The sequence below is a fragment of the Rhizobium sp. CF142 genome, assembly GCF_000281145.1.
GTDB lineage: Bacteria > Pseudomonadota > Alphaproteobacteria > Rhizobiales > Rhizobiaceae > Rhizobium.
In genome coordinates this window covers 1-48,382 of record NZ_AJWE01000028.1, presented here as the reverse complement: position 1 = coordinate 48,382, position 48,382 = coordinate 1, and the positions used below count along the sequence as shown (strand labels likewise).

Genomic DNA, 48,382 nt, shown 5'->3' with positions numbered 1-48,382 from the left:
GATCGCGGCGGCCTGCCGCTCCTGGCGCCGATGTCCGAAGTCGCCGGTCGTCTTTCGATCCAGGCCGGTGCCACCGCGTTGCAGAAGGCCAATGGCGGCCTCGGCATCCTGCTCGGCGGCGTGCCCGGCGTTCTCCCGGCCAAAGTTGCCATCATCGGCGGCGGCGTCGTCGGCCTGCATGCAGCCAAGATGGCAGCCGGTCTCGGGGCTGATGTCAGCATTCTCGACAAGTCGCTGCCGCGCCTACGCCAGCTCGACGATATCTTCAATGGCCGTATCCATACGCGCTATTCCAGCATTCAGGCCCTGGAAGAAGAAGTTTTCTCCGCTGATCTTGTCATCGGTGCCGTGCTGATCCCTGGCGCTGCCGCGCCGAAGCTCGTGACCCGCGAAATGCTGACAGGCATGAAGAAGGGCTCTGTCATCGTCGACGTCGCGATCGACCAGGGCGGCTGCTTCGAAACCTCGCATGCAACGACCCATTCCGAGCCGACCTATGTCGTCGACGGCGTCGTGCATTATTGCGTCGCCAACATGCCGGGCGCCGTTCCCGTCACGTCTGCTCACGCACTGAACAATGCGACACTCGTCCACGGTCTCGCACTCGCCGATCGCGGCCTGCGCGCCATCGCTGAGGACAAGCACCTGCGCAACGGCTTGAACGTCCACAGGGGCCGCATCACCAACAAGCCGGTCGCTGACGCGCTTGGTTATGAAGCTGTCGCGCCGGAAAGCGTGCTGAACGTAGCGTAAGCCAGCTGACTCTAGGTCAGATGAAGGCGCCGGTTGCCGCAAGGGCCGGCGCTTTTACTTTGTCGATCCGGCATTGGTAGCAATTGTTGCGCGCGGAGCGCACATGCACATAGGCGATGCCGGGTCGCGCAAGCAGTTCCGTCGCATAAGCAGGGATCTTCTCGATCGGCGTGACCGCACCGGTGCCGTAGACGATTCTGTCATTCTCCCCATAGCCGCGCACAATGAAGTCAGTGCTTGTCGTCAAGACAGGAGGCAGAACCTCTTCGGCGGAATAGCGCTTGCAAGGCTGCTTGTGCAGGAAGATCGGGCCGGTCTCGGCATAGGGCTGCAGTTCCGGAAAGGGCCGGTAGGCAAAGACGAAGAGTTCTTCGCCAGCGCCGATATTTCGCAGGCAGTGGCGGCAGGGATGGCCTGGACCATCGGATATCATCGTCTCAGGCAATTGATCATAGGCGTCGCGGCCGCCGCTCCAGAGCGCTTCTGCATCTCTTGTCGGCATGGCGGAAAACTGGATGCTGGTCATGGCAAATCTCCTTGTGAGCTTTGCCGTAGTTTCCGCGCTGACGCTCAACCAAGCCACCCGATTCTTGCTTCGAACAGCACGTGGCATGCAAACGTGATCAGCTTTTCCTGGCGATTTCCAGCAGTTCCTTGTCGCTCAACGGCCTGACGATCCCGGTGCCGGTGGAGACGGGAGAGAAACCGAACATCTGATAGAGCTGTAATGCCCGTGGATGGTCAAGATTGTTGGTGGTCGTCGTGACCTTTGTCGGGTTCAGTGTCCAGATCGCGTAGAGCGCCTGGAGCAGGAACCATTTGCCGATGCCGAGGCCGAGCGCATGTTCGAAGAGCCCGAAATGGGAGAGCTCGATCGTATCCTCGTCCTCGCAGAGATATTCAAAGAAGCCGGCCGGCGCACCGTTGACGTAGAGTACGCTGATATTGTTGCGCTTGTCATGCAGCGCTGCCGTAAGCTCCTCGTCACTCATCCTCAATCGGTCGACCCACTGCCAGCGCGCACCAACCTGCCGGTAGAGGTAGCGATAGAAGGCCAAGGGAATACCTGGGGCGCGCATGATTGCCGTCTGTATGTTGACGGGCACAGGCAGGCTTGCCTTCGGCGGCGCGACCATTTCAAGCCGCGTAATATGGGCCTTGAGCGAGGCGGGCGTCTTTCCCATGGCGGTCAGGCTTTGACCGGTTCAGGCGGGCCGGTGACGACGAGCGTGTCCTCGCGGCTGCCCCATTCGCTCCAGGAGCCGTCATAGAGCTTGTTATCAGTATGGCCGAGCGATTCCAGCGCCAGCGTGATGATTGCGGCGGTAATGCCCGATCCGCAGGAGGTGACGACCGGCTTGGAGAGGTCGATACCAGCATCCTCGATTGTCTGCTTCAGTTCCGGCAGCGATTTGAAACGGCCCTGATTGGCGAAGACGCCTGATGGCAGGCTGCGTGCGCCTGGCATATGGCCGGAGCGCATTCCTGCACGCGGTTCGGGCTCTGCAGCGGCGAAACGGCCGGCGCTGCGTGCATCGGCGATCTGCAGGGCAGCGCTCGCAACGATATCGCGCATCTGTTCGAGATGAACGACACGGCCGGCGTCGTAATTCGTCTTGAAACTCACCGGAGCATAGTGCGGCACCTCGGTTTCGAGCGCTCGTCCTTCAGCTTTCCAGCCGTCCAATCCGCCATCGAGCACGAAAACGTTCTTTGCGCCCATCACCCGGAACAGCCACCAGACACGCGGCGAGGCGAACATGCCGATGCCGTCATAGACGACGATCCGGTCATTCTCGCTGATGCCGAGCTTACCGGCCTCCGCGGCGAAATAATCGGGCGAGGGGATCGTGTGCGGCAGGTTCGTCGAATGGTCGGCGATCTTGTCCTGGTCGAAACGGATGGCGCCCGGAATATGGCCGGCGGCATATTCCGCGTTGGCGTCACGCTTCTGCGCCGGAAGATAGAAGGACGCGTCGAGCACGCGCAGATCGGCTTTGCCGAGTTCAGCCTGCAGCCAGTCGGCCGAGACGACGAAACGGCTCTTGGTGTCGCTCATGATGATCTCCCCAAATATCAGGTATCGTCGCCGGGCGTGCCGAAGCGAATGCGGAAGCGCCGGTTCTCTTTGCCCTTCTTCTCGATCTTGGCAATATGAATCTGACCGACTTCCTGTGTTTCCGAAACATGCGTGCCGCCACAGGGCTGACTGTCAACAGCAGAATTCTCGCCGATGCAGACGAGGCTGACGCGGCCAAGGCCAACAGGAGGACGCACATTCTTCGATTTGACGATGCCGGGATTGGCGGCGAGCTCCTCATCCGTAATCCACTGAAGATAGACCGGATGGTTCTGATTGACGAGGTCCATCAGCTTGGCCGTCACCTCGTCCTTGTCGATCGTATCGGTCATGTCGAAGTCGACGCGGCTTTCGTCCTCGCCGACCGCTGCCCCCGTGATCGGATAGGAGCAGACGACCGACAGAAGATGGCAGGCGGTGTGCATGCGCATCAGTCTGTAGCGGCGCGGCCAGTCGATATGCAGCACCAACTTCTCGCTGATCTCAGGCCGAGCCTGGCCTTCCAGCGGTACATGAATGACGATGTCCTTGGTCGCGCCATGTTTCGCCTGCCCAAGCTCTATCTTGGAGCCGTCAGCCCGTTCGAAGAAGCCGGTATCGCCCGGCTGCCCGCCCGATGTCGCGTAAAAGCAGGTCTGGTCCAGCTCAATGCCCCCATCCTCGTGAACGGCCGTGACGACCGCTTCGCATGTGGAAAGATAGAAGTCGTCACGGTAGAGGGCATTGACTGGCATGGAGGCTCACGCTGCGGGTTCGTAAGGTATCTTGATATCCGTCGAGCCGACCATCCATTGAGGAATGGGCAGGCCCTTGGATGAAAGGAAATCCGGATTGAAGAGTTTGGACTGATAGCGGTTGCCATAATCGCAGAGGATTGTCACGACCGTGTGGCCGGGGCCGAGATCCCTGGCGAGGCGAACCGCACCGGCAATGTTGATCGCTGTGGAACCGCCAAGGCAAAGGCCCTCATTCTCGACGAGATCGAAGAGGTAGGGAAGCGCCTCGGCATCGGTGACGTGATAAGCGAAATCTGGCGTGAAGCCTTCGAGGTTGGCAGTGACGCGCCCCTGGCCGATACCTTCGGTGATCGATGAGCCCTCGGACTTCAACGTGCCGTTCGCGTAGAATTCGTAGAGCGCAGCACCCTCGGGATCGGCAATGCCGATCTTGATGTCCTTGTTGAAGGCCTTGAGACCTGCCGCCACGCCGGCAAGCGTGCCGCCTGAACCGACCGAGCAGATGAAGCCATCGACCTTGCCGCCCATGTCGTTCCAGATCTCGGGCGCGGTGGTTTCGATATGCGCCTGACGGTTGGCGACGTTGTCGAACTGGTTCGCCCAGATCGCACCGTTCGGCTCGCTCTTGGCAAGCTGCTCGGCAAGGCGACCCGAAACCTTCACGTAGTTGTTCGGGTTCTTGTAGGGAACGGCCGGAACCTCCACGAGCTCGGCGCCGAGCAGCCGCAGCGCATCCTTCTTTTCCTGGCTCTGCGTTTCCGGAATGACGATCACGGTACGATAGCCGAGTGCCTTGGCGACGAGCGTCAGGCCAATCCCGGTATTTCCGGCCGTGCCTTCGACGATGACGCCGCCGGGCTTGAGCAGGCCCTTTTTCTCGGCATCACGGATGATGTAGAGCGCCGCTCGGTCTTTCACCGACTGGCCGGGATTGAGAAACTCGGCCTTGCCGAGAATGGTGCAGCCGGTCGCCTCGGAAACACCCTTGAGCTTGATGAGGGGCGTATTGCCGATAGCCTCGATTACGGAGGGGTGGAAGGTCATGGAATCTGCCTCGTTTACGCATAGTTTAGGAACGGTCTTTTCCCTTCACAAGGCGGCATTGGCAAGAAATCCTATTCCATGCCTTCTAAGCCCACGATAAAATTAGTCTTCTATTTCCAGCCTTTCGCTCGGCCCGGGCAAGCAGTGATCCGAAGATTGACTTTCGGCGTATGGATGACGACAAAGCAAGCACGGGCGCAGGAACAAGGCGTGACCGAATCTGACATGGTTCACGAGCATATCGACACGATCGATGCATTGATGGCGCATTATGTTGCTGGCTCCCTTCCGGTGCCGGCCCGCGCACTCGTGGAATCTCATCTTGAAATGAAGCCGGACAATCGCGGCCTGGTGGTTGACCTCGAACGGCTGGCTGGAGAAGCTCTGGAGAGCACGCCATCAATCCCAATCAGCGACCGCGATGCGAAGCTTGCGGCAATCTTCGGCTCCAAGGCTCCTGCCGCCCCTCCAAAACTCCCTGCACGTCCCCACGGCGCTCTTTTCCCGCGCGCCTTGCGCAATCTCATCGGTTTCGAAGCTGACGACGTGCCGTGGCGCAAGCGCCTTCCGGGCTTCAAGGAATATGCGACCGATATCGACGGCTGCGAGGTCAGCCTGATGTGGATAAGGCCCGGCCGCGCACTGCCTGCCCATACGCATGCGGGTATGGAACTGATCCTCATCCTCGATGGCGCTTTCCGCGACGAGCGCGGCCGTTTCGGGCCAGGGGATATCTCGGTTGCGGATGCCACCGTCGACCATCGCCCCGTCGCCGAGAAGGATCGGCCCTGCATCGCCTTTGCCGTTTCGGACGGCCCGATCAAGCTCACCGGCTCCTTCCGGCAGATCATCGGCGACCTAATCGGCTGAAAGCAGCCACAATGCTGTGATAGAGCCATCGTCCCGGGAGAGATGAGGAGCTTCCGGGCCTGTTTTCGTGTTCAAATCGGCAGACCGGAGGAAGTGTCATGCGTAATTTCATCGCCCGTCCAGAACATGGTATCGTCTGGATTTCCGGTGCAAGTTCCGGAATAGGCCGGGCGCTGGCGCTGAAGCTCGCAGGCGAGGGATACAGGGTCGCCGTCACCGCCCGCAATCACGAAAAACTGGTGGAATTGCAGCTTGAGGCAGCCGGACTGTCGGGCAGCATCATCGTGCTCGATGGCGATGTGACCGATGCCGAAGACATGGAACATGTCATGGCCTCGATCGAATATGAGCATGGTGCGCTCGCCATGGCGATCCTCTGTGCAGGCGTCTATCAGCCCGTCCACGGCGAGGATCTGAACCGAGCCGATTTCGAGAAGACTTTTGCCGTCAACCTGTCAGGCGTCGTCAATTGCCTGCTGCCGGCGATCCGCCACATGAAGGCGAAAGGGCAGGGGCAGATCGCCATCGTTTCCTCTGTGACGGGCTACACGGGATTGCCGACCAGCGCCGCCTACGGCGCGACCAAGGCTGCCCTGATCAACATGGCCGAAAGCCTGAAATTCGATCTCGACAAGATCGGCATCCGCATCCAACTGATCAATCCGGGCTTCGTCGATACGCCGGCAACCCGCAAGAATGCCTTTCCCATGCCGGCACTGGTTTCGCCGGAGACGGCGGCAGAGCGCATTGCGGCGGGCCTCAAATCGCAGGCCTTCGAGATCACCTTCCCGAAGCGCTTCACCTATGTGCTGAAGTTCCTGCGGATCTTGCCTTACGGTCTCTATTTCGCACTGGTGAACCGCTTCACCGGTTGGGGCGAGCGACCTGCCAACTCCAGTCACCGGTCGGTGACGCCGCATCCGGCCGAGTGATCAAGGCCGCGAAAAGACCACCTGCCGCACATCGATGTTGCGGGCGCGAAAGCCGGCCTCGCAATAGAACAGGTAGAATTCCCAGAGCCGCTTGAACCGGTCGTCGAAACCCATCGGCCGGAGCTGGTGCCAGACGGACCAGAAGCGCTCGCGCCATTCCGCCAGTGTGCGGGCATAGTCGAGGCCGAAGCCAAAGTCTCTGACCAGTGATAGGTCCATTTTCTTGCCGAGTTCGGCAAGGTGGTGGCGGGTCGGCAGCATGCCGCCGGGGAAGACATATTTCTGGATGAAATCCGGATTGCTGCGATATTGCTCGAAAGATTCAGGACGAATGGTGATGATCTGCAGCCCAGCCTTGCCACCGGGCTTCAGGCATTGTTTGAGCTTGGAGAAATAGGCCGGCCAGTATTTCTCGCCCACGGCCTCGAACATCTCGATCGAGACGATGCGGTCATAGACCCCGGTCTCGTCTCGATAGTCCTGAAAGCGGAAATCAACCTTGTCGCCAAGTCCCGCCCTGCTGATGCGCTCCTGCGCGAAGGTAAGCTGCTCGCGGCTGATAGTCAGCCCCGTTACTCGGCAGTTCAACTCGCTTGCCGCGAACTCGGCAAAGCCGCCCCAGCCACAGCCGATTTCCAGCACATGATCGCCGGGCTTGATGCCGGTCGCCTCTGCCAGCGATCGATATTTTGCGTTCTGTGCCGATTGCAGGTCATTGGCGCCGGTCGAATAGAGCGCCGAGGAATAGGTCATGCTCGGATCGAGCCATTGCCTGTAGAAGTCGTTGCCGAGATCGTAATGGGCAGAGATATTGCGCTTGGAGCCCGTCTTGGTGTTGGCATTCATCCAGTGGCGAATGCGCTCGACGAAGCGCCCGACACCGTCCTTGCCATGAGAATAGCGGTGTGCGGCCTCGCCGTTGACGAGGAAAAGCTCGAGGAGGGCGGTGATATCGGGGCTGTCCCAGTCGCCGTCCATATAGGTCTCGGCGACACCGATCGTGCCGCTGGTCAGTGCACGACCGGCAAGGTTCCAGTTTCGAAGCGTCAACGCAGCGCCGGGTCCGGCAGTCTTACCCTTGATGAACACCTTGCGCCCGTCGGGCAGCGTGACGGCAAGGGAGCCGTGCTGCATGCGCATCAGGCCGCGCAGCGCAAGCTTCGCTTTGAAGGGCAGGCCTTTGACGATGCGTGAAATATTTTCCGCCGTCAGCGTCACCGCGTCCCGGGCAGATTGATTCAAATCCTGTATATTGCTCACTGTCCATCCCTCCCGTATTTTTAGGCCGGTCAGGACAATGCTTGCGCCTCTCCTCCGGCGATTGCAGCAAACGCTAGATTCATTCCGCAGCTTCTGCAAGCCGGCTTGCCGACTTCACGCTGACAGGCGGCGGAGGTGGTGGCCGGCGAACGTAGATGGCGCCTTTCAGCCAGAGTTTCAGAGCCTCCCAGTGAATTCCGGCCATGATCTTGATGGTCAGGAAGGGAATGGCTGCGAGAAGATAACCGAGTGTCCGGCCAGTCAGCGACCTTTTCCGACCGGCGAACGTTGCGGCAAGAAGCGGTCCTTCCGCATCGGTTTCCAGGATGCGCCAGCGGATTTCCTGGCCGGGCGGCAGCATGCGGAAATGATAGCGCATGCCGATACCAATGAAGGGAGAGACGTAAAAGAGCTTGTCGCAGGTCTGGCGAAGACCGCTTTCGAAAATTTCATTCTCCTCGACAGGGCAGACATAACTATGCCGTTCGCCGAAGGTGTTGCGCACCTCGTAGATCAGCGCAATCAAGGCATCCCTGTCGTCATAAGCATAGTAGACCGAAAGGGGATTGAAGACGTAGCCGAAGATCCGCGGATAACAGACGAGCAGGATCTTGGCCGGTCGCTCGACACAGGCGCCCGCAAGCAGGCGATCGGCATGGGAGCGCAGCTTTCCATCTGCTGCATGGTCCTCTTCATGGAACGAGACGAGATTGCTTCGGTTGACCGAAAACAGCGCCGACTGTCCGTTGGCTTCTTCCAACCGATCGAGATCGATAGAGAGCGAAAAGACACGATACTGGAAGCGATGGCCGAATGGTTTCATGCGCTGATGCATGACGTTGCCCACATAAACTACCGCCGCTGCGTCCGGCGGAGGACCGTTTCGCGTCAGGCTGACGCCATAGCTCGATGCGTGGGGGCTTCCGCGGGACATCGTCATGCTTCCGCTTCCAGTATGGTTTCACGGGAGGAGGGCCAGGCGGTCCGCCATGGTGTGATCCCGCCCAGCGCCTCCGCCGCCGCTAGGCCGGAAACAAGTCCATCCTCGTGGAATCCGTATCCGGTCCAGGCGCCCGCGAAATAGCAATTGTTTCTTCCCTGGATGGCGGCAATCGCCCGTTGCGCTGCCATCGCTTCGGCGGAAAACTGCGGATGCTCATAGGTGAACTCTGCAAAGACCTTGCGGCTCTCCGGTTCGCGGTCCGGGTTGAGCGTGACGAAGAGCGGAAAATTCGGGTCTATGCCCTGCAGCCTGTTCATCCAGTAGGTCACGGCCACGCCGGCCCTGCCGTCGGCATGGCTCGAACGCAGATAGTTCCAGGAGGCCCATACCTTGCGCCGCGTCGGCATCAGGCTGGCGTCACGGTGCAGGATAACGCGGTTGGGCTGATAGGAGATCGCAGCGAGCAATCGCTTTTCCTGATCCGTCGCATCGATCAGCAGCCGCGCCGTCTGATCGCTGTGGCAGGCGAAAATCACCTTGTCGAAGAAGGCCTCGCCGCCGGTCTCGTCGATCAGGGTGACGCCCTTGTCGCTGCGGATCACGCCACGCACGCCGCAGCCGAGCTTCAATTTGTCGCCGAGCGGTGACAGAAGCTTTTTCAGGTAGTTGCGGCTGCCGCCGGTGACGGTGCGCCACTGATGCTGACGGCGATAGATAAGCCGGTGATTGTCGAAGAAATTGACGAAATGCTCGGCGGGAAATTGCAGCATCCGCGCTGATGGCGTCGACCAGATCGCCGCGGCCATCGGCACCAGATAGTTGTTGGTGAAACCCGGCGAGAAGCCGCGCCAGTCGAGATAATCGCCGATCGAGCGCGAGGCCAGGTGCCCGGCCGCCCGGTCTTCCAGGCAGGTCCGGTTGAAGCGCAGGATCTCGCGGATCATCCAGAGGAAGGAGGGGTTCAGCAGATTGCGCTTCTGCGCGAATATCGACGACAGCCCGCCGCCGCTCCACTCCAACCTGCCCTGATCCAGCGACAGCGAAAAGCTCATGTCGCTGGCATGCGTGGCGACGCCGAGCTCCGCAAAGAGCGCGGTCAGATTGGGATAATTGTGCTCGTTGTAGACGATGAAGCCGGTATCGACCGGAATGTTCAGCCCGTCATAGTCGACACCGACCGTTGCCGTATGGCCGCCCGGCCGGGCATCTTTCTCGTAGAGTGTCACATCATGGACAGGATTGAGCGCCCAGGCGGCCGAGGCACCCGATATGCCCGATCCTATGACGGCGATCTTGAGGCGGCGTGGCAGCGAAGGAACATGCGCATTCATGCTGCATCCTTTATGGCACTATAGACCTTCAGCGCCCGGCGGCGCGCCGTGGCGTGATCGACAATGGGTCTGGGGTAGGTTTTGCCAAGCGTGACGCCGGCGTTTTCGAGCACGCTCGCTGGTGCCTCGAATGGCCGATGGATATATTTGTCCTCGAGCTTTCCGAGCTCCGGCACGAACTGCCTGATATAGCTGCCGTCGGCATCGAATTTTTCGCCCTGCAACATTGGATTGAAGATGCGGAAAAAGGGGGAGGCATCGGCACCTGAACCTGCCACCCACTGCCAGCTGGCCGCGTTACTGGCCGGATCGGCATCGACGAGCGTGTCTCGGAACCAGGCTTCGCCGCGGCGCCAGTCGACCAGCAGGTCCTTGATGAGAAACGAGGCTGTTATCATCCGCACACGGTTGTGCATCCAGCCATGGCGCCAGAGCTGGCGCATGCCGGCGTCGACGATGGGATAGCCCGTCTGGCCGTTGCACCAGGCATGAAATCCGTCTTCATCTTCGCGCCAACCGAAGCCGTCGAAACTGTCGTTCCAGTTATCCCTGGCAAGCTCCGGAAAATGGAAGAGCAGATGGTAAGAGAATTCCCGCCACGCCAGTTCCTTGCGGAAGCGTACGATATCGTCGGATGGAATGCGCCGCGAAAGTCCCTCCGTGGCGTCCCAGATGCGGGCAGGCGAGATTTCGCCGAGTGCCAAGTGCGGAGAGAGAAGGGAGGTTGCGGTCTTTCCGGGGAAATCCCGATCGGCCGAATAACCTGAAAGTCCATCCTCGACAAAGGCGCTGAGCTTTTCCTGGGCTGCCGCTTCACCCGGCGTCCACATGTCGGGGAAGGACTTTGCCCAGTTCGGCTTAAGCGGCAGGAGCTTCCAGGAGGCCAGCACTTCGGAAGCCGGAAACTGTTTTGGGAAGCGGAAGCGCTCGGGCACATCGACCGGCGCCTCCGGCTCGCCGCCTTCTTCGAGCGCCCGCCAGAATGGCGTATAGACGCGGTATGAAGTGCCGCTTGTCGTTTTGAGTCTGGTCGGCTCATGCAGAAGCTGGCCGCCGAAGCTGCGTGCCTCGATCGCCTGTTTTTCGAATTCATGCTTGAGGCGGGTGTCGATCGCAATGCCCGGCGGATCATAACGGCGGTTCCAGAACACGGCTTCCGCACCGCTCCGCCTGATGATGTCGGCAAGCGCATGGCGGGCATGACCGCTTGCCAGAATGAGCTTGCCGCCATGTTTTTTGAGGGCCGCGTCAAGCGCATGCAGTGAATGATGCAACCACCATGCCTGGGCAGCGCCAAGAGGCCCTGTGCCGTCTTCCTGAGGTTCGCGGATATAAAGCGGAATGACGGGCCGCCCCGATGCGCATGCCGCATACAGGGCCCTGTTGTCGTCAAGACGCAAGTCCTTGCGGAACCAGACGATGACCGGTCTTGCAACAGTCTCTCGTGCCAATGGCTGCTCCCTGTCTTGCCTCTCTGTCTGTTACGGACGTACGAGGCAACCGGATCAACAGTTTCATCAGGCGGGCATGAAAAAGGCCGGTCGAACCGGCCTCTCTCAATGAGTGGGACAGTACCCGATCAATTGTTATATTCGCGGCAGGCGTCGTTGCGGCAGCTTCTGATCCCGCGATGGATTTTCCAGCTTTCTCGCGGGTTTTGGAGCTTCATTTCTTTAGTCCATAAAGTTTATGGATAATTCTGGCTGAGATGCGTCGCGGCGGTTTGCTGCGCATGCGCCAGGAGATAGCAATGACAAAAATCCTGATCGTGCCGGGTCTGTTTGGTTCCGACGAGGGGCATTGGCAGCACTATTGGCTTGATGACGTGCCTCAAAGCCGGCTGGTCGACCAGGACGACTGGAATCATGCTCGTCTCGACCGCTGGATGGAGCGACTGGAACAGGCGCTGCTGGAGGCGGGAGAAGCCTATATCGTTGCCCACAGCCTGGGCTGTATCTTGACCGCGAGGCTCGCCGACCGGCCACTGGCCCGCCGGGTAAAGGGAGCGCTTCTGGTCGCCCCGTGCGATTTACCTGCAACCGAGCGGCTGCATCCAGGCTCGCTCGCCTTCGGCCCCATGCCGACCAACCCGCTCCCCTTTCCGGGCCTCACCGTCGGCAGCCTCGACGACAAATACATGTCGCTCGACCGTTTGAGCTTCTACACCCGCCTCTGGAAAACCGAGGTTCGCAACATAGGTCTCGCAGGCCATATCAACATTGCCAGCGGCTTCGGCCGTTGGACCGGCGGCTACGCGCTGTTCGATGCTGTAAAAGGCAAGGCGAAGGCGAAGAGACCGCAGATACCCACGCTTGCAGCACTGCCGCATCGGCCTGACATTTTGTCGAGACATGCGCAAGAAACGGGTTGAACTTACGCCTTCGTGGTACGATTCTGATGCCCTACGGAATATGAGGGCTTCACCATGGCTCAGAAAGTGCATCAATATCTGATCTTCGAAACCGCCGGCGGCTTTTGCGGCATTGCCTGGAGCGATGCCGGCGTGACGCGGTTCCAGCTGCCGACGAAGAGTGCCGAGTCGACAGAACGCTTGTTGCTGCGCCGGTTGCCCGCTGCCGAACCGGGCAGGCCGACCCCGCAGATTCTGGACGCCGTTGCTGCGGTAAAGCGCTACTTCGAAGGTGAGGAAGTCGACTTCTCCACTGTCGCCGTTGACCTTGACGGCCAGGACGCATTCTTCCGCGATATCTATGCTGCTGCACGCCGCGTCAGTTGGGGTCGCACGACCACCTACGGCACGCTCGCCAAGGAACTCGGCGCCGGCCCGGAAGCTGCACGCGACGTCGGCCAGGCGATGGCGAAGAACCCTGTCGCGCTCATCATTCCCTGCCATCGCGTGCTGGCCGCAGGCGGCAAGATCGGCGGTTTTTCGGCGCCCGGCGGTTCGAGCGCCAAACTGCACATGCTGGAACTCGAAGGCGTGCATGTCGGCCCGCCACCGCACGCCCAGCAGTCTCTCGATTTTTGAGGACGAAACCGCGAGCAAGCGCTTGGAATATGCCGAAAATCCTCGCTATAAAACTCTGTCTATAGCGAGGTTTTTCATGAAGAAGATTTTCAACCCGCCATCCGTCCGCCGCCCCTTCGGAAATTACAATCACGGCCTTCTCGTGCCGCCGGGCGCGTCCTTGCTGGTGACGTCAGGTCAACTTGGAATCGGCCTCGATGAAAAGGTCCCCGAGGATGTGACGGCTCAGGCCGAGCTCTGCTTCGAGGCGATCAAGGCGATCCTCGCCGAGGCGGAGATGAGCTTTGCCGATGTCATCCGCATTTCCGGCTTCGTGACGAAGCGGGAGGATTTCCCGGCCTATATGGCAGTGCGCGACCGCTTCACGCTCGACCCGAAACCGGTTTCGACGCTCATCATCGTCAGCGGCTTTACCCGGCCCGAATTTCTGGTCGAGGTGGAAGTAACGGCCGCGAAGGTTTTCTAAGGTTTGACCGCAGGCTCCGCAGCGATCACGACCGCGCAACTCAACGGCGTGGCAGCACGCATGTAGGCCGCTTCCTAAAGCGTATCGCAATCCTTCTGATTTGCTTGCCGCGCTTCAGGCACTTGTTTTCGCATGTGGTTGTCGCAAAACCGCACCACATTCTTGCGCGACTTTAGAAGCGCTCCATCGCGCTCTTCACCTTGGCGAGAAACGCTGCCCGCGTCTCTGGGGTGCAATTGTTCATATCGTAATGGGCGAGGAACGTGACTGGATTGAACGGGTTGATCTGCGCCCGCAAAACACGCTTCACGATCTTCTTGGGCGGATTGCCGGCGACGAAGGCGCGGAAAGGTGTCGCGCCATAGGTAAGCACCGCACCGAGCTTCTTGATATGGCGTAGGCGGGATTCAACCTTGCCGTCGACAAGTTCGAAGGAAACACCGGGGAGCCAGACCCGGTCGAAATAGCCCTTGAGGATGGCCGGAAAACCGAAGTTCCAGACCGGTGTGCAGATGACCAGCGCCTCGGCCTGCTTCAGCCTCTCGACATAGGGTTTCACCAGCGAGGTATTGCCGGGATAGTCGTGATAGACGAGCCGGTCATGTTTCGACAGGACGGGGTCGAAATTTTCCGCATAGAGATCGCACGCATCCACCTCGTGCCCGGCCTTGGCGAGGCTCTCCAGGGTCTGTCTGTAGAGCGCCTTGCCGTAGCTTTCCTCGACCGGATGCGAGTGGAGGACAAGAACCCTCATGAAGCCTCCATGACGGCGGCAAGGCCGGGGAAGAGATAGTTCTTGCCGGCATTGAAATCGAAATTGGGATTCTCCCACGCGATCATCTTGCCAGGATTGAGCAGGCCCTTCGGATCGGTCTCATGCTTGAAGGCGAGCTGCACTTTGTCTGTGCGCTTCATGCCGCCCTCTTCGAGCGTATAGCGGTGCGGGTTGAAGATCGGGCAGCCATGATCCTGATGGATCTTGATGATCTCTTCCAGCCGCTCCTCTGTCGTGTAGCGTACCAGCGGCAGCCCCGAGCACTGGATCTGTCCATCGAACTTGATGAATTCGAGATGACCCGGCACCTCATCGCCGAAAATCTCCACCATCTTCTTCACCTTGGCGACATGATCCGGCCCCGGATACTGCACCTGCAGATAGGTGAAGGACGGATCGACCTTGAGCGCACGCAGCGTCGTGTGGTTCCAGGCAAGTTCATAGGCATGCGGGATGCCGCGCATGCTCTCGACCTTGTCGGAACGGAACATGATTTCACCCTTCTGCGCTGCCGTAAAGGCCAGGAAGGCATCCATCGAGTGCGGCGCAATCATCAGAACGACAATCGACTGGCCCTGACGAATATAGGGCTTGTGACGGGTGAAATATTCATGCGGGATCGGCGCGGCGATCGGCGCTATTTCCTTCACGAGAATGCCGTTGCACTTCGCCAGCGCATCGGAGAAGCGCACTGCATCCATGAAGTCGTCATAGCCGACCAGAACATCCACCCAGTCATAGGCGGGTGCCAGCGGCATCTCGATTTCCGTGATGATGCCGTTGGTGCCATAGGCGTGGCTGACCTTCTGCAGGTCCCAGCCGGTGAGATCAAGCACACGCGGCTCCGCCTCCATGGTCACGACGCGCAGGCGTAGGATATTGCCAAGATCACGCAACCCGCCCCAGGTGATCGAGCCGACGCCGCCAGAGCCGCCGGCAATGAAGCCGCCGACCGTTGCCGTCTGGGCGGTCGAGGGATGGAAACGCAATTCCTGTCCGGAATGTGCCTTGGTCTGCTTGTCGAGCTGGGCGATGACGATGCCGGGTTCGCAGATGACGCGGCCGGGATGGATTTCCTTGATCTTGTCCATGGCAGCCAGATTGAGCACGATACCGCCTGAAAGCGGCATGGCCTGGCCGTAATTGCCCGTGCCGGCGCCACGTGGGGTGACAGGCACACCGTGGGCGAAGGCAACCTTCAGCGTCTGGATGACTTCGGCCTCGTTCTTCGGTGTGACGACGATATCGGCCGTCACATTGTCGAGCTGCGCCTTCAGGATCGGCGAATACCAGTAGAAATCGCGGCTCTTCTGGCGAACGAGCGCCGGATTGTCCTCGATCGCGATACCTTCGAGTTCTTGTCTGATCTTCTTATAATCGGCCATGTCAGGCTCCAACGACGCTATCTAGTTCACGGTAATCCGGCAGGCTGCGGTCGATCACCTTGCCGCGGCGAAGCACGACGCGGTCAGACTGGGGACGGGAAAGGAATTCGCTCCAGCGCCGGGCGCTGAAGAGCACGAGATCTGCAGGATTACCGACGGCAATGCGGCCCATCTGCGGCCTGCCAGCAATCTTGGCCGGGGAGGAGGTAATGACGCGAGCGGCGCTATCGAGCGGATGGTCCAGATGCAGGATGCGCACCGCCTCGCGGAATACCTCGATGGGGTCGAGATCGCCATAGGCATAGAAGGGATCGCGGGTGTTGTCCGAGGCGACGGCCGTCGCAACACCGGCGGCTGCCAGCTCCTTGAAGAGCGTCACACCACGCCAGCGCGGTGTACGATCAGGATAGCGGTCCTGCAGGTACATGTTGCACATCGGCAGCGAGATGATCGAGATTCCCGCCCGATGAACCAGTTCCACCGTCCGTTGCGCGGTATCATCATCCTGCCGGGCGAGCGAGCAGCAATGACCCGCCGTCACCTTGCCTTCGAACCGGTTGCGCAGAACGGCTTCGGCGATAGCCTTCAAGGTCTCAGCGCCCGGATCATCCGTTTCGTCGACATGCAGATCAACATCGAGACCGTTCTCCGCTGCCGCACGCAAAAGCGTATCGAGCTGCCAGTCAAGTGACGGTCCCATCTTGGTGACACCGCCGAGCAGGCCGCCCTTGTCCTTCACGACAGCGACGAGATCGGCAAAGAACGCTTCGTCCGCCATATTGTCCAGCGGGAAGAGAGCGACCGCCTGCAGGGCAATCTTGTCCTTCCAGTCCTCGCGCACCTCGGCAAAGACCTCGAAAGAAATACGGTGCTGGGGAGCAAGTGAATCCAGATGCGTACGGATCAGGCCGGTGCCGTGCACATAGGCCGAGCGCAGCGAAAATTCCATACGCTTGCGCACATCCGCCGCCGACCAGTTTGCCTCCCGATCGCTGCCGACGGCCTCCAGTGCACCCATGAAGGTGCCGTCCGGATTGGGCTTGCGCGGCCAGATATGGCCCTTGTCCAGATGCGTATGGATATCGGCAAAGCACGGCCAGACCATGCCTTCCTTCATATCGGACTTGGCGAATTCCGCGGGTGCTGTTCCGGAGGGCAGGATTGCCGAGATGAGACCGTCGGCAATCACGATGTCGGCCTTGACGAGGCCCTCATTGGAGGCAGCAGCAAAGCTGCTGACGGCGACAGCCGGAAGCGTCGCATTGGCAAGCACAAAGCGGCCCGCATTCGGGGGAGACATGAAGGAATAGGTCATCAATTTTCCCGCTTCAGGCTGCTCTCATGCCAGCGATGCAGGCTGAGCCATGAAATGAAGGAGGTAATGGCAAAGATCGCGACGCCGAGCATCGACAGCATGAAGAGCGCGGCGAAGAGGCGGGGGATATTCATGCGGTATTGCGCTTCGAGGAGCCGGAAGGCGAGGCCGGAGCCAGCACCCGCCGAACCTGCCGCAAACTCGGCCACGACCGCCGCAATCAGCGCCAGGCCGCCGCCGATGCGAAGCCCGGTCATGAAATAGGGCTGGGCCGCAGGCAACTTCAGATAAAGCAGCGTCTGCCAGCGCGAGGCGCCGTAGAGCTCGAAGAGATTGATGAGGTTGTGATCGACGCTCTTCAATCCCTGTACCATGTTCGACAGGATCGGGAAGAAAGCGACGAGAAAAGCGCAGATCAGTAACGCCACCTGCGTCGAGGGCGCATAGATCAGGATCAGCGGCGAGATTGCCACGATCGGCGTGACCTGCAGGATGACGGCGAGCGGATAGAAGGCGATCTCGATCCAGCGCGACTGTACCAGGAAGATCGCAAAACCGACGCCGCCGATCAGCGCGAGCGCCAGCGACATGAAGGTAATCTTGGTCGTAACCCAGAGCGCCGGCGAAAGCGTGCCCCAATCGCTGACGAGCGCTCCGGCGACCGCAAGTGGGCTAGGAAGTATATAGGGCGGCACACCCGAAACCTTGACATAGATCGCCCAGATCGCAATCAGCACGATGATGGAGAAAAAAGGCACGGTAATGCGGAGCGCCAGATCCCGGCGCTTTGCATTGAGCGGATTGGACACCGCCGGCATGGAATTTTCGACGGTCTCGATGCTCATCAGTCTTCCTTTGCCGCGTTGATCGCGCCAATCAGCGAATAGGAAACGGTCTCACAGGCCTGCCGGTATTCCTCGGAAGTCCGGTAATGCGCGTCGCGATCGCGGCTCGTCGTCAGCGGAATATCAGCGTGGACGCGGCCGGGTCGCGCCTTCATCACCACGATCCGATTGGAAAGATAGGCAGACTCAAAGACGGAATGCGTGACGAAAATCACCGTGATGCCGGTCGCTTTCCACAACCGCAAAACGTCATCATTGAGCTTCTGGCGGGTAATCTCGTCCAGAGCGGCGAAAGGCTCGTCCATCAGCAGCAGTTTCGGTTTGGTCACCAAGGCGCGGGCGATCGACACACGCATCTTCATGCCGCCGGAGAGTTCCCGCGGGTAGGCATCGGCGAAATCCTGCAGGCCGACAGTCGCGAGCGCTTGCATGATCCGGTCGCTCGCCTCCGCCTTGGAAACGCCGCGCAGTTTCAGCGGCAGATAGACATTGCCGAAAACTGTCTTCCAGGGCATCAGCGTCGGCTCCTGGAAGACGAAGCCGATATCGCCTTCCGGCAGGCCTTTCGAATTGATGCGCGAGCTTGGCCAGTCGATCTTGCCCGAGGTGACGTCGCCAAGACCCGCGATGATGCGCAGCGCCGTGGATTTGCCGCAGCCGGAGGGACCGAGAAGGCTGATGAACTCGCCGCTTTCGACCGTTAGCGACATGCCTGAAAGCGCAATCGTGCCGCTGGAAAAGACCTTCGAGACCGATTGCATGACGACCAGTGGCCGCTTGCGTATTTCCTTCGAAGGCGCCGCCTTGGTTTCGGCTAGGGACATTCTCTCGCTCTTTTATCGAAGGGGATGCGGCCCGCCGCCTGAGGGCGACGAGCCTGCCGTGGGAGGCTTATTTCTTCAGCGATACACCAACGCTCTTGCACACGAACTTCGTCGTAAAGGCCTTGGTGTAGTCGGTCTCAGGCTTGAAGACCTTGATAGCCACCATTTCGTCGAAGAACTTCTTGTAGTGAGCGTCGGTGATGCAGCCGATGCCCTTTTCCAGGCCCTCACCGGATTCGATGATGCCGTATTCCTTCATCTTGGCGATCGAATAAGCGATCTGGCCATCCGTCATTTCCGGATTGTCCTTTTTGATCAGCTCATTGCCCTTGCTGTTGTCGCCGTAGAGATAGTTGTACCAGCCCTCGATCGAGGCATCGACGAAGCGCTGCACGACGTCAGGCTTGGCATCGACCATCTGCTGGGTCGTGGTGATCATCGTCGAATAGGGCGAATAGCCGTTGTCGGCGAGCAGGAAGACCTTCGGCTCCCAGCCAGTCTGTTTCTGGATCTCGTAAGGCTCCGAGGTCAGGTAACCCTGCTGAGCGGATTGCTTGTCGGCAAGGAAGGGGCCTGGATTGAAATTGTAGGGCTTGTATTGCTCATCCTTGAAGCCCTGAAAGTTCGCCTTCATCCACTCGAAATAGGTGAGATAGCCATCCTTGCTGAGGAACAGGGTTTTCAGCTTCGCAAGATCCGCGAACTTATCGACGCCGACGTCAGGATGGGCGATCAGGATCTGCGGGTCTTTCTGAAAGATCGCGGCGACGTCGACGAGCGGAATACCCTGCTCGACGGCTGAGATTTCGCCCTGCGGCCCGCCCATATAGAAGTCGATCTTGCCCGATATCAGCAGTGCGTTGTTGGCGGCATTCGGCCCGCCCTGGACGATGGAAACGTCAAGGCCGTATTTGGCATAGGTTCCGTCGGCCACAGCCTGATAGAAGCCGCCATGTTCGGCCTGCGCCAGCCAGTTGGTGCCATAGCTGACCTTGTCGAGCGCATAACCGGGTACGCTGGCAGCAAGCATGCCGCCAAGCCCAAGAACTGCAGAAAATGCTGATGTTTTCAATCTGTTGGACATGGCGGCGTTCCCCTTCTGGTGCCCCGGAAGCTCGTTTTCGGCTCCCGATTTTCTTCATTTGAGCGATTGCTTCGCTCTTTGAAAAGCAGCAAAATTCGTGCGCAGTGATGCCTTTTTGGCATCTCACTAGATGTCTGTGCCTAAATTGGGCGCTGTGCTCAAAAACGATGCAACGAGGTCGCGATGCTGCACTCCAGAAAGCTTCTCTACATCAACGAGATCGCCCGCACCGGCTCGATCCGGAAAGCCGCAGCGCGCCTCAACGTCGCCTCTTCCGCCATCAACCGGCAGATCCTGGCGCTGGAGGAGGAAATGGGCGCCCCACTCTTCGAGCGCCTGCCGCGCGGCCTGCGCCTGACGGCGGCCGGCGAACTCTGCATCGAGCATATCCGCGAGGTTCTGAAGAACTACGAGCGGCTGGAAGGACGTATCAAGAGCCTGAAGATGCAGCAGGCCGGCAAGGTGCGGCTGGTGACGACGGTCGGTCTTGCCGCGGGACCATTGCCGGAAATCATCGCGCGCTTCCAGTCCGAGCATCCGCGCGTTTTCATCCACCTGCGCAACGATGCAGGCACGATGACAGTCAATCCGGTTCTGTCGGGTGAGGTGGATATCGGCCTCGGCTTCAATATACCGGCGACACCCGGGATCCGCACGCTCGGCAATTTCGATATCCCGATCGGCGTCATCCTGCCGCCTGGCCACCCCCTGATCGGACCCGGACCGATCAGCCTTGCCGATGTCGTGCAGGAACGGCTGGTACTTGCGCAGCAGGGTACCAGCCTGCGCGAGGTCATCAACCTTGCGATGGCGAGGCTCGATATCCCTGTCGAGCCGGTTCTGGAGACCAATGCCTCGGAAATGCTGAAGAAGCTGGTCAAATGCGGGGCAGGGCTCTCCATGCTGAACCCGCTCGATGTCATCACCGAATGCCGCCAGGGTGAGCTGGTATTCCGCCCGATTGCCGAGCCGCACAGCCGCCACCAGCCGATGAAGCTTTTTGCACGCGCCCGCGCGCCGCTCGATTCCGCCACCAGCCTCTTTGTGGAGTATTTGCTAGCCGAGCTTGCAGGTCTCGTACAGGAACTGCAGGCCAAGGGGCATATTCCAATGGAGCGGCCGGTCACTGCATAATTATTGCGAATAAAGGTTGGAGAGCGGATAGCGCTTCAGGTCATGGAGCAGCTCGATAAAGCCCTTCACCTGATGGCGGCAAATTGCTTCGCCCTTTTCGGCCGTGCCCTTCGAAGCATCGCCAACGACGCCGTTCGGATTGAGATCATGCGCGATCCAGGCGAGCGAATGTGGCGGCAGCGGCTGGATATACTGCGATTGCTCGCGCATCCATTCGGCCTTCGAAACGAAATTCTCAGCCTTCTCCATCCGTACCAGCTCCGGTCGGAAATGCAGCATCAGCGATGTCTCGACTTCGCCGCCATGAATGCCGTGACGTGTCTCGTGCTCGCTGATCATGCCGTCAGGATTGCCGAACCGGCCCCATTGGGTGGAAACCACGGCCATCTGGTAACGCACGCGCAGCTCGCGGGCGACGATGCTCATGATATCGACATTGCCGCCATGCGAGTTGACGATAACGAGCTTGCGCACACCCGCCTCCGCCACCTTCGCGCCGATCGCGGTCCAGACGGGGATCAGCAGCTCGGCGCCGAGGGAAAGCGTACCTGGACCATAGACATGCTCGTTGGCCTTGCCGATTTCCTGGGTCGGCAGGACGAGGATGTCGAGGTCCTCGGGCCGTTGCCGGCGCAGTTCCGCCAACATGCCGTTGGCGATCGCCACATCGGTTGCGATGGGCAGATGCGGACCGTGTTGCTCGGTCGAAGCGATCGGCAGGATAGCGATGGTCGTGTCGGCAGAAAGCGCGGCAAAATCATAAGTGTTCAATTCATTCCAGTAGAATGGTGCCGCCATCGCCGCTTCCCTCTTTGTCATTCTTCGATAGTGAGTAGGGAATAACGCGGCATGCGAAAAGCATCGATTTGCGCGCGCGCCGCTGCCTTTTTGCGCGCATGATGCCGGTAGTCCGATGTCAGGCCATCTTTGTAGGTGGAAATAAATATTCCGCCGTCGCCCCTTTCGGGGAAGGCTTTGGTTTGACCGCGCTTGGCGCAGGTCTGTAGATAGTCATCCGCACGCAGAACTGCCTGTGAGTGCTCAGATTTAACGATCCGCAATTGGAGGGCCGACCATGAGCCTACGCATTAACGATATTGCTCCCGATTTCACCGCCGACACCACCCAGGGCCCCGTTCAGTTCCATGACTGGATCGGCAATGGCTGGGCGGTTCTCTTCTCGCATCCGAAGAACTTCACGCCTGTCTGCACGACCGAGCTCGGCACCATGGCCGGCCTCGAGGGCGAGTTTAAGAAGCGCGGCGTCAAGATCATCGGCATTTCCGTCGATCCGGTCGAAAGCCACGGCAAGTGGAAGAACGACATCAAGACAGCAACCGGCTTCGATGTCGAATATCCGCTGATCGGCGACAAGGACCTCAAGGTCGCCAAGCTCTATGACATGCTGCCGGCCGGTGCCGGCGAGAGCTCCGAAGGCCGCACGCCCGCCGACAACGCCACCGTGCGCTCGGTCTTCGTCATCGGCCCGGACAAGAAGATCAAGCTGATCCTCACCTACCCAATGACGACGGGCCGCAATTTCAACGAGATCCTGCGCGCCATCGATTCCATCCAGCTGACCGCCAAACACCAGGTTGCAACGCCGGCCAACTGGAACCAGGGCGACGACGTCATCATCACCGCTGCCGTCTCCAACGAAGACGCCATCGCCCGCTTCGGCTCCTTCGATACGGTTCTGCCCTATCTCAGAAAGACCAAGCAGCCGTCTGCGTGATCCCAGAACTGGTCGCTAACATGTAAAAACGCCCTGATCTGCCAGGGCGTTTTTTTATGTCCTGCAGATTGCTCAGGCGTATCCGGTTTGCGTTTCATTCCGGCGCAGTTGCTTGCAAGAGCGGTAACTATACGTGTCCTCTGATCTATGCCTTATAGATTCTTGCGCGAGCACGACACCGCGTATTAACGCAATCGTTGCAATGATGAAATCGATGTGTGCACTTGGTTCGACTTTCGTCAAGCCTGAGGCGTCAAATGATAGATCATTTTCTGAGGCAATTTCATGAAAGCGAACCTGTCCGTCCTGAAATACTGGCGTGCCGCCATTGCTGACAGTACGTCGGGGGACGCATGCCTCACAAAAAGGGCTATGGAGGAGTTTAAGGTCGTCAGTTTCGAGGAAGGGAAAACGGGATGTCTTGACCATGAGACCGTCAAGACTCTTTTTGCCAATACCCCCTCGAATTTACAGCAAATCAGCGTGAGCTATCGGCCTTTGCATATGCGCCGGCGATTCAGCAATGCGGTACAGCGTGGCGACGGATTGCCGCTGGAAGTTGCGCCAATCATTTCTGAAGCGCTTTTGACGCGGAAAGGCCAGATCATTCCTGGCGCGACGCGAATAGCCCGCGATATCCTTGATCCGCTCTTGCTTGGCGCCTTTTCAGTCGGTGGCGTTGAAAACCTGGATCACTTCCTTACGGAACATCCGTTCGAGACAGATCCGGAAGATCCGAAACTATGGGAGAGGTATCGAGCTTACTGCCGCAAGCTAATGGGCGATGTTGCCCACAACTGGCCAGAAAATGATCCCGGATACCAGATGTTACCATCTGGCTTAATACGGGTTGCGACGGGCACTTCCGCTGCTGTAGCCCGTATCTTGTCTCTCATCGACACCTTAATCGAAAAGCAGCCGGATTCTCGCTTGCTTGCGAACGTTACAAGGACCGAAGTTCGGAAACTCGAGGCCACAATTCAGGCACCACATCTGTTGGCCGATCGCCTCGGACATTCGAACTCGGATTTTCCTCTTGCAGACCACCAGCGTGAGGTCCTCGCGCACTTAGCTAGGGCCGACGCGGGAGATATTTTGGCTGTCAATGGGCCGCCCGGCACGGGCAAGACCACGTTGTTGCTATCAGCGATAGCCGGGGCATGGATTAAGTCGGCTCTTGAAGGCGGTGATCCAGCCTTGATCGTCGCAGCTTCGACCAACAATCAAGCCGTTACAAATATCATTGATGCTTTTGGAAAGGACTTTGGCCACGGCGAGGGACCTTTTGCTGGACGTTGGCTACCGGACATTCGCAGTTTTGGGGTATTCCTTGCCTCTTTCACCAAGGAAGCGGAGGCTTCGAAGAAATATCAGACTGAGACGTTTTTTTCGGACATCGAAAACAGTGATTACCTTGCCAAAGCAAGCGTCGCTTATATCCTTGCTGGTCACGTCGCCTTTCCTGCATTGAAGCAACCCACAGTGTCGATGATCGTCGATGCTCTGCGCCAGCTCATCCAAGCAGGCAATCGTCGTCTTTTACAGGCAGACGACGTTCACCAAAGGCTGTCGAGCGCCAGATCTGAGGTCGAGAAAAGACTTGGAGCAAATCCAGAATTGGTGGTCCAGGCGCGACTAGCTGCAAAAATCGAAAGCGAGGCCATCACAGCGCGTACGAATGAGATGCTGCGCAAATGGGAAGGCTGGCTTGCCCAAGAGTCGTTGCTCGTCTCGCTCTTCAGTTTTCTGCCGTCCATTGCTCGAAAACGCACGCTGCGTGCCCGTTTGTTCCTCCGGGAGCTCGGGGTCGATGAGGTTGTGATTAATGGAGCACGTATAGAGCATATAGACGCCGACCTGAGGGCTTTTGTCCGTAGCAACACGTCGAGATCGCAAGACGCGATGGCGAGTTATGCAGAAGCAGATGTGGCCCTAAAGGAGTTGCGTAAGCAGGAGAACGCGTGGCAGGAATTGTATGCGAGTCTAGGCGGAAAAGTGGGCGTCGTCCCGGATATCATCGAGTTTGATCGTGTCGCGGATCGGAAGCTGCGTTTCCCACTGTTCTTGTTGGCAACTCACTACTGGGAGGGGCGCTGGCTTCTTGAGATGGAGAAGACGCTCCCTGTGCTTCAACGTATTCGAAAAGACAAGAAAGGCGAAAATGACCGCGACATAGTCTTATCGATGTGGCGTCGTCGCATGATGCTCACGCCCTGTGCTGTATCGACTTTTGCAACTCTCCCCGGAAAAATGACCTGCCGTGACAACATCACGGGCAATTTTCAAACCAATTATCTTTTCAACAACATCGATCTCCTCATTGTTGATGAAGCTGGGCAGGCATTGCCAGAAGTAGCCGGACCATCATTTGCGCTAGCGAAGAAAGCCATGGTGATCGGAGATACCCAGCAGATCGAGCCGATCACTTCCCTTCCGTCCTCGGTTGACATCGGAAATTTGGTTGCCACGGGTCTACTATCATCCACTGATGATTTCGCGACGCTTCGGCGATTTGATGTAATTGGCCTCAGGTCGAAAACCGGCAGTGCGATGCGAATGGCTCAATCGGCATCCCGCTTCCATCCATACCAGGACTTGGAACGGGGCCTTTATCTCTTTGAACACCGGCGTTGCTATGACGACATCATCCGATACTGCAACGAACTTTGCTACAAGGGAACGCTTCAGCCGAAACGTGGTACAGCAGTCGGCGCCGCCATGCGACCTATGGCCTATCTTCATGTGGACGGTATTGCCCAGGAGGCCGGAGGCAGCAGGTTCAACGTACTTGAAGCGCGAACAATAGCTGCTTGGTTGGTCGCGAATGCGGCAGAGCTTGGAAAGCGGTATGGGAAATCTATTGAGAAAACCGTCGGCATCATCACGCCGTTCGGTCGCCAAGTGTCAGAGATCCGTCGAGCTTGCGAAGAAAAGGCATCAACGTTGGAAAAGAAGACGGAATCACCATCGGTACCGTGCACGCTCTCCAGGGAGCTGAGCGACAGGTCGTGATTTTCTCGCCAGTCTATTCCAAACATGCCGATGGCGGATTTATCGACCTATCGCCGAGTATGTTGAACGTTGCTGTCTCCCGGGCAAAAGATTCATTTATGGTCTTTGGCGATATGGATAATTTCGCCGGCGCGGCGGAGGGGACGCCGAGAGCTTTGTTGGCTCGCTTTTTATTTGACGGTCAGCAAAATGAACTCGCATTCGAAGCGCAGGTCCGTGCCGATCTGTCGCCAAATTCTGCGTCGATCGAAGTCCTTCGGGATGCCGCCAATCACGATGCGTTCATGCTGAAGGCACTTGCGGACGCAAAACGAAATCTGACGATAGTATCGCCATGGATCAATATAGCCACGATGGAGCAGTCCGGCTTTCTTCCCGCCATCCGAAGAGCTAGGGAACGTAACATTCACGTGGAGATTTTCGCAGATCCGATCCTGACGCGCGGCACGGCAAATCGAGACACTTTTGCGGAGGCAGGTGACCTGTTGTCTGCGCTGGGCGTTTCTCTGCAAGCTGTTGAGCAGCTCCACAGCAAGCTCGTCTGGGCCGACGAAAATCTCCTCGCTGTCGGATCCTTCAACTGGTGCAGTGCTCATCGATCTGGGGAATACGCAAGGCACGAAACCTCGATCGTCTATAAAGGTGCCCATCTAGAGACCGAAATTTCAATCTTGAAAAACAGTCTGAGAACCCGAGTCGCTCGATGAGGCCACAGCTGCTCAGTCGAGCGTCATTGCAGCTCATACAAACCGACTGGTAGGGAGTTACCGGGCTTATATTGGCGCGACTGATCTCTATAATTCCAACGGCGCGCGCCTCAATTAACCCTGGCAAATCATCCGGCAGGACAGGACAATTTCTAACGGGGTATCCGAGATCGGGATGACGAAGCGGATGAGTTCCTCGCAGAGCCGGTGAACAGGTAGCCACTCGAAATGATGCTTAGAAACGGCAACATGACCGGATGTTGCCGATCGTACATGGCGGTGTCTGGATCTACGGAAGCGGGACATCGGGACGATGGGTCGACGTGGCAGTTTCGGACTAAGAACCTTCGCCCAATCCATTATCCGACAGTTTCAAAACCGCCCCGGTTGCCGGGGCGTACTTCGTGCCTGCCGCGAAACGGTATTTGGCCCAGACGGCTTCGTCACCTACTTGCTGGAAGTAAAACTCGCGAAGGCAAGACCGGCTGCGAAGACCGCAAACGCCGCGACAACGCCGGCCACGATAATAATCGTCTCGGTTGGCATAGTAGTCTCCGTTGATTTCTAAAGGAGATTACGTCGCTTTCGGCCCCGGTCATTTGAGCGAGATCAAGTCCTGCTTGGACGTTTCTGACTGCGCCACTTTGGAACTGCGGTCGGTCCTGGCCTATTCGGATGGCGTCACACGGGTCCAGAACTCGTTGAACGCGACGGAATCGAAAAAGGCCGAAGCTCGGACGATGCGGTCGTCGCGCATGTCGAGGAACCAGGCATAGGTGTTGACGTAAGGTTTCCCGTCGCGGGCGATGCCGCGGGCATCGAAAAAGACGATCACGGTGTCGCCGTCGGCATAGACGTTGCGAATCACCGGCTTCAGCGGCGCCTTCATGCGGGCATTGAACGGGCGGATCACCTCGCGCAGAAACGCCTCACGGCTCGAATAGGTCTTCGATGCCAGCGAGTAGCCCTCGATCGTCCAGCGGGCGTCGTCGGCGAGGAGGTCATAGGGGCTGCCGGTGCCGGTCACCCAGGCGTCAAAGCCGGCCTCCACGGTTGCCTTGTTGCGGCGTTCGGTTTCGGTCAGCGCCTGTGGTGCTGCGCGCGCTTCCAGCCCTCCCAAGGTCAGGATAGTAGCGGCAATGCCGAGTGCTGCGTTGAAGATGCGGCGCGCGAGGGATCCCGGGCTGTGGGCGGTTGCGCTTGCAGTGATGGACATGGCTTCCTCCGGAGATTGATTGATGGCGACACCCGCTGATCGGGTGTCGCCTGCGCGGCTCTGCGCCGATCAGATCTGGTTTTCCCAGGCCTTGAGCTGATGCTCCTTCAGCATGTCTTCGATGACCTTCGGAACCACATTGCGAAACTTGCCTGTGTCGGCGGGGACGACCTCGACCATCCGGTCGATCATTTCCTGCGGGTCCATCTTGCCTTCAGGGGTGGCGAAGAAGTCGTTGAAGCCGTTGCGCAGATCTGCCCGCTTGGTGAAGTTCTTGCTGTCATCGAGCCAGCGGAACGGATTATCGGCCATCGTCTCATTGTAGCCGGTGTAGTAGGCGCCCGGATTGATCGTCTGGATCTTGATGCCGTAAGAACCAAGCTCCTGCTGCAGCGCTTCGGCGATCGATTCCAGGGCGTGCTTGGTAGAGACGTAGGTGCCCCAGTTGGCCGGGGTGAACAGGCCGCCCATCGAGGAAGTGAAGACCACTTTTCCTTTCTTGCCTTCGCGCACCCATTTCTGGACGACACCCTGGGTCAGTATCAGCGGCAGGAAGACATTGACTTCATAGTTCTTGCGGACGAGCTCGACCGGAATTTCCCAGACCGGGCCTGCCTCACCCATGCCCGCATTGTTCCAGAGCACGTCGAAATCCCAGCCCTGCGCCTGTTTGATGTCATAGGGGTCGGTGAGATCGAGGCGCTCGACGCGAAAGTTCTTCAGGCCGAGAGCGGCAGCTTCTTCGCGCAGCGGCGTGACCTGCGACGAAACCTGCGTGGTGGCGATGATGGTGTGGCCGTTCTTGGCCATGCCGATACCGGCGGCTCTGCCGAAACCGGACCCTGCGCCGGTGATGAGAATGGTCTTGGTCACAATAACGTCCTTTGATGGGCTTGGGGTTGAAAAGCATTTCAGGCGGCGAGGGCGGCCGCTGCAGCCTGGGCAATTTCGAGGTCCTGGGCGACGGCCCCTCCGGACACGCCGACCGCGCCGATCACAATTTTGCGTCCATCGGTGAGGGGAATGCCGCCGGCGAAGACGACGAGGCCGCCATTGGTCTGCTCCAGACCGAACGAGGTGCCGCCGGGTTTGCAGAATTCACCGATTGCTTCGGTGCGCATGGAAAACAGTGCCGCCGTGCGGGCCTTGTTAACGGCGATGTCAATGGAGCCCAGCAGGGCTCCGTCCATGCGCACAAACGCCTTCATGTGGGCGCCTGCGTCGAGGACCGCGATATTGGCTGGAACGCCGATTTCTCTTGCCCGCGCCTCGCCGGCGGCGATGACCCTACGGGCTTCGTCAGTGGTAATCATCTCCCTGTCTCCCTTTTCATTCGGGGATTAATGCTCCCCGTTCGATGAGACAGGTGTAGGCCGGAAGGCGCTTTGCGGTATTTCCATCTCTTGCCGCAGTATTTGCAGATCTTGCGCTCGGACTGGCGCACTAAGGGGGCCGGCGAACGCGTCAGGACGGCGGATATTGCTAAGAGGTGAAGAGCGTGCGGTACTGGCCAGGCGTCAAGCCGGTCATCTTGCGGAAGACGCGGGTGAAATTGGCCTGCGAGCCGAAGCCGGTGTCAATAGCGATCTCCACCAGCGAGGACTGCGCGAGTCGCAGCTTCTCCTTGGCCGCCTCGATCCGTCGCTGGGTGACGTAGCGATGCGGGGCGAAACCGGTGGCAGCGCGAAACACGCGGGAAAAGTGAAAGGGGCTGAGGCAAGCCTCGGCAGCAAGGTCTTCCAGCGAGATCTCCACCGCGATGCGAGCCTCGATGAAATCGAGAACGCGCCGCAGCCGTTTCGGATCGATGGCGGGTGTCCGCGTCGGCGGACGCCAGCGGGCGGACGAATAGGTGCCGAGCAAATGCGCCGCGAGAGCCAGCTGAATCCCGTCGAGAAACAGCCGGTCTGTCGCTTCCAGCTTTCGATTCAGCACGCTACGAAAGAGCTCACCGATCTGCAAGACCACCGGATCAGGGACACCGCCCGCATAGGCGAGCTGCACCTTGGCCGGGTCGATGTCGAAGTTCGAAAGCGCGCTCTCACCGACGAGCGATGGCGGCAGGAAGATGTGAAGGGATTCGGGCATGGTGCCGACGATCTCTACGCCGCTCTCATTGACACCGGCGGGACATATCCATGCGACGCCAGGGCGGGCGATCGCCTCCCGCCGGTGACCGTCGCCGGTCCACCTGATCTTCGACTGACCCGACAACAGGACTGCTATTTCCGTGCATTCGAGGGTGAGATCGACCTGCCAGCCCGGATCGAAATGCCGGAGTTCGACCTGCAGCCCGGAACATTCGACAAGCCCGCCCACCTGCTTGCTGGTCGGATATTTTCTGTCCCCTTGCGATGCGTCGAAATCCATGTCGCATCCTCGTCGTGAAGGCAGGTCTGGAAATTTGAACCATTCAGCATCGACGAGCCGATTGCCGCCGCCACGCTGCCATCTGCAATTCTATGTTGATTTATGAATGAAACTTCCGGACACGGGCCACGCTGATATCGCGAGCCCGCGCATTGCGATCAGGATTTTGACGAAAATTCAGGCGAGTGCAAGTGTCATAGCCCGAACTGCTGGTGTCAGCATCTTGGCCGTAGAACGATCACGATCTCGTTGGCTTGTCGGCGAAAACTACGGGGAATGTATCGAGAAAGCGCCTGCTTCGGAATATTCGACGAAAACAGGCGCTTATCTCTAAAACTGGCTCCCCGGGCCGGATTCGAACCGGCGACCTGTCGATTAACAGTCGAATGCTCTACCGCTGAGCTACCAGGGATCACCGCTTGGCCGCGGCGTGAGCGGGGTAATACAAATGCTTTCCCGATTTGCCAAGCAGTTTTTTCAAAAAAATGAAATCAGCTTGTATTCGCAGCGCTTGAGCCCATCTTTTGTGGATGGCTAGCAGGAAAAATGGGCCGAAAAAGGCCGGAGAAAAACGTTTCGGGATCGATCACAGGGATGGCAAGCTGGTTCTCGGCTCGCTGCGGGTGCCGATGCCGCGCTCGCGCATCGCACGCATGGCGACCGGAGCGTTGCTCATTTTCGGTGGCATTCTGGGCTTTTTGCCTGTTCTCGGGTTCTGGATGCTGCCGCTGGGCTTCCTCGTTTTATCCCACGACCTGCCGATAGCACGCAGATGGCGGCGACGCATTGCGGTCTGGTGGCATCGCCGAAAGCGCCCTGCGTGAAGTCGCCAAGGAAGCCCTAAGCGGCCATGTCGACGACGGGCGCTGATTGAACTGCCTGCCGGCAGATCGGTGGTGGGTTCAGTCACTGCGGAGAGACGGCGGGCCTTTCGCCAGAGGCTGGAGAGGTCGTGCCCGACTCTGTGATCTCCGACAGGTGGATTGGCAGCTCGCCATTTTCCTCAAGCGCCGTCGCCGTGATCACGAGTGCGCCGACGAGAATGATCAGCAGCTTTACCGCATTGGGGCTGAGGTTGGCTTTCCGCCACCAGCCGGTCTGAATACGCGAAGGCTCGAGGTAATATTTATAGTAAAATTCCGGATCGCTGGTTTCGACGAGATTGTCATAGATATGCGATGGCACCCCGATATGCCGGACTGGGCGGCGACCGGCGAATTTGGCATGAAGAACCTGGGTTTCTGGATCGTAGGATACGGCGCGGATCTGTTTGGAATTCAACGGCACCCAATTCATCTCTGCTCCTGTCTCTCCCACAGGCAGCATGGAATGACGATTCTGAAAGTCAAGTTAAGAATTCGTTACTAATGCTTGAGGATATTTTTCGAAGTTCCTAATATAAAGAAAGTGAAGGGGTTGTTGCGATCACAGATCACGCCTCCTGGATGAATATAAGTGATAGGCTAAACTCGTTGGGATATGCCTATTGTGCAATTCGGATAGCCTGGAGGTCTGTCTGAGCAGCTGTTAGCCTAATTGTTGTTCAACCGAGCGCGAATTTCCAGCAGAATGGGCCTTTTATCATCAGCTATGCGTGCGGCTGTCGCGGCGCCCTTCGAGACTGGATCGGTCCTTGTTGTGTAGGCGCCGGATGTGGCCGGAGTTTGAAATTGCAGGAAATGTTTTTGGAAAGCCCTCTTGCGATTTCCTTACGATCATTCTAAACGCTCGCCACGGCTAACATGACAGCCTGTGAGGCCTCGTGGCGGAGTGGTGACGCAGAGGACTGCAAATCCTTGTACCCCGGTTCAATTCCGGGCGAGGCCTCCAAAATTTCCACCGACATAGAAATCCGATCCGCTTCATACATGAGGCGCGGCATCGATCCGGCAGTCTCGCATCACCAGATGCCAGGAACCTGGGCGAAATCGAATTGGGCTGGCTTGATGCCGGTGAGGGAATAAAGCGCCCGCAATCCGCCGCTGCGCAGGCTCGCCAGATAGTCGGCGTCATCCTCTGCCGTTGGGTTCTCTATCTGCACATCTGGGCCGAGCAGTCGCTGCAAAGCCTGCGCCGAGATACGTGTGAAATTGCAGATGGCGCCGCTTTTGAACTTCACAAGCAGCAGCCGCGCTTCCGGATTGTAGTGAAGCGCTTCGATATCTGGCGATTGAATGGCGAATGTTTGCATGCGGCCAAACTAGCGAAAGCCGCGGTTGGCGCAACAATATGGTTGATATAGAGTTAATGGCGCAATCGACTGTGCCGGCTTGATCCGACTGGACGCCGAAATCTATTTCTCCGGCGCGCCGAGCAAGCGGCCAGGAAACTTTTACTGAGAGAGTACGATCTGTTCAGTTCATCTCGCGGTCCAGGAGCCCGCAGCAGAATATGCCGACGAGCGCCGCGCCGATGAAAAAGTCGAACAGCGTAAAATATTCCAGAATGGCAGACATGGCCTGCTCCTCCTCATTTCCTCCGGTTAGAACAGTATCATGAAATCGCAATTTACTCCACGCAGAAGTTGCAGCTATCGTTTTTCAGCTGTTGCATGCGGGAAGGGGTTTCCGGGATTCTTCAAACGGGTCTCCGGCAAGCCTTGAAAGCATCCGTGCCGGAGATTAAGAGACGGAAGACAGAACCGCTTTCATCGGCGAGAGGATATGATGGATTTCGAAGCAGCACGCGTAAAGATGGTCGACAACCAGGTCCGCACCACGGACGTTACCTCGCATTCGGTGCTGACGGCCTTCCTCACCGTCCCGCGCGAAGCATTCGTGCCGGAGAAGGCGAAGGTGCTGGCTTATATCGACAATGATATCGAAATTGCTCCGGCAACTGCCGGCAATCCGGGCCGTTTCCTCATGGAGGCGTCGCCGCTCGCCAAGCTACTGCAGCTCGCCGCCATCACCAAGGATGATGCCGTTCTCGAAGTCGGCGCCGGCACGGGGTACGCCTCCGCGCTGCTGTCGTTGATCGCGGGCTCCGTCGTGGCGCTCGAATCGGACGAGGCCCTTGCGGCTGAAGCAAAGGCAAATCTCGCCGGTTATGCAAATGTGCAGGTGGCGACTGGCCCGCTTGAGAAGGGCAATGCCGCCGGCGCTCCCTATGATCTGATCTTCATCAACGGTTCGGTTGAAGAGGTTCCTGCGGCACTTCTCGGCCAGTTGCAGGATGGCGGCCGTCTCGTTGTCGTGCAGGGTTATGGCAATGCTGCCCGCGCGAAGGTCTTCGTCAGCGAGCGCGGGGCTGTTTCCGAAAACGTCTTCTTCAATGCTTCGGTCAAGCCGTTGCCCGGTTTCGCCAAGGCTCGTGAATTCGTATTCTAAGGCGTTTCTACCGCCGATTTTTTTGAGCGGGCGCCGTGGGCGCCCGTTTTCGTTTCGGCTGTCTTAAAAGCCCTCACAGACTTCGCTTACACTTGGGTAACAAAACTGTGCATGGCTGCATTTGTTTGATTCGCGCTGATTTTTTTCCCCTTTGGGGTATTCTAAGGTCAGGGTGATTCGGGTGCATGCTCCACGCCATCCGGTCATTGTTTAAGGGACAACGGGGATAGATATGGCTCAGCCAGGTGTAGTGCGTGAACCGTCCATGGAAGAGATCCTGGCCTCCATTCGCCAGATCATCGAAAGCAATGAGCCAGGCGCCGGAAAGGCGATTTCCGCCTCGCTTCCTCCCGTTTACGGTGCGGAAGAGGACAACGACTCCGAAATCCATCTGACGGTTGACGACACCTATGCCGGCGTCGAGTTCCCGGAGCCGTCTGCGCTGCGTCCCGATCCACGTTTCGTCGCTGCAAATTCTGCCGGCATTGCGCCTGAGCCGGAAATGCCCGCCCGCGCCATGTCGCTTGCCGATGTCGCAGCCCGCGTCCGGGCTGCTTCAGAGCGTAGCGCCGTTCAGGCTGGTCAGGCTCTCCGTGATATGCCACAGGTATTCCGCGAACCGCAGCCGCAATTCGAGCCGCAGTCAGCTTATGAAACGCCACACGCCGCCGCTCCCCGCCCAGTCGAGCCGGCTCTGGCTCCCCGCGTTGCCCCCGTCCCCCACTATGCGCCCGAGCCTGCGCCGGTCTTTGCCGAGCAGCGCCTGCCCGAGGTTCCGCAGCCCGCGCTCGTCGAGGAGGCACCCATGCTTCCCGTCGTCGAACAGCGCGTCGAGCCGGTGGCCTTCCAGCCTGCCGAAGTTACGCCTTTGCGCGTAGCGGAAGAAGTTCAGCCGTCACTTCTGTCCCAGAATACTGGCCTGCAGGTTGCCCGTTCCTTCGAAGAACTCGCCGCTGCCATCGATGGCGCAGCCGAGCGCCGCTCGCTGGATGAGATTGCCGAAGACATGCTGCGGCCGATGCTGCGCGAATGGCTTGATGATAATCTGCCGACGCTCGTCGAACGCCTTGTGCGCGAAGAGATCGAACGCGTGGCGCGCGGCCCGCGCCGCTGATCGGAAACGCTTTTTCCAGACAAGAGCCGCTCCGGTCTCCGGGGCGGCTTTTTTATTGACTTGGCCGTAACCATCCTATTTACAAAACGCCCATCCTCGAACCTCGAATTGGTCAGAAAATGCTCGAAAAGACCTACGATTCCGCCGCCGTCGAACCGAAAATCGCTGCGAAATGGGATGAGGCCGATGCCTTCCGCGCTGGCGCCAATGCCAAGCCGGGCGCCGACAGCTTCACCATCGTCATTCCGCCGCCGAACGTGACCGGTTCGCTGCACATGGGTCATGCGCTGAACAACACGCTGCAGGACGTCATGGTGCGGTTCGAGCGCATGCGCGGCAAGGATGTGCTTTGGCAGCCAGGCATGGACCATGCCGGCATCGCCACGCAGATGGTTGTCGAGCGCAAGCTGATGGAACAGCAGCTTCCCGGCCGCCGCGAGATGGGCCGCGATGCCTTCATCGAGAAGGTTTGGGAGTGGAAGGGTGAATCGGGCGGCCTGATCTTCAACCAGCTGAAGCGTCTCGGCGCTTCCTGTGACTGGTCGCGTGAGCGCTTCACCATGGACGAGGGCCTGTCGCAGGCAGTTCTCGAAGTCTTCGTCACGCTCTACAAGGAAGGCCTGATTTACAAGGATAAGCGCCTCGTCAACTGGGATCCGAAGTTGCTGACAGCGATTTCCGACATGGAAGTCGAGCAGATCGAGCTCAAAGGCAATCTCTGGCATCTGCGCTATCCGCTGGAAGACGGCGTCACCTACCAGTATCCAATCGCTTTTGATGAGGAGGGCAAGCCCACCGAATTCGAAACGCGCGACTACCTCGTGGTTGCGACGACGCGGCCGGAGACGATGCTTGGCGATACCGGCGTTGCGGTTAATCCCAAGGACGAGCGTTACAAGTCGATCGTCGGCAAGCATGTCATTCTGCCGATCGTTGGCCGCCGCATTCCGATCGTTGCTGACAGCTATGCCGATCCGACCGCCGGCAGCGGCGCGGTCAAGGTTACGCCGGCGCATGACTTCAACGACTTCGACGTCGGCAGGCGCACCGGGCTGCGTGTCATCAACATCATGAATGTCGACGCCACGATTACCATCAAGGACAATGAGGATTTCCTGGAAGGTCTCGATCACCCAGCCGCCTTGCATGGCGCCTGGGACCGGCTGGAAGGCCAGGATCGTTTCGCTGCACGAAAGATCATTGTCGAGATTTTCGAGGAAGCCGGCCTGCTCGACAAGATCGAGCCGCATAAGCATATGGTTCCGCATGGCGATCGTGGTGGCGTGCCGATCGAGCCGCGTCTGACCGAGCAATGGTGGGTCGACAACAAGACCCTTGCCAAGCCTGCCATTGCCTCTGTTCGCGAGGGCCGGACAAAGTTCGTCCCGAAGAACTGGGAAAATACTTATTTCCAATGGATGGAGAATATCCAGCCGTGGTGCATCTCCCGCCAGCTCTGGTGGGGGCACCAGATTCCGGCCTGGTATGGCCCGGATGGTCAGGTTTTCGTAGAGAAGACCGAAGAGGAGGCACTGCAGGCCGCCATCCAGCACTACCTGTCGCATGAAGGACCGATGAAGGCCTATGTCGAGGACCTGCTTGAGAACTTCAGGCCGGGCGAGATTCTGGTACGTGACGAAGACGTGCTCGACACCTGGTTCTCCTCGGCCCTCTGGCCGTTCTCGACACTTGGCTGGCCGGACAAGACGCCCGAACTGGAGCGATATTATCCGACCAGCGTTCTTGTCACCGGTTTCGATATCATCCCGTTCTGGGTTGTTCGCATGATGCAGATGGGCCTGCATTTCATGAAGGATGAGGACGATAACCCGGTCGAGCCGTTCCATACCGTCTATATTCACGCTCTGGTGCGCGACAAGAACGGGCAGAAGATGTCGAAGTCCAAGGGCAACGTCATCGACCCGCTCGAACTGATCGACGAATACGGTGCCGATGCGCTGCGCTTTACCCTGGCGATCATGGCAGCCCAAGGCCGCGACGTGAAGCTCGATCCGGCTCGCATCGCCGGCTACCGCAATTTCGGCACCAAGCTCTGGAACGCCACGCGCTTTGCCGAGATGAACGGCGTTAAGAGTGATCCGCATTTCGTGCCGGAAGCAGCCGAACTCACCATCAACCGCTGGATCCTGACGGAGCTTGCCCGAACGGAACGTGACGTTACGGAAGCTCTTGAGGCCTACCGCTTCAACGATGCCGCCGGGGCGCTCTATCGTTTCGTCTGGAACCAGTTCTGCGACTGGTATCTCGAACTTCTGAAGCCGGTCTTCGGCGGTGAAGACGAGGGCGCGAAGGCCGAAGCTCAAGCCTGCAGCGCCTATGTTCTCGAAGAGATTTACAAGCTGCTGCATCCCTTCATGCCCTTCATGACCGAAGAGCTGTGGGCGCACACGGCGGGTGAGGGCCAGGAACGTGACGGCTTGCTCTGCCACGCCGAATGGCCGTCGCCGTCTTATGCCGACAATGCTGCGGCCGATGAGATCAACTGGCTAATCGACCTCGTGTCCGGGATCCGCTCTGTACGTTCGGAAATGAACGTGCCGCCATCGGCCACCGCGCCGCTCGTTGTCGTTGGCGCCAACAGCCTGACGCGTGAACGGCTGTTCCGCCATGACGCGGCGATCAAGCGCTTGGCGCGGGTCGAGGGTATTTCGCTAGCGGAATCTGCACCGAAGGGTGCTGCTCAGATCATCGTTGCAGAAGCGACCGCCTGCTTGCCGCTTGGCAATCTGATTGATCTCGCAGCGGAAAAGAGCCGCCTCGAAAAGGCGATTGCGAAGGCCGAGGGCGAGATCGCCCGCATCGACGGCAAGCTGTCGAATGAGAAGTTTGTCGCCAATGCCAACCCGGAAGTGGTGGAGGCCGAGCGCGAGCGTCATGCAGAACTGACGAGCCAGATCGAAAGCCTGAGGACTGCTCTAGCGCGAGTTAGCGAAGCAGGATAATCGCGGGTAACGAGTATATTATTCCTGAAGGCGCGTTCCCTTGGAGCGCGCCTTTTGCGTTCAAAAGTATGATGATTCTATTAAATTAGGCCTGTTAGGGCCGCTACCCCTGTGGATATCACTCATTTGGGGCATGTTGCGCGCGAAAACTGACACTGTTGTCTGTTTGATACAGCTTCGACTCTTGATGGAAAAAGAATCTAACTAAGCCCTAAAAATCCACAGATGGAAGAATAGAATTTTATCCATCCGATTTTTTGACGTGCCCGTCAATTAGTTACGTAAATTAGTCATAACGCAACTTCGCGTCGCAGCGGAGCGCCTCGTTGCGATTTGTTAAGTTCACTAGCACAGTGTGATTACATCAATTGCTTGAGTGGGGGAGACACAATGGCAGCGCGTATGTTTTCCAGGGGCGTAACATCGCTCGTTATTCTTTCGGCGCTCGCTTCACCGTCCTTTGCGGGTGGTCTGGAGCGCGGCGGCTATAATATCGATCAGTTGTTTGATACGTCGCCTTTTTCGTTCCAGTCAGGCATCCTTTACGTGTCACCGCAGCGCAAGCTTAAGGACGCTCGTGACACGAATCCCTCGCCATTGACCGGTGGCGGCAATCTGAACAACCGTTCGAGCACTGCTGACGAGACCACGAACTATACGATCCCTTATTTTGGGTTCAAGGCTGGCTTTGCCGATGCGGTCGATTGCCTTGTCGACTATTCGGAGCCCTTCGGAGGCCATTCCGATCCCGGCTTGAACTGGGCTGGCGCCAACAACAATATCGAGACGGAGATCAAAACCCGTAACTATGGTGGCACCTGCTCCTATCGCTTCGATGTCGGTCCGGGACAGCTTCGCTTCATCGGTGGCGCCTTCTATCAGGAAGTCGAAGGCTTCAAGGAGCGCCTGGTTTCGACGGCGCCGATCGCCTTCGGCACGGGCAACGGCATTGGTCGCCTCGATCTCGAAGACAATGGCTGGGGCTGGCGCGCCGGTCTCGCTTACGAGATCCCAGAATATGCGATGCGCGCGAGCCTCGTCTATAACAGCCGCGTAAAGTACGACAACCTCACGGGTACGGTGGATCTCACTCAGGTTACTGGACCCGTTGCGCCGCTGAATGCCGCTCCCTATGGAAGGGTGACGCCCGTCTTCGGTTCCGCCGAAGCGCCGGATTCACTCGAACTGAAGTTGCAGAGCGGTATCGCTCCGGATTGGCTCGCTTTCGGTTCGGTCAAATGGACGAACTGGAGTGTGCTGCAGTCCGTGCCTTTCTGCCCGACATCGACAAAGGGCGTGATCGCCTGCACCTCTGGCGGTAAGACGGAACTGACCTCACTCGACCTTCTCTATCGCGACGGCTGGACCATCACCGGTGGCGTCGGCCACAAGTTCAATGACCAATGGGCAGGCGCCGTCAGCCTGACCTGGGATCGTGGCACCAGCCAGGGCTATGGCGCTCAGACCGATAGCTGGACACTCGGTGTCGGTGCAGCCTTCACGCCGACCGAGCACATCGAATGGCGCGTCGCCGGTGCCGTCGGTGTGCTGACGAGTGGCTCGTCTGGCGTCGTGACACAAAATGGCGTCACGTTTGGAGATGATGTCTCCTATTCCTTTGGCAACGATCTGGTTGCTGCGCTATCGACCAGCCTAAAGGTCAAGTTTTAATTCCCTGATTTGAAGAATTGAGGAGCCCGGCAGTGCCGGGCTCTTCTTTGTTTGCCGCTCTTAATCATTCCATCTTCTCGTCTCGTTTTGTGACGATTCAGCAACACTTTTTTACGACGGTTCGCGTATGGTGTCGGCGGGGCGAATTTGTCCATTTCCCGCCACAAAGAGGGCGCAGCGCTATTAGCGGGCGAGGAGATGACAAGCGTAGGGTGTGCGTAAGCAGTAGCATGGGTCGAATTTTTTCCGGTAACGCCAGACATTGCGACAGCAGGGACGAGAGGCCAGCGGCAGCAGCCGTTTTGCTTTTCGCCAAAGGCATTTCCGGCCGGAAATCCGCCCCTTCGGTAGTGTTGCAGATTTACTCGTTTCAATCATTTTCAGTCTCCCGGCATGAAGCTTCGTTCTACACGGAAGGGTGCGATACCGGTTTGGTCACATTTGCTGTTTACGAAGACGATAAAGGCGGACGGGTGGGGACCTGGGTCGCGAAAGGAGTACCGCAGGCATCACATGCGAGCCGTGCCGGAAGCCGGATGGTTCACAAGGATGTGCTGGTTTTGAAAGAGGGGCATGGGGCTGGAAGCGACGCGGGTAAAGGGGCCTTGGAGCCCGCCGCGGGATCGCTCGCCTGGAAGGAATGCATCCACGCGGGCAGAACGGCGAAAAAAGCCGCCGCCAGGCGTCTGTGATGAACGAAAGAAACCGGTAGAGATGGTAACGTCCGAGTTCAGATTGTTCAAATTCATGCTGCTCAGCATGTCGATGGCCGTTTCGCTGGCCTTAGCCTGTCCGGTCCTGGCATTCGACATCAAGACGGGCGTGACCAAGGAATCAGGCCCCTTCGATCTCTTCAAATTCGGTTTCAAAGCTTACAAGAACGGTCAGAAGGAAGAGGCGGTCGAGGCCTATAAATACGCCGCCGAAAAGGGCCACACCGGTTCGCGCTGGGCGCTCGCCAATATGTATGCTGACGGCGATGGTGTCGCGCAGGACGATTTCGAAGCCTTCAAGATATACAGCGAGATTGCGCAGCAGGGCGTCGAGCCTGGCTCGGAGGATACCGGCTTCTTCATCAACGCACTGCTGTCGCTTGCCAACTACTACAAGCACGGCATTTCCGGCAGCCCGGTGAAGATCGATCTCAATCAGGCCCGCCAGCTCTATTTCCAGGTTGCCTCCACCTTCGGCGTTCCCGAGGCGCAGTTCCAGCTTGCGCAGATGATGCTGGCTGGCGAGGGCGGCAGCGCCAACGTCAATCAGGCCAAGAAATGGCTCAATCAGGCCCGCAAGAGCGGCCATCCCGGCGCTATGGCGGTCTTCGGCAACATCCTCTTCGATGAAGGCCAGTCTGCTCGCGGTCTCGCGCTGATGACGGCAGCTCTCGACCGCTGTAAGCCGAAGGATTGCAACTGGATGCAATCGCTTCAGGAAGATGCCTTCTCGATCGCCAGCGAAGCCGATCGGCGCACGGCCGTGTCCCTGTCGCACACGATTGCGAGCGGCTCGGACGACTAAGTTTCAGAGCTTTAAATCTCAGGCAGCGAAATCAAAGTAAGCGACGACGGGCACGTGGTCCGACGGCTTCTCCCAGGCACGCACATGCTTTTCGATCGCCGCTGACGTCATGCAGTCGGCTGCTTCCGGCGACAGCATCAAATGGTCGATTCGAATGCCGTTGTTCTTCGGCCAGGCACCGGCCTGATAATCCCAGAAGGAATAGAGTGCCGTCGCATCGGTTGCCGAACGCACCGCATCGACGAGACCGAGATTTTCCAGCCGGCGGAAGGATTGGCGCGTCTGCGGCAGGAAGAGTGCATCGCTTTCCCAGACCTTCGGGTCGAAGCAGTCATGCGGCTCGGGTATGACATTGTAGTCGCCGGCGAGGATAAAAATTTCCTCGTAGTCGAGACGCTCGGCCGCGAACTTCCGCAGGCGTTCCATCCAGGCGAGCTTGTAGGGATATTTTTCCGTTTCCGGCGGATTGCCGTTCGGCAGGTAGAGGCAGCAGACGCGCGCCACCTTGTTGCCGGGCAGGGAGAAGACAGCTTCAAGGAATCGCGCCTGCTCATCGAGCGGATCGCCCGGCAGGCCGCGGTTGACTTCGGATGGCGAGCTCTTGGAGAGAATGGCAACGCCGTTGAAGCCCTTCTGCCCATGCGTTTCCACATGATAGCCGAGCGCTTCGATTTCGAGCCGCGGGAAGCCTTCGTCGACCGTTTTGATTTCCTGCAGGCAGACGATATCAGGACTGGAATCCTTCAGCCATTGCGTGAGGTTGTCGATACGCGCCTTGACGCCATTGATGTTCCAAGTCGCGATCTTCATGGCTTCATCCTGCTCTCTGTGCTGAACGCTCTTTTATCGTGCTCCGGCGTCGGCGGACAAGACAAGAAACCGGCCGGAAGAAAATCTTCGGCCGGTTATCAATGGAAAGTAGTTCTTGGATCAGATCGCGAAGCTGGTGCCGCAGCCGCAGCTTGCCACCGCATTCGGATTCTTGATCTGGAAGGACTGGCCGAGCAGGTTGTCGACGAAATCGATCTCGGAACCCGCCATGTAGACCAGCGAGAGACTGTCGATCAGCACCTTGGCATCATTCTTCTCGACGACGATATCGTCGTCGGCTGCGCCATCCACAAGATCGAATTTGTAGGAAAAGCCGGAACAGCCGCCGCCTTCGACGGAGACGCGCAGCGCGCTCTTGCCGGGATCGCTGCCGACGATAGCGGCAATACGCTTTGCCGCGGCATCGGAAAGGGTTACATTCACTTCAGTCATTTTTCCTCCTGCCGGGGTCAAGATCCGGAGAGAATCTCATTTGGACGTTTGAAGTTCAAACGCATGATATCAAAGAAACTTATCATGATCCTCCCGTAAAGGACAGGATCTGGCGAAGCGGTCGACAAAGCGCCTCTTTGCCGTTTCTATAAGCTATAGGTATGAAGAGCGGATAGCGGCGTCAATGGGCAAGGCTGCAACGCGTTAGTGACGGTGAAGAATGAGCTTCGACAGGCATGCATTGGGTTTCGGTTATGGCGAACGGGCGGTCTATGCGGCAGATCCATGGAATTCGCGCGGGCGTCTCTATCACGAGAGCGGCAGCCCGACGCGTTCCGATTTCCAGCGAGACCGCGATCGCATCATCCATACGACCGCCTTTCGCCGGCTGAAGCATAAGACACAGGTTTTCATCGCCCAGGACGGCGACCATTACCGCACCCGCCTGACGCACACGATAGAGGTAGCACAGATCGCCCGCGCGCTTGCCCGCGCCCTGAAGGCTGACGAGGACTTGGCCGAGGGTGTGGCGCTCGTCCACGATTTCGGCCATACGCCCTTCGGCCATACCGGCGAGGATGCGCTGCATGAAGAACTGCTGCCCTATGGCGGCTTCGACCACAATGCCCAATCCTTGCGCATCGTCACTAAACTCGAACGGCGTTATGCCGAATTCGACGGCATCAACCTGACCTGGGAAAGCCTCGAAGGCCTCGTCAAGCACAATGGTCCGCTGCTGACGGCCGATGGCGTCGGCACGCGTGGACCGGTGCCGCAGCCGATTCTTGACTATTGCGAGTTGCACGATCTGGAGCTTGCGAGCTATGCAAGCCTCGAAGCCCAGGCAGCAGCGATTGCCGATGATATCGCCTACAATACCCATGACATCGATGACGGCCTGCGCTCGGGCTACCTGAATTTCGAGATGCTGGAGGAAATTCCGTTTCTTGCCGGGCTAATGGCCGAGGTAAGGGAGCGCTACCCGCATCTGGAGCCGAGCCGCTTCACCCATGAAATCATGCGCCGGCAGATCACGCGCATGGTCGAGGATGTCATCGGTGTGGCGCAGAAGCGCCTGGCAGAGCTGAACCCACAGAGTGCCGATGATATCCGCAAGGCCGATCATGTGATTGCAACCTTTTCGGATGAAATGGCCGAGACTGACAGGCAGATCAAGGCGATGCTCTTCAAGCGCATCTACCGGAATGCCGATATAATGCGCATCCGCGCTGGTGCCGCCCAGATCGTCAAGGATCTCTTCGGCGCCTACATGGCCAATCCCAAGGAGATGCAGAGCCATTATTGGGTCGACCATATCGCCGGCCTTTCCGATGCGCCGAAAGCGCGGCATGTCGGCGATTATCTGGCCGGCATGACGGACACTTATGCCATCAGTGCCCACAGGCGATTGTTTGACCACACTCCGGATTTGCGATAGGCAGCGGGCGCCCGGCAGCCGCCGGCAAACCTGTTGGCACAGCCCGTGCATGGAAAAGTGCAATGAACCTTTTTACCGATTTTGAAGCCAGGATTAAAAACGCCCTTGAACAGCTCGATCTGGTCAAGGAAAAGCGATCCGAGCTCGATTTCGGCCGCATTGCCGTAGAGCCGCCGCGTGATGCGAGCCACGGCGATGTGGCGACCAACGCCGCCATGGTGCTTGCCAAGCCGCTTGGCACCAATCCGCGTGCACTGGCCGAAATCATCATCGCCAAGCTGCAGGAAGACACCGATGTCGCCGAGGTTTCGGTCGCCGGCCCGGGCTTCATCAATATCAGGCTCTCCGTAGGCTACTGGCAGCGCCTGCTGAGCGCGATGATCCAGTCAGGCACCGGCTACGGCCGCTCGGGACTGGGTGAGGGCAAGAAGGTCAACGTCGAATACGTCTCGGCCAACCCGACGGGCCCGATGCATGTCGGCCATTGCCGCGGTGCCGTCGTCGGTGATGCGCTGGCAAACCTGCTTGCCTTTGCCGGCTACGATGTCGTCAAGGAATATTACATCAACGATGCCGGCTCGCAGATCGACGTGCTCGCTCGTTCCGTCTTCCTGCGTTACCGCGAGGCGCTCGGCGAGAAGATCGGCGAGATTCCGTCTGGTCTCTATCCCGGCGACTATCTGGTCCCGGTCGGAGAATCGCTTGCTGCCGAATATGGCGTGCGCCTGCACAACATGCCGGAAGAGCAGTGGATGCCGATCGTCAAGGATCGCGCCATCGAGATGATGATGGTGATGATCCGCGAGGATCTGGCCGCTCTCAACGTCCATCATGATATCTTCTTCTCCGAGCGCACGCTGCATGCCAATGGCGCGGCTGCCATTCGCACGGCGATCAACGACCTGACCTTCAAGGGCTACGTTTATAAGGGCACGCTGCCACCACCGAAGGGCCAGCTTCCCGAAGACTGGGAAGACCGCGAACAGACGCTCTTCCGCTCGACCGAGGTCGGTGACGATATCGATCGTGCGCTGATCAAGTCGGACGGTTCCTATACCTATTTCGCCGCCGACCTCGCCTACTTCAAGAACAAGTTCGACCGCGGCTTCGACGAGATGATCTATGTGCTTGGCGCCGACCATGGCGGTTACGTCAAGCGTCTCGAGGCGGTTGCGCGCGGCGTTTCCGATGGTAAGGCGAAGCTGACGGTGCTGCTTTGCCAGCTCGTCAAGCTCTACCGTGACGGCGAGCCGGTGAAGATGTCGAAGCGGTCGGGCGATTTTGTCACATTGCGCGATGTCGTCGAAGAAGTGGGGCGTGATTCGGTCCGCTTCATGATGCTTTACCGCAAGAACTCGGAGCCGTTGGACTTCGATTTCGCCAAAGTAACGGAACAATCCAAAGATAATCCGGTCTTTTACGTGCAATATGCGCATGCGCGTTGCATGTCCGTCTTCCGGCAGGCGAGGGAAGCCTTCCCGGATCTCGCCCCGACACCGGAGCTTTTGGCGCAATCCGTTGCAGGCATTACGGATTCTGCCGAATTGCAGCTGATTGCCAAGGCTGCGGAATTCCCGCGTATCGTCGAAAGTGCAGCCCAATCTCAGGAGCCGCATCGCATCGCATTTTACCTCTATGATCTTGCCAGCGCCTTCCATGCCCACTGGAACAAAGGTAAAGATCAGACTGAATTACGATTTGTTAACGATAAGAACCGAGAATCAAGTATTGCCAGACTTGGGCTGGTGTACGCTGTCGCGTCGGTTTTGAAGTCGGGACTTGCCATTACAGGTACTGCCGCACCGGACGAAATGCGATAACGTCACCATTTCCCCACAATGCGCTGGCATTGAAGTGTTTGCGTTTTTTGAGTGGGATGGGCATGGCTGATAAACGACTTGCGTATGACGCGCGCGGTAAAGACGATATGTTTGCCGACGATGATCCGTTGGCTGAACTTGCTCGTATCGTCGGCTTTGAACCTCGAATCGCGGCCAATACTGTAGATGAGCCTCAGCGGCAGGAGCCGGTCCTCAATCTCGAGGACGAGCTTCTCCGTGAGTTCGAGCGTTACGATGCGCCGCGTCCCCTGGCTGATCTCGATCATCCGGCCGAGTCGATCGCTCAGGAAGTCGAAACTTACGACTATGTCGAGCCGGTCCACGAGGACGTGCCCTCCATCGGTGAAGAGCTCGCCCCGTCGGTTGTGTCCGATTTCGAGACGCTTGTCGTCGAACCCGAATTTCCTGAGGAAGCTGCCGTAGCTCCTGAAGTAGCCGCGCCTGAACGGGTCGCAGCCGAATGGGAAGTGCCTGTCGCTGCCAATTGGGCTCCTGCTCCGTCGAAGCCCGTCGCTGTTCTCGCAGAACCTCCGGTTACCTTCACGGCCTACGGTGGCGCCCGCGATCTGATCGAAGAGCTTGAGCTTTCGATCGGCGGCGCTCTTCCTGTCGCTCCGGCCGTTCAGCCGCCGGCGAAGGCGCCGCAGTGGTCGGCTGCCAGCATCCGTCTGCCGCTCGCCAATTTTCACGCGCCGCGTCGTGAAGAGCCGGTCCTTTCCGAGCCGGTCATCGAGACGCCGGTTATCGATACACCTGTTATTGAGCCGGCTCAGGCTCCGGTTGAGGCCTTCGTCGACGAGTCCGAGTTTGTTGCCGAACCGGAATTGACGGTCGAACCCGAAGTAGTTGCTCCTGAGGTAATTGAAGAGCCTCTGGCGGTCGCCGCCGTTGAAGCGGCAGATTTCGAGCCGGTTGCAGCCTCCTTCGGTTTTCCGGCCGAGATTGATCGCCATGAAGACGTCGCCCTCCCAGAAGAGCCTGTCGCAACGTTTGAAGATGTTGCTGCCTTCGAAGCGCCGGCCGAGCCTGACAATGCCGGTTTCGATCTGATTGCAGCCGCCGCCGAAGGCGACGTCCATGCCGATGCAGCCTTGACGGAAGCGCCGCCGGAGTCGGCCTTCGATGCGGATGCCTTTGATCTCGACGATCTCCTGGCGGATGTTTCCCGTTATCCGGTGCCGCAGCGTGCCGCTGCCCCCGTCGTGTCCGAGCCTGTTGCTGCGGCGCCCGAGCCGGTTGCCACGCCACCGGCGCCGCAGCCGGTCGCGGCTCCTGCCACGCCTGTTTTCCAGGCCTCCGTCTTTGAGGCGCCGGTCTTTGAGGCCCCTATCTTCGAAGCGCCTGTCTTCGAAGCGCCCGTTGCTCGTGCACCGGCTCAGCCGACCGTGATTGCGCCCGTGCCGATGAGCCGTGCGACGCCCGTTCTTCGTCAGCCCGAAGCACCGAAGCCGGTCGTTCGGGAGCCGGTGGAGCCGGTTTCGCAGCCTATCGCGCCAGCGCCGGTCGTCGCGCGTCAGCCGGAACTGGAGGCTGAAGATCCTTTTGCCGGCCACGATTTCGAGTTGGATCTCGCCGGCATCGAGCTGGAGCTCGCCGATCTCGACTTCTCCGAGCAGCCGGCTCCGCAGTCGAAGCCCGAGCCCGTGCGTGCAGCGCCCGTGGTCGCAGCGCAGCCTGCGCCGCGGCTGCAGCCGCAATCGGCACCGGTTTTCGTGCCGGAGCCGCAGCCTGCTCCGGTGAGCTACGCCAAGCCGGCGCCGGCAAGCGAATCCACCGACGATCTGCCCTTCGATCCCTCGATGATCTCCGATCCGGAAGATCGTCCCGAGACGGTCGAGGACATGCATGTTCCGACACTGCCGCCTGTCGAGCATACGGAGCCGGTCGCCAAGACCGCCGACTTCGATTTCGATCTCGATGCCGAGATTGCAAGCTTCTTCGAGCCCGCCAAGCGGCAGGAAAAGGCACCGGTCGCCCCTGCCTGGGCGCCCCCGGCCGCTGCTGCAACGGCCGCCGCTGCGGCCAAGCCGGCAAGCACCGCCTTCGCTGACGGTCTTGATGATTTCGAACGCGCGTTGGAAGAGGACTTCCGTCGCAGTGTGCGCGAGCCGGTTGAGCGCCGCGAGAACGTTTCCGAAGTCCATATCGAATCCGCAAGCCGGACTGCCGATTTCAACCGCGCCCGCTCCATGCGCCGCCTGCTGGCTGCAGCCGCCATGCTGGTCGTTTTTGTCGGCGGCGCTTACGGCATCTACAGCTGGGTGTCCAACGGTGCCGGCCTCAGCATCGCCGGCTCCGGCGAGCCACGCGTCATCACTGCCGACAAGGATCCGGTGAAGGTCGCTCCCGAAAATCCGGGCGGCAAGACCGTGCCGAACCAGGACAAGGCCGTCTATGATCGCGTCGCAGGTGCAGCCGAAGAGCCGAAGCAGAAGGCTCTGGTCTCCTCCGACGAACAGCCGGTCGATGTCGTCCAGCGCACGCTGACGCCCGAAGTCTCGCCTGATGACGATGAAGGCAGTGGCGATTCCGTGCTGCCGACTGCCGTCGGCGAGACGCAGGATCCGCGCCTGCTGCCCGACCATAACGCGACCGCGGATGCTGCCGCTGCTGATGACGATGCAACGCCGTCCGTCTCGCCGCGCAAGGTCCGTACGATGATCGTCAAGCCGGACGGCACGCTCGTTGCCCGCGAAGAGCCGGCGCCTGCCGAGCAATCCGCACCGGCCAATGAGGTGGCATCGGCAACGCCCGCAGCCCAGCCGGCCGCGACGCCGTCTGCTGCAAGCTTCCCGGCAAGCAACGGCAATCAGGCTGCGTCAGCCGCTCTTCCGCCTGCCGGAACGGCGCCTGCAGCTCAGACGGCCAAGGTGGCTGAGGTGAACGCCGCCAACGCAAACCAGGTTGATCCGCCGGTTCGCGCAGTCAAGACGACACCGATCACCGATACAGCGTCGGCTGCACCGACCGATACGGCGCCTGTCCCGACGGCCCGCCCGGCCGAACAGCCGGTTAATGTCGTCGGCACGGTAACCGAAAACGGCAATGTCCGCCCGACGGCTCAGCAGAAGCCGACACAGGTCGCTTCCGCGCCGGCAGCAGCCGCTATCCCGCCGGCACAGCAGGCTCCGGCCGCCGCAAGCGGTGGCTACGGCATCCAGATCGCATCGCTGCCGTCAGAGGATGAGGCAAAGAAGTCCTACGCCAGCCTGTCGAAGAAGTTCGCTGGCGTGCTTGGTGGCCGCGCTTACGAAATCCGCAAGGCCGATATTGCCGGCAAGGGCACTTTTTACCGTGTCCGCATCCCGGCCGGCTCGAAGGATGAAGCTGCCGCCCTCTGCGAAAAGTTTCGCGCTGCCGGCGGAAGCTGCCTGATCTCCAAATAAGCCCTTTGGCTTTCTCCATTGCAACGGCGGGCCTGTCCCGCCGTTCTTTTTT

Annotated in this window: 44 protein-coding genes and 2 tRNA genes; 21 read left to right on the top strand and 25 right to left on the bottom strand. The window is 59.0% G+C overall.

All coding sequences use genetic code 11. The features are described 5' to 3' along the window. Nucleotides 1-753: alanine dehydrogenase (locus tag PMI11_RS08745; protein ID WP_007815689.1), on the top strand; the 753-nt coding region annotated here is incomplete at its 5' end. Nucleotides 754-769: 16 nt separating this feature from the next. On the opposite strand, the gene PMI11_RS08740 is transcribed toward PMI11_RS08745, so the two are convergent. The 5 genes from PMI11_RS08740 to PMI11_RS08720 form a co-directional block, all read right to left on the bottom strand. Continuing rightward, entirely contained in the window at nucleotides 770-1,279 is a 510-nt protein-coding gene (locus PMI11_RS08740) for a DUF1203 domain-containing protein (protein WP_007815687.1), read from the bottom strand. Between the two features lie 97 nt (nucleotides 1,280-1,376). Next, nucleotides 1,377-1,937: a GNAT family N-acetyltransferase gene (locus PMI11_RS08735; RefSeq protein ID WP_007815685.1), complete on the bottom strand. Its 561-nt coding sequence runs from the start codon at nucleotides 1,935-1,937 to the stop codon at nucleotides 1,377-1,379. A gap of 5 nt (nucleotides 1,938-1,942) precedes the next feature. Continuing rightward, nucleotides 1,943-2,812 (bottom strand): 3-mercaptopyruvate sulfurtransferase, encoded by an 870-nt coding sequence (gene sseA / locus PMI11_RS08730; protein WP_007815683.1) that lies wholly within the window; start codon nucleotides 2,810-2,812, stop codon nucleotides 1,943-1,945. A 17-nt stretch (nucleotides 2,813-2,829) separates the two neighbouring features. Further along, nucleotides 2,830-3,567: an alanyl-tRNA editing protein gene (locus tag PMI11_RS08725; RefSeq protein WP_007815681.1), complete on the bottom strand. Its 738-nt coding sequence runs from the start codon at nucleotides 3,565-3,567 to the stop codon at nucleotides 2,830-2,832. A 6-nt stretch (nucleotides 3,568-3,573) separates the two neighbouring features. Beyond that, entirely contained in the window at nucleotides 3,574-4,614 is a 1,041-nt protein-coding gene (locus PMI11_RS08720) for a cysteine synthase A (RefSeq protein ID WP_007815679.1), read from the bottom strand. Nucleotides 4,615-4,824: 210 nt separating this feature from the next. Here PMI11_RS08720 and PMI11_RS08715 point away from each other — a divergent pair, with 210 nt between their 5' ends. Further along, nucleotides 4,825-5,484, top strand: coding sequence for a ChrR family anti-sigma-E factor (locus PMI11_RS08715; RefSeq protein WP_007815678.1), 660 nt, complete (start codon nucleotides 4,825-4,827; stop codon nucleotides 5,482-5,484). 98 nt (nucleotides 5,485-5,582) lie between these two features. After that, nucleotides 5,583-6,416, top strand: coding sequence for an SDR family NAD(P)-dependent oxidoreductase (locus tag PMI11_RS08710; protein ID WP_007815675.1), 834 nt, complete (start codon nucleotides 5,583-5,585; stop codon nucleotides 6,414-6,416). Here the strand turns inward: PMI11_RS08710 and PMI11_RS08705 are convergent, their stop codons facing one another. From PMI11_RS08705 to PMI11_RS08690, 4 genes are all read right to left on the bottom strand, one after another. Further along, a complete protein-coding gene (locus tag PMI11_RS08705; protein WP_007815673.1) occupies nucleotides 6,417-7,676 on the bottom strand; it encodes an SAM-dependent methyltransferase in 1,260 nt (419 codons plus the stop codon). A 79-nt stretch (nucleotides 7,677-7,755) separates the two neighbouring features. Continuing rightward, nucleotides 7,756-8,616, bottom strand: coding sequence for a DUF1365 domain-containing protein (locus tag PMI11_RS08700; RefSeq protein ID WP_007815670.1), 861 nt, complete (start codon nucleotides 8,614-8,616; stop codon nucleotides 7,756-7,758). Beyond that, nucleotides 8,613-9,950 (bottom strand): NAD(P)/FAD-dependent oxidoreductase, encoded by a 1,338-nt coding sequence (locus PMI11_RS08695; protein ID WP_007815668.1) that lies wholly within the window; start codon nucleotides 9,948-9,950, stop codon nucleotides 8,613-8,615. Before PMI11_RS08695 ends, PMI11_RS08700 begins: the two co-directional genes overlap by 4 nt. Beyond that, nucleotides 9,947-11,401, bottom strand: a complete 1,455-nt coding sequence (locus PMI11_RS08690) for a cryptochrome/photolyase family protein (RefSeq protein ID WP_007815666.1) — start codon at nucleotides 11,399-11,401, stop codon at nucleotides 9,947-9,949. The genes PMI11_RS08695 and PMI11_RS08690 overlap by 4 nt, the downstream gene beginning before the upstream one ends. 299 nt (nucleotides 11,402-11,700) lie before the next feature. On the opposite strand from PMI11_RS08690, the gene PMI11_RS08685 reads away from it, so the two are divergent. The 3 genes from PMI11_RS08685 to PMI11_RS08675 all read left to right on the top strand — a co-directional run bounded on the left by PMI11_RS08685 (nucleotide 11,701) and on the right by PMI11_RS08675 (nucleotide 13,405). Continuing rightward, a complete protein-coding gene (locus PMI11_RS08685) occupies nucleotides 11,701-12,321 on the top strand; it encodes an RBBP9/YdeN family alpha/beta hydrolase (RefSeq protein WP_007815664.1) in 621 nt (206 codons plus the stop codon). Nucleotides 12,322-12,375: 54 nt separating this feature from the next. Further along, nucleotides 12,376-12,939, top strand: a complete 564-nt coding sequence (locus PMI11_RS08680; protein WP_007815662.1) for a methylated-DNA--[protein]-cysteine S-methyltransferase — start codon at nucleotides 12,376-12,378, stop codon at nucleotides 12,937-12,939. A gap of 76 nt (nucleotides 12,940-13,015) precedes the next feature. After that, nucleotides 13,016-13,405: a RidA family protein gene (locus tag PMI11_RS08675; protein ID WP_007815659.1), complete on the top strand. Its 390-nt coding sequence runs from the start codon at nucleotides 13,016-13,018 to the stop codon at nucleotides 13,403-13,405. A 172-nt stretch (nucleotides 13,406-13,577) separates the two neighbouring features. Here PMI11_RS08675 and PMI11_RS08670 read toward each other — a convergent pair whose 3' ends face one another. From PMI11_RS08670 to PMI11_RS08645, 6 genes are all read right to left on the bottom strand, one after another. Beyond that, nucleotides 13,578-14,159 (bottom strand): NAD(P)H-dependent oxidoreductase, encoded by a 582-nt coding sequence (locus PMI11_RS08670; RefSeq protein ID WP_007815657.1) that lies wholly within the window; start codon nucleotides 14,157-14,159, stop codon nucleotides 13,578-13,580. Beyond that, nucleotides 14,156-15,565, bottom strand: a complete 1,410-nt coding sequence (locus PMI11_RS08665; RefSeq protein WP_007815655.1) for an FAD-binding oxidoreductase — start codon at nucleotides 15,563-15,565, stop codon at nucleotides 14,156-14,158. Before PMI11_RS08665 ends, PMI11_RS08670 begins: the two co-directional genes overlap by 4 nt. A 1-nt stretch (nucleotide 15,566) precedes the next feature. Continuing rightward, nucleotides 15,567-16,880 carry a cytosine deaminase gene (locus tag PMI11_RS08660; protein ID WP_007815653.1) on the bottom strand — a complete coding sequence of 438 codons (1,314 nt, stop codon included), beginning with the start codon at nucleotides 16,878-16,880 and terminating at the stop codon, nucleotides 15,567-15,569. Next, nucleotides 16,880-17,725: an ABC transporter permease gene (locus tag PMI11_RS08655; protein ID WP_007815651.1), complete on the bottom strand. Its 846-nt coding sequence runs from the start codon at nucleotides 17,723-17,725 to the stop codon at nucleotides 16,880-16,882. The genes PMI11_RS08660 and PMI11_RS08655 overlap by 1 nt, the downstream gene beginning before the upstream one ends. Further along, on the bottom strand, nucleotides 17,725-18,549 hold the full coding sequence (locus PMI11_RS08650; RefSeq protein ID WP_007815649.1) for an ABC transporter ATP-binding protein: 825 nt from the start codon (nucleotides 18,547-18,549) through the stop codon (nucleotides 17,725-17,727). Before PMI11_RS08650 ends, PMI11_RS08655 begins: the two co-directional genes overlap by 1 nt. 67 nt (nucleotides 18,550-18,616) lie before the next feature. Next, entirely contained in the window at nucleotides 18,617-19,633 is a 1,017-nt protein-coding gene (locus PMI11_RS08645; protein ID WP_007815647.1) for an ABC transporter substrate-binding protein, read from the bottom strand. Nucleotides 19,634-19,816: 183 nt separating this feature from the next. Between PMI11_RS08645 and PMI11_RS08640 the strand changes: the two genes are divergently transcribed. Next, on the top strand, nucleotides 19,817-20,767 hold the full coding sequence (locus tag PMI11_RS08640) for a LysR substrate-binding domain-containing protein (protein ID WP_007815645.1): 951 nt from the start codon (nucleotides 19,817-19,819) through the stop codon (nucleotides 20,765-20,767). On the opposite strand, the gene PMI11_RS08635 is transcribed toward PMI11_RS08640, so the two are convergent. Further along, nucleotides 20,768-21,565: a creatininase family protein gene (locus PMI11_RS08635; RefSeq protein WP_007815642.1), complete on the bottom strand. Its 798-nt coding sequence runs from the start codon at nucleotides 21,563-21,565 to the stop codon at nucleotides 20,768-20,770. Between the two features lie 277 nt (nucleotides 21,566-21,842). Here PMI11_RS08635 and PMI11_RS08630 point away from each other — a divergent pair, with 277 nt between their 5' ends. From PMI11_RS08630 to PMI11_RS38495, 3 genes are all read left to right on the top strand, one after another. Then, nucleotides 21,843-22,502, top strand: coding sequence for a peroxiredoxin (locus tag PMI11_RS08630; RefSeq protein WP_007815641.1), 660 nt, complete (start codon nucleotides 21,843-21,845; stop codon nucleotides 22,500-22,502). Between the two features lie 285 nt (nucleotides 22,503-22,787). Beyond that, entirely contained in the window at nucleotides 22,788-25,514 is a 2,727-nt protein-coding gene (locus PMI11_RS38500; RefSeq protein WP_007815639.1) for a DEAD/DEAH box helicase, read from the top strand. After that, nucleotides 25,511-26,221, top strand: coding sequence for a phospholipase D-like domain-containing protein (locus PMI11_RS38495; protein ID WP_007815624.1), 711 nt, complete (start codon nucleotides 25,511-25,513; stop codon nucleotides 26,219-26,221). The genes PMI11_RS38500 and PMI11_RS38495 overlap by 4 nt, the downstream gene beginning before the upstream one ends. Before the next feature lie 667 nt (nucleotides 26,222-26,888). On the opposite strand, the gene PMI11_RS08615 is transcribed toward PMI11_RS38495, so the two are convergent. From PMI11_RS08615 to PMI11_RS08595, 5 genes are all read right to left on the bottom strand, one after another. Continuing rightward, on the bottom strand, nucleotides 26,889-27,437 hold the full coding sequence (locus PMI11_RS08615; RefSeq protein WP_007815619.1) for a nuclear transport factor 2 family protein: 549 nt from the start codon (nucleotides 27,435-27,437) through the stop codon (nucleotides 26,889-26,891). Nucleotides 27,438-27,506: 69 nt separating this feature from the next. Beyond that, nucleotides 27,507-28,310, bottom strand: a complete 804-nt coding sequence (locus PMI11_RS08610) for an SDR family oxidoreductase (protein ID WP_007815616.1) — start codon at nucleotides 28,308-28,310, stop codon at nucleotides 27,507-27,509. A gap of 38 nt (nucleotides 28,311-28,348) precedes the next feature. Then, the gene (locus PMI11_RS08605) at nucleotides 28,349-28,750 is read right to left on the bottom strand and encodes a GlcG/HbpS family heme-binding protein (protein WP_007815614.1); all 402 of its coding nucleotides are present in this window, start codon (nucleotides 28,748-28,750) and stop codon (nucleotides 28,349-28,351) included. Nucleotides 28,751-28,919: 169 nt separating this feature from the next. Continuing rightward, nucleotides 28,920-29,807: a helix-turn-helix domain-containing protein gene (locus PMI11_RS08600; RefSeq protein WP_007815612.1), complete on the bottom strand. Its 888-nt coding sequence runs from the start codon at nucleotides 29,805-29,807 to the stop codon at nucleotides 28,920-28,922. Between the two features lie 337 nt (nucleotides 29,808-30,144). Next, nucleotides 30,145-30,219, bottom strand: a tRNA-Asn gene (locus PMI11_RS08595). A 118-nt stretch (nucleotides 30,220-30,337) separates the two neighbouring features. On the opposite strand from PMI11_RS08595, the gene PMI11_RS38010 reads away from it, so the two are divergent. Further along, nucleotides 30,338-30,631 carry a membrane protein gene (locus tag PMI11_RS38010; RefSeq protein WP_037070970.1) on the top strand — a complete coding sequence of 98 codons (294 nt, stop codon included), beginning with the start codon at nucleotides 30,338-30,340 and terminating at the stop codon, nucleotides 30,629-30,631. Between the two features lie 82 nt (nucleotides 30,632-30,713). On the opposite strand, the gene PMI11_RS08585 is transcribed toward PMI11_RS38010, so the two are convergent. After that, complete coding sequence (locus PMI11_RS08585) at nucleotides 30,714-31,103, bottom strand: KTSC domain-containing protein (protein ID WP_007815611.1); 390 nt, start codon at nucleotides 31,101-31,103, stop codon at nucleotides 30,714-30,716. A 460-nt stretch (nucleotides 31,104-31,563) separates the two neighbouring features. Between PMI11_RS08585 and PMI11_RS08580 the strand changes: the two genes are divergently transcribed. Continuing rightward, a tRNA-Cys gene (locus PMI11_RS08580) sits at nucleotides 31,564-31,637 on the top strand. 70 nt (nucleotides 31,638-31,707) lie between these two features. Here the strand turns inward: PMI11_RS08580 and PMI11_RS08575 are convergent. Further along, nucleotides 31,708-31,998 (bottom strand): hypothetical protein, encoded by a 291-nt coding sequence (locus PMI11_RS08575; protein WP_007815609.1) that lies wholly within the window; start codon nucleotides 31,996-31,998, stop codon nucleotides 31,708-31,710. Nucleotides 31,999-32,470: 472 nt separating this feature from the next. Here PMI11_RS08575 and PMI11_RS08570 point away from each other — a divergent pair, with 472 nt between their 5' ends. The 6 genes from PMI11_RS08570 to exoR all read left to right on the top strand — a co-directional run bounded on the left by PMI11_RS08570 (nucleotide 32,471) and on the right by exoR (nucleotide 40,402). Next, entirely contained in the window at nucleotides 32,471-33,136 is a 666-nt protein-coding gene (locus PMI11_RS08570; protein ID WP_193385601.1) for a protein-L-isoaspartate O-methyltransferase family protein, read from the top strand. 232 nt (nucleotides 33,137-33,368) lie between these two features. Beyond that, a complete protein-coding gene (locus PMI11_RS08565; protein WP_007815603.1) occupies nucleotides 33,369-34,250 on the top strand; it encodes a DUF2497 domain-containing protein in 882 nt (293 codons plus the stop codon). A gap of 119 nt (nucleotides 34,251-34,369) precedes the next feature. Beyond that, nucleotides 34,370-37,213 carry a valine--tRNA ligase gene (locus tag PMI11_RS08560; RefSeq protein WP_007815600.1) on the top strand — a complete coding sequence of 948 codons (2,844 nt, stop codon included), beginning with the start codon at nucleotides 34,370-34,372 and terminating at the stop codon, nucleotides 37,211-37,213. A 390-nt stretch (nucleotides 37,214-37,603) separates the two neighbouring features. Next, nucleotides 37,604-38,884, top strand: a complete 1,281-nt coding sequence (locus PMI11_RS08555) for an OmpP1/FadL family transporter (protein WP_007815598.1) — start codon at nucleotides 37,604-37,606, stop codon at nucleotides 38,882-38,884. Between the two features lie 302 nt (nucleotides 38,885-39,186). After that, on the top strand, nucleotides 39,187-39,576 hold the full coding sequence (locus PMI11_RS36390; protein ID WP_244430545.1) for a hypothetical protein: 390 nt from the start codon (nucleotides 39,187-39,189) through the stop codon (nucleotides 39,574-39,576). A 22-nt stretch (nucleotides 39,577-39,598) separates the two neighbouring features. After that, nucleotides 39,599-40,402 carry an exopolysaccharide production regulator ExoR gene (gene exoR, locus PMI11_RS08545; protein WP_007815595.1) on the top strand — a complete coding sequence of 268 codons (804 nt, stop codon included), beginning with the start codon at nucleotides 39,599-39,601 and terminating at the stop codon, nucleotides 40,400-40,402. A gap of 18 nt (nucleotides 40,403-40,420) precedes the next feature. Here exoR and xth read toward each other — a convergent pair whose 3' ends face one another. Both xth and erpA read right to left on the bottom strand, forming a co-directional pair. Beyond that, on the bottom strand, nucleotides 40,421-41,212 hold the full coding sequence (xth, locus tag PMI11_RS08540) for an exodeoxyribonuclease III (protein WP_007815594.1): 792 nt from the start codon (nucleotides 41,210-41,212) through the stop codon (nucleotides 40,421-40,423). Nucleotides 41,213-41,332: 120 nt separating this feature from the next. After that, the gene (gene erpA, locus PMI11_RS08535) at nucleotides 41,333-41,665 is read right to left on the bottom strand and encodes an iron-sulfur cluster insertion protein ErpA (protein ID WP_007815592.1); all 333 of its coding nucleotides are present in this window, start codon (nucleotides 41,663-41,665) and stop codon (nucleotides 41,333-41,335) included. A gap of 220 nt (nucleotides 41,666-41,885) precedes the next feature. Here erpA and PMI11_RS08530 point away from each other — a divergent pair, with 220 nt between their 5' ends. The 3 genes from PMI11_RS08530 (at nucleotide 41,886) to PMI11_RS08520 (ending at nucleotide 48,330) form a co-directional block, all read left to right on the top strand. Then, the gene (locus PMI11_RS08530) at nucleotides 41,886-43,103 is read left to right on the top strand and encodes a deoxyguanosinetriphosphate triphosphohydrolase (RefSeq protein ID WP_007815590.1); all 1,218 of its coding nucleotides are present in this window, start codon (nucleotides 41,886-41,888) and stop codon (nucleotides 43,101-43,103) included. A gap of 62 nt (nucleotides 43,104-43,165) precedes the next feature. Continuing rightward, nucleotides 43,166-44,923 carry an arginine--tRNA ligase gene (argS, locus tag PMI11_RS08525; RefSeq protein WP_007815588.1) on the top strand — a complete coding sequence of 586 codons (1,758 nt, stop codon included), beginning with the start codon at nucleotides 43,166-43,168 and terminating at the stop codon, nucleotides 44,921-44,923. A 62-nt stretch (nucleotides 44,924-44,985) separates the two neighbouring features. Then, nucleotides 44,986-48,330, top strand: coding sequence for an SPOR domain-containing protein (locus tag PMI11_RS08520; RefSeq protein ID WP_007815585.1), 3,345 nt, complete (start codon nucleotides 44,986-44,988; stop codon nucleotides 48,328-48,330). The last annotated feature ends 52 nt before the right edge of the window (nucleotides 48,331-48,382 follow it).

What these genes read in the sequence shown, in the direction of transcription:
- erpA (WP_007815592.1), bottom strand. Translation starts at nt 41,665, where the DNA reads ATGACTGAAGTGAATGTAACCCTTTCCGATGCCGCGGCAAAGCGTATT.
- PMI11_RS08700 (WP_007815670.1), bottom strand. Translation starts at nt 8,616, where the DNA reads ATGACGATGTCCCGCGGAAGCCCCCACGCATCGAGCTATGGCGTCAGC.
- exoR (WP_007815595.1), top strand. Translation starts at nt 39,599, where the DNA reads ATGGTAACGTCCGAGTTCAGATTGTTCAAATTCATGCTGCTCAGCATG.
- PMI11_RS08565 (WP_007815603.1), top strand. Translation starts at nt 33,369, where the DNA reads ATGGCTCAGCCAGGTGTAGTGCGTGAACCGTCCATGGAAGAGATCCTG.
- PMI11_RS08605 (WP_007815614.1), bottom strand. Translation starts at nt 28,750, where the DNA reads ATGATTACCACTGACGAAGCCCGTAGGGTCATCGCCGCCGGCGAGGCG.
- PMI11_RS08710 (WP_007815675.1), top strand. Translation starts at nt 5,583, where the DNA reads ATGCGTAATTTCATCGCCCGTCCAGAACATGGTATCGTCTGGATTTCC.
- sseA (WP_007815683.1), bottom strand. Translation starts at nt 2,812, where the DNA reads ATGAGCGACACCAAGAGCCGTTTCGTCGTCTCGGCCGACTGGCTGCAG.
- xth (WP_007815594.1), bottom strand. Translation starts at nt 41,212, where the DNA reads ATGAAGATCGCGACTTGGAACATCAATGGCGTCAAGGCGCGTATCGAC.
- PMI11_RS08670 (WP_007815657.1), bottom strand. Translation starts at nt 14,159, where the DNA reads ATGAGGGTTCTTGTCCTCCACTCGCATCCGGTCGAGGAAAGCTACGGC.
- PMI11_RS08735 (WP_007815685.1), bottom strand. Translation starts at nt 1,937, where the DNA reads ATGGGAAAGACGCCCGCCTCGCTCAAGGCCCATATTACGCGGCTTGAA.
- PMI11_RS08720 (WP_007815679.1), bottom strand. Translation starts at nt 4,614, where the DNA reads ATGACCTTCCACCCCTCCGTAATCGAGGCTATCGGCAATACGCCCCTC.
- PMI11_RS08655 (WP_007815651.1), bottom strand. Translation starts at nt 17,725, where the DNA reads ATGAGCATCGAGACCGTCGAAAATTCCATGCCGGCGGTGTCCAATCCG.
- PMI11_RS08555 (WP_007815598.1), top strand. Translation starts at nt 37,604, where the DNA reads ATGGCAGCGCGTATGTTTTCCAGGGGCGTAACATCGCTCGTTATTCTT.
- PMI11_RS38500 (WP_007815639.1), top strand. Translation starts at nt 22,788, where the DNA reads ATGAAAGCGAACCTGTCCGTCCTGAAATACTGGCGTGCCGCCATTGCT.
- argS (WP_007815588.1), top strand. Translation starts at nt 43,166, where the DNA reads ATGAACCTTTTTACCGATTTTGAAGCCAGGATTAAAAACGCCCTTGAA.
- PMI11_RS08520 (WP_007815585.1), top strand. Translation starts at nt 44,986, where the DNA reads ATGGCTGATAAACGACTTGCGTATGACGCGCGCGGTAAAGACGATATG.
- PMI11_RS08570 (WP_193385601.1), top strand. Translation starts at nt 32,471, where the DNA reads ATGATGGATTTCGAAGCAGCACGCGTAAAGATGGTCGACAACCAGGTC.
- PMI11_RS08530 (WP_007815590.1), top strand. Translation starts at nt 41,886, where the DNA reads ATGAGCTTCGACAGGCATGCATTGGGTTTCGGTTATGGCGAACGGGCG.
- PMI11_RS08740 (WP_007815687.1), bottom strand. Translation starts at nt 1,279, where the DNA reads ATGACCAGCATCCAGTTTTCCGCCATGCCGACAAGAGATGCAGAAGCG.
- PMI11_RS08640 (WP_007815645.1), top strand. Translation starts at nt 19,817, where the DNA reads ATGCTGCACTCCAGAAAGCTTCTCTACATCAACGAGATCGCCCGCACC.
- PMI11_RS08575 (WP_007815609.1), bottom strand. Translation starts at nt 31,998, where the DNA reads ATGCAAACATTCGCCATTCAATCGCCAGATATCGAAGCGCTTCACTAC.
- PMI11_RS08560 (WP_007815600.1), top strand. Translation starts at nt 34,370, where the DNA reads ATGCTCGAAAAGACCTACGATTCCGCCGCCGTCGAACCGAAAATCGCT.
- PMI11_RS08650 (WP_007815649.1), bottom strand. Translation starts at nt 18,549, where the DNA reads ATGTCCCTAGCCGAAACCAAGGCGGCGCCTTCGAAGGAAATACGCAAG.
- PMI11_RS08630 (WP_007815641.1), top strand. Translation starts at nt 21,843, where the DNA reads ATGAGCCTACGCATTAACGATATTGCTCCCGATTTCACCGCCGACACC.
- PMI11_RS08675 (WP_007815659.1), top strand. Translation starts at nt 13,016, where the DNA reads ATGAAGAAGATTTTCAACCCGCCATCCGTCCGCCGCCCCTTCGGAAAT.
- PMI11_RS08660 (WP_007815653.1), bottom strand. Translation starts at nt 16,880, where the DNA reads ATGACCTATTCCTTCATGTCTCCCCCGAATGCGGGCCGCTTTGTGCTT.
- PMI11_RS08635 (WP_007815642.1), bottom strand. Translation starts at nt 21,565, where the DNA reads ATGGCGGCACCATTCTACTGGAATGAATTGAACACTTATGATTTTGCC.
- PMI11_RS08600 (WP_007815612.1), bottom strand. Translation starts at nt 29,807, where the DNA reads ATGGATTTCGACGCATCGCAAGGGGACAGAAAATATCCGACCAGCAAG.
- PMI11_RS08685 (WP_007815664.1), top strand. Translation starts at nt 11,701, where the DNA reads ATGACAAAAATCCTGATCGTGCCGGGTCTGTTTGGTTCCGACGAGGGG.
- PMI11_RS08680 (WP_007815662.1), top strand. Translation starts at nt 12,376, where the DNA reads ATGGCTCAGAAAGTGCATCAATATCTGATCTTCGAAACCGCCGGCGGC.
- PMI11_RS38010 (WP_037070970.1), top strand. Translation starts at nt 30,338, where the DNA reads ATGGCTAGCAGGAAAAATGGGCCGAAAAAGGCCGGAGAAAAACGTTTC.
- PMI11_RS08585 (WP_007815611.1), bottom strand. Translation starts at nt 31,103, where the DNA reads ATGAATTGGGTGCCGTTGAATTCCAAACAGATCCGCGCCGTATCCTAC.
- PMI11_RS08665 (WP_007815655.1), bottom strand. Translation starts at nt 15,565, where the DNA reads ATGGCCGATTATAAGAAGATCAGACAAGAACTCGAAGGTATCGCGATC.
- PMI11_RS08615 (WP_007815619.1), bottom strand. Translation starts at nt 27,437, where the DNA reads ATGTCCATCACTGCAAGCGCAACCGCCCACAGCCCGGGATCCCTCGCG.
- PMI11_RS08725 (WP_007815681.1), bottom strand. Translation starts at nt 3,567, where the DNA reads ATGCCAGTCAATGCCCTCTACCGTGACGACTTCTATCTTTCCACATGC.
- PMI11_RS08645 (WP_007815647.1), bottom strand. Translation starts at nt 19,633, where the DNA reads ATGTCCAACAGATTGAAAACATCAGCATTTTCTGCAGTTCTTGGGCTT.
- PMI11_RS08695 (WP_007815668.1), bottom strand. Translation starts at nt 9,950, where the DNA reads ATGAATGCGCATGTTCCTTCGCTGCCACGCCGCCTCAAGATCGCCGTC.